The organism is Klebsiella sp. GW_Kp181 (assembly GCF_040062315.1).
Taxonomy (GTDB): Bacteria; Pseudomonadota; Gammaproteobacteria; order Enterobacterales; family Enterobacteriaceae; genus Klebsiella; species Klebsiella oxytoca.
This window is the reverse complement of record NZ_JBEAFR010000063.1, coordinates 1-57,671: the sequence shown is the minus strand read 5'-3', so window position 1 is coordinate 57,671 and position 57,671 is coordinate 1. Positions and strand designations below refer to the sequence as shown.

The window sequence follows — 57,671 nt, the reverse complement described above, 5'->3', positions numbered from 1 at the left end:
CGGGCCGGCACGGCCGGTGCAAACGCGCGCCGCCGTGCTGCGTTTCAGTTCGGCCAGCACTTCCGCGCGATGCGGCTGCTGCACGCCAATCCAGCCTTTAGCCTCTGGCGATCCTAAATCCAGCGCGCAGCTTTCCGCCGCGACCTCATACTGGCTGGCGCACTTCGTCGCCGCAGCCTGAGGCGCCGCTGCGGCCGTCTGCGGTTGTCCCATTGACGCCATCACGCTACGTACAATTTCTTCAATCTGCTTTTGATCCATCATGTGTCATCCCCGCGTCATCAAAAGAACAGTGACGGATCGCCCGCCCGTTGGGTCAGACGACCGTTTGCCATAATACCCATGGTTTCCAGCCAGCGTTCGAACTCCGGAGACGGCCGTAGATTCAGCAGCTGACGGACGGTGGCGGTATCGTGAAACGCGGTGGTCTGATAGTTGAGCATGATGTCGTCGCCGAGCGGCATGCCCATGATGTAGTTGCAACCGGCGGTGGCGAGCAGAATCATCAGGTTTTCATTGAGATTCTGATCGGCGTCAGCATGGTTGGTGTAGCAGCAGTCGCAGCCCATCGAGATGCCGCTCAGCTTGCCCATAAAGTGATCTTCGAGACCGGCGCGAATAATCTGCCGGTCGTTATAGAGGTACTCCGGCCCGATAAAGCCCACAACGGTATTGACGAGGAACGGATCGTAGTGCCGCGCCAGGCCATAGTTGCGCGCCTCCATCGTCACCTGATCGGCGCCGAAGTTCGCGCCAGCCGACAGCGCCGAGCCCTGCCCGGTTTCAAAATAGAGGCAGTTTTCTCCGGCGATACGGTTGAACTCGGCGCCGACCGCCCGCGCTTCATCGAGCATCGCCAGCTCCACGCCGAACTCTTTTAGCCCCTTTTCGCTGCCGCAGATGCTCTGGAAAATAAGCCCTCCCGGCGCGCCGCGGCGGATCGCTTCAATCTGGGTAGTGACGTGCGCCAGCACGCAGCCCTGAGTCGGGATATTAAACTTGTCGATAACGCCGTAGACGGTATCGAGGACGCGGGTCAGGTTCTCCACGTCATCGGTCACCGGGTTAACGCCGATCACCGCATCGCCCGCGCCGAACGAGAGCCCTTCGTAGATTTGCGCCGCAATGCTCTGCACGTCATCGCGGGTATCGTTCGGCTGCAGGCGACAGCTAAAGGTGCCCGGCAGGCCGATGGTGGTGTTGGCTTTTTTAATCACCGGCATTTTCTTTGCGCCGTAAATCAGGTCGGCGTTGGAACAGACCTTCGCCACCGCCGCCACCACTTCTGAGGTCAGCCCTTTGCGCACAAACGCAATATCGTCGCTGGTGACTTCATCGTTGAGCACGTATTCGCGCAGGTCGCTGATGGTCCAGTTTTTAATCCGCTGATAAGCGGTTTCGTTGACATCGTCCTGAATCAGGCGCGTCACACAGTCCTCTTCATAAGGGATCACCGGGTTATTACGAATATCGGCGACCGTCATATCGGAGAGCACCTGCTTCGCCGCTACGCGCTGCTGCGAACTTTCTGCCGCCACGCCCGCCAGCACATCCCCCGAACGCAGTTCGTTGGCTTTAGCCAGCACCTCTTTTACATCCTTAAACTGATAAACATTGCCGAACAATGTGGTCTTTAATTTCATAAGTCGTTCCCTCAGGAAGGAAATGCGAGTGATTTCACCGTCACCGGCACAACCGATCCGCCAAAAAGAGGCGTACCAATGTCGATATAGTCCCCCGCCCGTACGCTCACCTCATCGATGACCGCCAGCGGGAGTTGTTGCAGCTGCGGGCGCAGCAGCATGCCCAGCGCTTTGCCAAAGTCCTGCTCGGCCACCACCAGCAGGGGATGTGGATTGGGAAAGCGCGCGACAAAAGCCAGTAGCGCGTCAATCACCACCAGCAGGGCGGCGTAGCGCACCGGCAACGAAGCAGGAAGCGCCAGCACGTAAGCATCCGATCCCGGATCCAGATCGAGCTGCAGCAGCGCCTGCTGCCAGGCGCTCAGCAGATCGGATTCATCAAGCGGGATCGCCACCGGCAGATTGCGCAGCGGGAGCTGAACCCCTTCCAGCCAGATGGTGCTGCCGGAAAGGGAGAGCGTATGCGCGCCGGCGCCAATCACCGTGGCGCGCACGGTTTGCGCCGGAAACTGCACGTTCATCTTCCGCAGCCGCGGATGCTCGTGCAGCGCCGTGGCCAGCAGCGGTCCGATATCCGCAAAACAGAACGGGTCGGCAGGCTGGTTGCGGTAGCACTCGCCCACTCCGCCGGAAAGGGTAATCACCTCGGGTACCGCGCCTGCGGGCAGCAGGCCGGTTTGCATCAGCCGTTGCGCCAGCGGAGAGAGCGTGCCGTCGATAACTTCGACGATCAGATCCGCCATCCGACGCGCTACCCGCGCTAACTGCGAAGCACTCAACGCGCGCGCATCGGCGCCTGCGCCAAAAACCTCATCGACGATCATTTGCCCCGGCTGATGGGCATAAACTACGCGTCCCTGGCCGTCGGTCTCCAGCAGGCGTCCGCCAACGTTCAGGCAGGCGGTGGCGCTGACTTTTCCCGCTTCAAATAGCGCGTAATTTGAGGTACCGCCGCCGATATCAATGTTCAGCACCCGGCACATCCGCTGTTCAGAAAGGGTTTGCGCCCCGGCGCCGTGACCGGCAATCACCGATTCCAGATGCGGCCCGGCGCTGGCCACCACAAAGTCACCCAGCGACTGCGAGAGCGCCATCACCGCCGCCCTTGCGTTGCGGGTTTTCGCGCTTTCGCCGGTGATAATGATCGCCCCGGAGTCCACCGATTCTGGGGCAACCTCTGCGGCCTGATACTGCGCCAGAATCAGCGCCTTGAGTTCGTCCTCCTTCAGACCGCCCTGTTTATCAACCGGGGTAAAGAAGACCGGGCTTTGCCAGCTAATTTCGCGTTTGATGAATTCGTAGCGCGGCACCTGCGACACCGCCGCACGGTTAACCAGCTCAAGGCGGGAGAAGATCACCTGAGTGGTGGTGGTGCCGATATCGATGCCGACGCTCAGCAGCTGGCGAGTTTTCACGATTGCGCCTCCGCTTCGGTGGTCGCCGCCGCCGGTGCGTTTTCATCTTTCGGCACCAGCAGCATCGCCACGCCAATGGCGGTAACGCCGCCGATCAGCTTGCCGACGATCATCGGGAAGATCATGGCGTTCATGTTGGCGGCGGCGAAGCCTAAATGGTCGCCCAGCGCGAAAGCGGCGGAGACGGAGAACGCGCAGTTAATGACTTTGCCGCGAGTATCCATCTGTTTCATCATGCCGAACATCGGGATGTTGTTGGCCAGCGTCGCCACCATGCCTCCGGCGGCCATGTTATTGATTTTCAGCAGATTACCGACACGCATCAGCGGCTTTTCAAACCAGCGGGTCAGCAGCAGCACCATCGGATAAGCGCCGAGCAGCACGCAGGATATCGAGCCAATGACTTCAATGGCGCGCATCACCTCGCCGGGCTGGTCGCCGGGAGCCATAAAGATCGGATCAAGCCCCGGGATCAGATCCCAGCAGGAACTTGATGACCGCTGCCGCCAGGCCGATGGTGATCAGCGCCACCAGAAATTTGGCGAAGATCTGGAAGCCGTTGATCATTTTTTCCGGAATAAACTTCAGCCCCAGCGCGACCAGTACCGCGACGATAAGCACAGGGATCATATTCATCAGGATCAGCGCGAAGGTAAACTCTACCGGCTGACCGTTAATCTCCACGCCGGAGTACATGGCCACCAGACCGCCGGCGATACAGCCGATCGGAATCGTAACGATCCCGGCCAGCACGCCCAGCGCCAGGTAGCGGCGGTCAGAGGGTTCGATGATGCCGAGCGCGACCGGAATGGAGAACACCAGCGTCGGCCCCATCATCGCCCCGAGGATCAGGCCGGAATAGAGCCACGCCGCCACGTCGCCGCCCGCCAGCTCTTTGGCGAGGAAGAAACCGCCCATATCGCAGGCCAGCAGCGTGCCGGCAAACATCGACGGGTTGGCGCCGAGCATTTCATACAGCGGAATAATCACCGGCCCGAGCAGGTGCGCCAGTACCGGCGCCAGTGCGGTCATCCCGACCATCGCCAGGCCCAGCGCCCCCATCGCCATAAACCCCTCTTCGAACTGGCCGCCGGAGCCCTCAATGCTTTTACCAAACTTGCCGAGAAAGCGCGCCGAGCCGCCAAACTGCGACAGGATCCTGTCCACGGCGGCAATCAGCATAAAGAACATCATGATGTACATGATGATTTCGTTAATTCCCATAGCCCTTACTCCCTGTCATTCGTTATGTGTAAAGACGTCCCATGGGCATACAACCAACGCCAGGACGGTAGCCCGGCATCGCCTCCGGGAAATTCTGTAACGTTTTGCGCACTTCTCCCGGGGGCGGCGCTTTGCGCCTTGCCCGGGCTACGGGCTGGTAGCCCGGACAGACGCGCAGCGTCGCCTCCGGGATAATCAGCCGGGGTTAACGCCGCATCAGTGCGCCGCCGCGTACAGATCGATAATCTGCTCCCGGCTGGCGGTGCGTGGATTAGTGCGCAGACAAATGTCCTCCTGCGCCGCCTGCGCCCATGCGCTGAAATGTTCAGCCATCGCGCCGGCATCCGAGAGTCGTTTGCTCAGGCCCACTTCAGCGATCAGCTCGCGTACGGCGGCGATAGCCTCTCGATCGTCGGTTTTCTTGCCGGTTAACGCCCGGCCGATTTGGCTGAAACGCTCGCGGCGCACCATGCGGTTAAACTCCATCACCGTCGGCAGCAGCATGGCGTTGGCCTGGCCGTGCGGAATATGCAGCGCTGCGCCAGGCTGATGCGCCATCGCATGACATAAGCCCAGACCCGCGCTGGAAAAGGCCATCCCCGCCATACAGGAAGCCAGCTGCATACTTTCGCGCGCGGCAAGATCCTGGCCGTAGCCAACGGCCTTCGGCAGCGACCGGCCGATCATCGCTATCGCGCCAATCGCCAGGCTGTCGGTGAAGGGCGTCGCGTTGAGCGCGCTGTATGCCTCAACGGCGTGGGTCAGCGCGTCAATCCCGGTCATTGCCGTCACCTGTGGCGGAACGCCTTCGGTCAGGGCGGCGTCGAGAATCGCCACGTCCGGCATGAGCGAGGCATGGGCCAGCACTTGCTTACGCCCGCTGACTGCATCGATAATCACCGTCACGTTGGTGGTTTCCGAGCCGGTTCCGGCGGTGGTCGGCACCGCAATCAGCGGCAGACGCGGGCGCAGTACGCTGCTTTCCGTCATCGCGCTTAATGTCTGCTCCGGGTTGGTGACTAACAGCGCGACCGCTTTCGCCGCGTCCAGCACCGAACCGCCGCCAAAGGCCACCACGCCGTCGCACTTCGACTCGCGCAGCTGCGCCACCGCCGCGCAGACGTCGGTAATGCACGGTTCTCCCGGCGGACAGGGCCAGACGGTCATCGTCACCCCTTTCATTGCCAGGCTGCGAGCAAGCCCGGCGGTCATTCCCGCCTGATGCAGGAAACTATCGACCATCACCAGCAGATGGCTTAGGCCCCGCGCTTGCGCCTCCTGTCCGCAGGCGCTCAGCGCGCCGAGGCCGCACAGCGTTACCGGCGGCACGCTGAAGGTTTTCACCCGCTGTAGATTCAGGGTATCGAACGCCTGAAAGAGCGCCGTCTGCAGTTCAGCTTGCATAGATTCCCTCCGCTTTCTCTCTTCCGCTGCTGGCTATCGCCAGCGGGGTCATAAACAGGCTGTGCTGCGGTAAATGCACCCGTAATTCCGGGAAGCGTTTGCGAAACAGCGCGTCCACGCCCGGTTGCATACAGGAGCCGCCCGCCAGCCATAAATCGGCAATGCCATGTCCTTCAATATGGTGAGCAACGATCTCCGCCATTTTTTCGTACACCGGCTTCACCACAGGCCAGATCTCCTGCGCGTTGCTGCGCTTGTACTGCTCCGCCTCTTCCAGCGGGATGCGACGATTTCCGGCGAGGGTCAGAGAGATATGGTGGCCACCGGTCGCTTCATCGGCGGAGTAGGTCACCAGACCCTGCTTAACGATGGCGATGCCGGTGGTACCGCCGCCAATATCCACCACGCCGGCGTTATCAAGCTGCAGCAGATCCGCCACCGCGGTCGGTTCATCCAGCACGTGGCTAACTTCCAGGCCGGCAGATTCGAGTACGTTGATCGAAATACGCGGGTCGGTACCCGGTGGAAAAGAGGTCGCCGCGTGGGTGAAGCGGCAGCCGAGCTGCTGTTCAAGAACGTCGAGATGGCGGCGCACGAGGGTGACGGCGCCGAAAAAATCCCAGACGATGCCGTCGCGCACCACGTCAGCCCAGTCCAGGCACACTGCAACCGGCTGGCCATCGCCATCGACCACCATCGACACGACATCGCAGGTGCCTAAATCCACGCCCAGCCACAGCGGCGAACCGCTGTTCGCAGGCATCTGGTTACACAGGGCCGCGGCTTTTTGTAGCCTGGGAGTGAGCCAACGTTGTTCGTCGTGCGCCATCTCTTTCACTCCTTATACGATGCGGAACGCATCCACCAGCACGCAGCGACGCAGACGGACAAAGGTACGTGCGCTGGTCACCCCCTCCCCGGTCGGCGTGGTGATGGTCATGGTGGTCCAGCCCTCTCCCCCCAGTCCGAGCCCGGCAATGCACGGCCCGTTTTTGACGAAAATGCTGGTATCAATGGCATTGGCCATCTGATTCATGTTGTCGATATTGCGCGAGTGCATCGCCGCCGTATGGTGGCAGCCGCCTTCCAGCTGCACCGCCAGCGCAATAGCGTCATCGACGCTGGCCACCCGTACGACAGGGAGTACCGGCATCATCAGTTCAGTCACGGCAAACGGATGGCTGGCCGGCGTTTCAACAAACAGCAGGCGCGTCTGCGGCGGAACGCTCAGGCCAATAGCGGCGGCAATCTTGCTCGCGTCACGTCCCACCCAGTCACGGCTGACCGTACCTTTGCCGCGCTCATCGATATTCTTCAGCAGCACCGGCTGAAGCTGCTCGGCCTGGGCCGCGCTGAGCTTCACCGCCTGCTGGCCTTCCATCAGGCGCATCAGCTCGTCGGCGACGCTATCGACGACAATCAACACCTTTTCGTCAGCGCAGATAATGTTGTTATCAAACGAGGCGCCTTTGACGATGGACTGCGCGGCGCGCGCCAGATCGGCCGTTTCGTCGACCACTACCGGCGGGTTACCGGCCCCGGCGGCAATCAGACGTTTATTGGTATGCTTGCGTGCGGACTCCACCACCGCTTCGCCGCCGGTGACCACCAGCAGACCAATGCCGGGGTACTTAAACAGCCGCTGGGCCGTTTCGATATCCGGGTTTGCCACGGTGACCAGCAGATTGGCCGGACCGCCCGCGGCAATTACCGCCTGGTTAAGCAGCATAATCGCCCGCTGAGAGACTCTTTTCGCCGCCGGATGCGGGGCGAACACCACGCTGTTGCCCGCGGCAATCAGGCTGATAGCGTTATTAATCACCGTTGCCGCCGGGTTGGTGGAGGGGGTGACCGAGGCCACCACGCCCCACGGCGCGTTTTCTATCAACGTCAGGCCGTTATCGCCGGTCAGCACCTGCGGGGAGAGACATTCGACGCCCGGCGTGCCGCGCGCCTGGGCCACGTTTTTGGCAAATTTATCTTCAACGCGTCCCATGCCGGTTTCGCTGACGGCAAGCTCCGCTAATTCTCTGGCATGTTTTTCGCCTGCCTCACGAATGGCGTGAATCGCCAGCTGGCGCATCGCCACGCTTTTCAGCCCCTGCTGAGCCACCTTTGCCGCCGCGACGGCGTCATCAAGGGAGGCAAAGACGCCCATCTCATGAACGGCGCTGTCCGGCTGGCTGCTGTCCTTCATTTTCAGCAGTACGGCTTTCACCACCTGTTCAATATCCTGTTGGTTCATGATGTTCAGTCCTATTTATGGAAAATCACCTGGCCGCCGGCCACCGCTTCATCGACGATACCGATGACGCACAAATCCACAGGAGACGCGTCGCTGCGGTGTGCCTGTCGCGCCGAGCTGCCGCTGACCAGCAGCACCCATTCGCCGGGCCCCGCGCCGATGCTGTCGATGGCGACGGCGCACTGTCCGTCGGGCTTGCCCGCAGCATCAATCATCTCCACCATCAGCAGCTTGTCGTGCGCCAGCCCCTGATGGCGAACGGTGCAGACAATTTGTCCCGTGACGACTGCCAGTTTCATACCCGCCTCCCTGGATTGCGTGGTGAGTCATGGGCCGGATAAGCGCAGCGCCATCAGGCAATGGCGCGCGTTAATGCCGAAGGACAACCCCGGCGCGCCTTATCCGGCTAACCATCAGATGTTGCTGTCGCCTTTGAAACTGATGGGGAACACCTCCTCCAGATCGCCGTGCGGACGCGGAATCACGTGCACCGAGACCAGCTCGCCGATACGCTGCGCCGCAGCGGCGCCGGCATCGGTAGCGGCCTTGCACGCCGCCACGTCGCCGCGCACCATCGCGGTGACCAGTCCGCCGCCAATCTGCTTCACACCAACCAGCTTCACGCGCGCGGCTTTTACCATCGCATCAGAGGCCTCAATCAGCGCAACCAGGCCCCGGGTTTCAATCATTCCTAATGCTTCCATTGTGTTTTCCTCTTGCGTAAGGGGGTCCAGAACGGGACCGTTCATTCAACCTGCATGGGTAAGCGGCAATCGCTGCTTACGTCACTCCGGCGCGGCACGGCTGCCACTAACGCCAGTTCGATAATTTCCTGCACGCTACAGCCTCGGGAGAGGTCATGGAGCGGTGCGGCCAGCCCCTGAATCAGCGGCCCGATCGCACGATAGCCGCCCAGACGCTGGGCGATTTTGTAGCCGATGTTGCCCGCCTCCAGCGATGGAAAAACCATCACATTGGCCCGTCCCTGCAGCGGACTGTCGGGCGCTTTTTGCGCGGCGACCTCCGGCACGAAGGCGGCGTCAAACTGCAGTTCGCCATCCACCATCAGCTGCGGAGCGCGCTGACGCACGATCTCTGTGGCCTGCTGTACGTTGGCGACGTTGGGGTGGCGGGCGCTGCCGTTGCTGGAAAACGACAGCATCGCCACCCGCGGCTCCTCGCCGGTAATCGCCTGCCATGTCTCAGCGCTGGCTATAGCGATATCCGCCAGTTGCGCCGCCGTCGGCTGCGGCACCACGCTGCAGTCGGCAAATCCCAGCGCCGGTCCGACGTACTGCGGCAGCATCAGAAAGATCGACGACAGCGTTTTGCAGCCAGGCTGAAGGCCAATAATGCGCAATCCGGCGCGCAGTACGTTCGCCGTCGAGGAGAGATTGCCGGCAATACACACGTCGGCCTTCCCGGCGCTGACCATGGCGGCGGCGAACATCAGCGGGTCGTTGAGTTTTTCCTCCGCGTCCGGCGGCGTTTTTTCCCCGGCCCGATCCAGCCAGCGCCGGGCAAAGGCGGCGCGCATTTGCCGGTTGCTGTACGGATCGACAATCTGCATACCGTCCATCGGCAACCGGTGGCTGAGGGCGAACTGGCGCAGAGCAAAAGGGCTGGCGATCAAAATCGGCTTTGCCAGCCCCTGCTGCTGCAGGTAGTGCGCCGCTTTAAGAACGCGAATGTCCAGGGCATCCGGAAACACCACCCGGGCGGGCGAACGCAAAGCCAGTTGACGAGCGCGTTGAATAATCATTGCTCCCCTCCCAGGCGTTGTTGGATCTGGCTGACGGTTAGCGGATGGTTTGCCACGCATAAAATCATCATCACGTAGACGGTGCTGGAGAGGCGGTTGAGCGCCTGCAGAATGTCCGGACGTAAGACCTCAAAGCTGCGGGTAATAAAGACCTGGGCGGCGATCGTTTCCGTCTCCCGAACCCGGGTGCGCAGCAGATTGAGCAAGGCGGCATCGCGGCCGTGAGCGGCTTCAGGCACCAGATGATCGTGGCCGAGATAGCGCAGCGGCTGGTGGGAAAGGCGATGCAGCTCATCCTCATTCAGGCCGACGATGGACTGCGCCGCCAGCGGTTCATCCATAGCGTCGGCGCGCATAATATTGCCCAGACGCGAGCGGATATCCGCCAGCCAGGGCTGCCATGGCTCCGCCAGTTCAATTTGCAGCCATACCGCCAGGGCGATGGTGGCGTCGAGCGCGGCGCGAAAGCCCAGGCGCGGATCGCTTTTAGCGACCATTTTGTCCGCCGTCAGATGGGTCAGGGTGTCCGGTTTTTTTTCGACCGGCTGGCGGCACAGTTCGCAGCAGGCCTGCGGATGTGTGTCGCTGCTGGTTAAACCGTGTACCGGCTGCGGCTGCTGCGCGTCGTCATCGACAAACAGGCTTCCCTGCTCATCGAGAAACTTAATGCGCAAACGGCGGCTCTCCAGCAGTTCCCGGGCCGAAGGCGTCAGACGAGCGTCGGCGGGCAGATGAATTTCTGCCCCTTCGCTGAGCGTATGGTTCGCTCTGAGCCAGGCTTCGGTAATAAAATCTTTCATAGCGATTGCCAGTTCGCAGGCCAGGCGACGTACAGGAAGCGCACGGTCGATGGCGTGCCGAATTCAATGCTGGAGCCTTTCGGGATAAACATCACATCGCCGGCTTTGGCCACCATGGTTTCACCTTCATGGCGTACGTGGAGTTCTCCCTCCAGCACCATGTCGACTTCGTCATAGTTCAGCGTCCATGGGAAAAAGGCGTTTTCCCACTGCATAAATCCGGCGGCCATACTGCTACCGTCCTGCTCGGTGACTAAATCCGTTAAGCCGACGCAGTGCGGTTCCGCGCCGTCGAAGCGGCCAAATTTCACGCTGCTGCCGTCAATGACTTTGACGCCGCCTTTACCGGTGACCGCCTTAAAGCTGGGCTGCATATCGCCCAGCGCCAGCGACTGTTTTTCTTGCATCACCTTGTCCATCAGTTGCGCGACCAGGCTTTCGGTAAACTGCCCTTCCGGCAGCTGGGCAATAATGGTTTCGCGAATGCGCTGGCTTTCGGTTTTGCCCTCCTCCACCGGTACCGTCGCTTCTGGCGCGGACTCATCGCACTCTTTGATGGCGACGCCCAGCAGCTCCGCGACTTCGCGAGCTTCCGGGGTGATGATGCTGGCGCGCAGCACAACCGATATTTCCTCTTCACCTCGCGCGTGGGCCGCACGAATATCGTTAGCTGTGATTAGTTTCTTCACCTGCCCCTTCCTCCTTTTGGCTGAGCTCACTCAAGTAATTCACCAGCTGCTCTACGCTTTGCGGGTCGTGAGCGTTGAGCGCGAAAATTGGCTCCTGAAACCCCATCTCGTACAGCAGTTGCCGCACCGCGGCGACGTTAGCGTCCGGCATGTCCGTTTTGCTAATCGCGGCGATGTGGCGTTTATTCGCCCCAATATCCAGTAACCCGGCGGGTAGACGACTTTCGGTATCATTTGCCGCGTGGACATAAATCAGCGTATCGACATCCTGCAGCGTGGTAATTAATGCGTGATACCAGCGAGGATGACTAAAATATTCTCCTGGAGTGTCGATATCGCCTTTTTCATTAAATTCCACGGCCTGCGTTTTTCTCGCGAGGGAATAATTCCCGTGCAGCGCATTAAATAGCGTTGTTTTTCCCGCGCCCACCGTACCGACAAATGCAATACGCTTCATCGCAGCCTCTAATTAGCTTTTAGTTAACTCGCAGAGGGTGTAATTTAATAATCGACCAAGCCCGCTAACCGTCTGAATCAGCGCCTCTTCAACCGCCCCCACGGAGCCGTAAATCACCAGCGCGCCGCTAAACCTGTCGAGAAAACCGATATGCACATCGGCGGCTTTCATCGCTAAATCACCGGCGATCATGGCGGTTTCGCCAGGGGTTAAGGTCATAATGCCGATAGCGCCGGATTCGGGAACGCCGATCTTTTTCGCCAGTTCTGCCCCAGGGTGCGCAATCAGGTGCGCCAGCGTCACCTGCTTGCCGGGGACAAACTCCTGAATGATGCGTTCTTTATCCATAACTCACCGCTCCGCTAAAACTTGCGCTTATCGTGACAAGTTTCCGCTGGAGTAAATAACAAAATTCGGCAAGTTGATTTGAAAGGTGAGATAGATCACTTATAAACAGAAATAAAAAAGCGCGGGAGAATTCCCGCGCCTGAATTAATTAAATGATAATTACAGCGGCTGAGTTTGCGCTTCAACAACCGCCAGCGCGACCATATTCACGATACGCCGTACCGACGCAATTGGCGTCAGGATATGTACCGGCTTTGCGACCCCCATTAGCACAGGCCCCACGGTCACGCCTTCCGAGCTGGAAACGCGAAGTAAGTTGTAACTAATACGGGCCGCTTCCATATTCGGCATCACCAGGATATTGGCTGAACCTTTCAGCGGACTGTCCGGCATCCGCTCATTGCGAATGCTTTCCACCAGCGCGGCATCGCCGTGCATTTCGCCATCGATCATCAAATCCGGCGCCTGCGTCTTCACCAGCTCCAGCGCCTGGCGCATTTTGCTGGCGGACGGGCAGTCCGAAGAACCAAAGTTCGAGTGCGAAAGCAGCGCTACCCGCGGCTCAATCCCGAATCGACGAACGGTTTCTGCCGCCATCAGGGTGATTTCGGCAATTTGCTCCGGCGACGGATCGTGGTTAACGTAGGTGTCAGCGATAAAGGTGTTGCCGCTCGGCAGCAGCAGCGCGTTCATCGCCCCTGCCGCATGAACCCCTTCGCGGTAGCCAAACAGCGGCTGTATTACGCTGTAGTGTTCGTGATAATCGCCAATGGTGCCGCAGATCAACGCATCGGCTTCGCCGCGCTGCACCATGATCGCGCCGATGACCGTGGTATTGCTGATCACCGCCCGCTGCGCCTGCTCCTGGGTGATCCCGCGGCGCTTCATCAGGTTGTAATATTCGTTCCAGTACTCTTTAAAGCGCGGATCGGATTCGTTATTCACGATCTCAAAATCAACGCCGGCTTTGATCTGCAGCCCCAGCTTCTGAATACGCATCTCAATGACGCCAGGCCGGCCGATAAGGATCGGTTTCGCCAGCCCGAGGGAGACCAGTTCCTGAGTCGCGTGCAGCACGCGGGTATCTTCGCCTTCCGCCAGCACCACCCGCTTCGGCTCTTTGCGCGCCTGCGAGAAAATCGGCTTCATGAACAGATTCGTTTTGTAGACAAACTCGCTGAGCTTCTCGATGTAGGCATCAAAATCGGCGATTGGGCGCGTTGCGACGCCGGAGTCCATCGCCGCTTTCGCCACCGCCGGAGCAATCTTGACGATCAGCCGCGGGTCGAACGGCTTCGGAATGATATATTCCGCGCCGAAGCTCAGGTCCTGATCGCCGTAGGCGGAGGCCACCACTTCGCTCTGTTCTGCGTGAGCCAGTTCGGCAATCGCATGCACCGCCGCCAGTTTCATCTCTTCGTTAATCGCCGTTGCGCCGACGTCCAGCGCGCCGCGGAAGATGAACGGGAAGCACAGCACGTTGTTCACCTGGTTCGGATAGTCGGAGCGGCCGGTGCAGATAATAGCGTCGGAGCGCACCTCTTTCGCCAGCGGCGGCAGAATTTCCGGCTCAGGGTTAGCCAGCGCCAGAATCATCGGCGCGCGGGCCATCTTTTTAACCATTTCCTGGGTCAGCACTTTCGGGCCCGAGCAGCCGAGGAAAATATCCGCCCCGTCAATCACATCATCCAGCGTACGTTTGCCGCTGTCTTCTACCGCATAGGCCGCTTTCGTCTCCGCCATATTCGGCTCACGGCCCTTATAGATAACCCCTTTCGAGTCGCAGACCACAATGTTGTGTTTCTGCATTCCCAGCGCTACCAGCAGGTTCATACAGGCAATCGCCGCCGCGCCCGCGCCTGATACGACCATCCGCACGTCGGAGATATTTTTCTCCACCACCCGCAGACCGTTCAGAATCGCCGCGGTACTGATAATCGCCGTCCCGTGCTGATCGTCATGGAAGACCGGAATATTCATGCGCTCGCGCAGCTTCTGCTCAATGTAGAAGCACTCCGGCGCTTTAATATCTTCGAGGTTGATACCGCCGAAGGTCGGCTCCAGCGCTGCAACGACGTTGATAAATTTGTCCGGGTCAAGCTCATCAACTTCAATATCGAATACATCGATACCGGCGAATTTTTTAAACAGAACGCCTTTACCTTCCATTACCGGCTTACCGGCCAGCGCGCCGATATTGCCCAGTCCCAGCACCGCCGTGCCGTTGGACACCACCGCCACAAGGTTGCCGCGGGCGGTATATTTATAGGCTGCCAGCGGATCCTTCTCGATTTCCAGACAGGGGGCGGCGACACCCGGCGAGTAGGCCAGAGCCAGATCGCGTTGGGTAGCAAGCGGTTTTGTCGGGGAGACCTGGATTTTTCCGGGGACCGGGAATTCGTGGAAATCAAGGGCGCTTTGTTTTAACTGCTCATCCATTTTATCGTTCCTTTCACGTATCGATCGTAGGGGGTGAAACGTAATGGCGTACCTGGTGTTCACCCTAAAGGGCTACCTAGTATCTCGCCTGACGGCTTCGTAAACTTTGAACACCGCCATACTCTCGCCATAACAAAGTTATGTTTGTTATCGATTTATAATGTTTATGTAACTTAGATTCGGAGGCAATGATAGCCCCGTCTGCTATGCTTTTTAGTTATGCAACTCATCACCCTCTCTATCCTAAACCAATAAAAACTCATGCAACTCATTGTTTCAGGAGCACATTATGTCCCGTAGAGAACTAGCCAACGCCATCCGCGCCCTGAGTATGGATGCAGTACAGAAAGCCAACTCCGGCCACCCTGGCGCGCCAATGGGTATGGCCGATATCGCCGAGGTGCTGTGGAACGATTTCCTTAAGCACAATCCTGAAGACCCAAAATGGTACGACCGCGACCGTTTTATTCTCTCCAACGGTCACGCATCAATGCTGCTCTACAGCCTGCTGCATCTGACGGGTTACGATCTGCCCATCGAAGAGATAAAAAACTTCCGTCAGCTGCATTCAAAAACCCCGGGTCACCCGGAGATTGGCTATACGCCGGGGGTGGAAACCACCACCGGTCCGCTGGGGCAAGGACTGGCAAATGCCGTGGGTCTGGCTATCGCCGAGCGCACGCTGGCGGCGCAGTTTAACCAGCCGGAACACGAAATTGTCGATCACTTCACCTACGTATTTATGGGCGATGGCTGCCTGATGGAGGGGATTTCTCATGAAGTGTGTTCCCTGGCGGGGACGTTAGGACTGGGCAAGCTGATCGGCTTCTACGACCACAACGGCATTTCCATCGATGGTGAAACCAAAGGCTGGTTTACCGATGACACGGCAAAACGCTTTGAGGCCTATCACTGGCATGTGGTGCATGAAATTGACGGCCACGACCCCGAAGCCGTGAAGAAAGCGATTCTGGAAGCCCAGAGCGTGAAGGACAAACCCTCGCTGATTATCTGCCGTACGGTGATAGGCTTCGGTTCGCCGAATAAAGCCGGGAAAGAAGAGGCCCACGGCGCCGCGCTGGGGGAACAGGAAGTGGCGCTGGCGCGTCAGAAACTCGGCTGGCATCACCAGGCGTTTGAGATCCCGAAAGAGATTTACCGGGCCTGGGATGCGCGTGAAAAAGGGCAAAAGGCGCAGAAAAGCTGGCAGGAGAAGTTTGCTGCGTATCAGCAGGCCCATCCGCAGCTGGCAGCGGAGTTTACGCGGCGCATGAGCGGCGGACTGCCTGAGTCGTGGGATGAAACGACGCAGAAGTATATCGCCGATCTGCAGGCTAACCCGGCGAAAATCGCCACCCGTAAGGCTTCGCAAAATGCCCTCGATGCCTACGGCCCGCACCTGCCGGAACTGCTGGGCGGCTCCGCCGACCTCGCGCCCAGCAACCTGACCATCTGGAAAGGGTCAACTTCGCTGAAAGAGGATCCAGCGGGTAACTATATCCACTACGGCGTTCGTGAATTCGGGATGACGGCCATCGCCAACGGCATCGCGCATCACGGCGGGTTTGTGCCCTATACCGCCACTTTCCTCATGTTCGTCGAATATGCCCGCAACGCGGCGCGTATGGCGGCGTTGATGAAAGCGCGGCAAATCATGGTCTATACCCACGACTCCATCGGTCTCGGCGAAGATGGCCCGACGCACCAGGCGGTCGAACAGCTGGCCAGCCTGCGCCTGACGCCAAATTTCAGCACCTGGCGACCGTGCGATCAGGTAGAAGCCGCGGTGGCGTGGAAGCTGGCGGTAGAGCGCCATAGCGGACCGACGGCGCTGATCCTCTCCAGGCAAAATCTGGCGCAAATGGCGCGCACGCCGGAGCAGGTACAGAATATCGCCCGCGGCGGCTACGTGCTGAAGGACGCAGGCGGCAAGCCGGACCTGATCCTGATAGCCACCGGTTCGGAAGTCGAGATAACCGTGCTGGCGGCGGAGAAGCTGCTGGCCAAAGGGGTGAACGTGCGCGTGGTTTCCCTGCCATCGACCGATGTCTTTGATGCGCAGGATGAGGCGTATCGGGAATCCGTCCTGCCCTCGGACGTCAGCGCCCGTGTCGCCGTCGAAGCCGGCATCGCCGACTACTGGTATAAATACGTGGGGCTAAAAGGAAAAATCGTCGGTATGACCGGCTATGGCGAATCCGCGCCGGCCGATAAGCTCTTCCCTTACTTCGGCTTTACCGTTGAGCATATCGTCAGCGTAGCGGATGAGCTACAGAACGGGTAACCCATAGCGTGGGCCAGGCGTCTGGCCCCTGCCAGTTATCGCACTGCGGCTGCTGCGCGTAGCGTACCAGGCTAAACCGCTGGCCGTCATAGCGCCAGCGCGTTTGGATACCGCAATCGCCGGGTGCGCGCCCTTTATCGAGGGTCACCAGTTCCTGATGCCGATCGTCGTAGCTGGCGTTCACCAGCTCGACGTCACGCGGCGCATCGCCGGGTGGCTGGAAGGGCAGCGTGAGTCGTACCGGGTGAGCAATATATGGCCGCTGGCGCGAAACCAGCCAGGCCAGCCAAATGGTATTGTAGGCTCCCGCTTCGCAGCTGGTCATCAGCAGGACCTTCTCGTCGGTCAGCGCGGACACCCGTACCTCGCGGCGAAACGGATCCAGCGAACAGGCGCTGCTGTTCATGCGCTCATTGCCATAATCCATCAGATCGTTAAGTTCATCGCGGCTCAGGGGCGACTGCGCCCCCTCCATTTTCACCACCGATCGCAGCGCCGGCGCAGGCGGTACGCTGAGCGGCGGCTCTTCCCCCTTGCCGACCCATGCGGTCTCGCTCCCCACCCGCTTTTGCCGGCTATCAATAAACAGCAGGGCGGCTTTGAGCCCCTGCAGAGAAACAGTCTGGAGACCCTTTTCAAGCGTGATGGTCTGCGCGTTTTGCACTTGCTGCAGGAATGCGTCAATGGTGACGTTATCGTCAGTTTTCAGCAGTTTGTCGGCAATCTGCCAGTGTGTATCGCTCAAGGCCAGGGGTTTGCCATCGAGCTGAAGCCGGGGCGCTATCGGCGCCAACGCCGCCACCGGGTTGCCCACGCCTCCCAGCTCAATACGCAGGCTGGCGTTGGTTGCCGCTCCGGCGCTGCGGGTAAGGGTCATCACCAGGCCGTGGTGTAGCCCGACGTTACGGGCTACGCAGAAGTTCTGATTGTTGCAGGTCACCTGCCAGTCGCTGAAGAGCTGTTGCGCCGGCGCCGCCCGCACCAGCGATGCCGGCAGCAAGCCGCAAAGCAGAAACAAAATAACCCGATACCACATGAGCGGCACAACCCCGATGAACACGCCATAAACAGCGGCTATGTTCGCCAGCGGCGAGGTTTTACTCAATCGGATTTATCAGAGATCCCCGTTCATCAGCCCGGAGTTTTGCAAATATTGCAGCAGGATCACCGCTTTGCCGTCGCGGATTTCCCCGTTGGCCATCATCTCCAGCGCCCGATGATAAGGGAGCTCCAGCACCTCGATCTCTTCATCATCAACGCCGCCACCGTCGTTGGCCCGCTGGGTATCGTTATATTCGGCAATAAAGAAATGGATAAGCTCGGTGACGCCGCCGGGCGACATAAACAGTTCAAACAGTTTGCGCACTTCGCCGACTTCGAAGCCGGTCTCTTCAATGGCTTCTTTACGCACGCACGCCTCCGGCTCGTCGCTGTCCAGCAGCCCGGCGCAGGTTTCGATCAACATCCCGTCTTCGTTGCCGTTTACCCAGGTCGCGATGCGGAACTGGCGAACCAGCACGACGGTCTGCTTATGGCGGTTATACAGCAAGATGGTCGCACCGTTGCCGCGATCGTAGACTTCGCGTTTATGGCGAACCACGCTGCCGTCGCTGCGCGTCAGCTCATAGGTCATGTTGCGCAAAACGAACCAGTTTTCGGAGAGGATTTTATCTTTGATAATGTTGATATTGAGTGACATACGGGCCCCACAGCGTGAAATAACGATGTCATACTACGCTGCGGAACCCGCTTTGTCGTTAGTGAAGCGGAATCGGTTTAACCTCGAGGAAGTCCATGATCCCCTGCGCCGCGTGGCGGCCTTCCGCCATTGCAGTTACCACCAGATCGGCGCCGCGCACCGCATCGCCGCCGGCAAACACCTTACGATGAGTGGTCTGGTAACGATAGCGACTTTCCACATTGGCCTTAATTCGGCCGCGGCTGTCGAGCTTCACGCCCACCGATTCCAGCCACGGCATACCGTGCGGATGGAAACCGAAGGCCATAATCACCGCATCGGCGGGCATCACGAACTCGCTTCCGGGGATTGGCGAAGGGCTGCGGCGTCCCTGTGCATCCGGCGCGCCAAGCTGGGTTCGCAGGAAGCGCACGCCGTTGACGTGCCCCTCTTCGTTCAGCTCCAGGGTGACCGGCTGGACGTTAAATTCAAATAATGCCCCCTCTTCGCGCGCGTTTTTCACCTCTTTCTTCGAACCGGGCATGTTGGCTTCATCGCGACGATAGGCGCAGGTGACCTGCTTTGCGCCGTGGCGCAGCGCGGTGCGCACGCAGTCCATCGCCGTATCGCCGCCGCCGAGTACCACAACGTTCAGTCCCTCGGTATTGACGTAAGGCTCTTCCGGCAGCTCCAGCAGCCCCATAACCTGTTTAGTATTCGCGATCAGAAACGGCAGCGCATCGTAAACGCCGGGCGCGTCTTCATTCGGTAGATCCGCTTTCATGGAGCGATAGGTACCTGCGCCAATAAATACAGCATCATATTCATCAAGCAGCGTCGTCAGCGGAATATCCTTGCCTATTTCGCAGTTCAGCTCAAAGCGTACGCCCATCCGGGTGAAGATTTCACGCCGCCGGACAAGCAGGGATTTATCCAGCTTGAAGGCCGGAATGCCAAAGGTCAGCAGGCCGCCGATTTCCGGATGGCGGTCAAACACCACCGGGCTTACGCCGTTGCGCACCAGCCGGTCGGCGCAGGCGAGACCGGCTGGACCGGCGCCGATAATCGCCACCCGCTTACCGCTGTTCACGACCTGCGAAAGATCCGGCCGCCAGCCGTTGGCCAGCGCCTGGTCGGAGATATAGCGTTCAATGTTGCCGATAGTCACCGAACCGTGCTCATCGCGCAGCGTGCAGGCCCCTTCGCACAGGCGGTCCTGCGGGCAGACGCGACCGGTTATTTCCGGCAGGCAGTTGGTCTGATGTGAAAGCTCAACGGCGGCGGCGATATCCCCCTCTTTCACCCGCTCAATCCACTGCGGAATATGGTTGTGCAGCGGGCAGGTCCATTCACAAATGCTGTTTTCGCCGCATTTCAGGCAGCGTTCCGCCTCGCGATTGGCCTGTCCGGCGCTGAACGGAAGATAAATTTCGGCAAAATTGGCCTTACGCGCTGCGGCGGATAGCTTGTCGGGCTCGCCGCGCGGCGGCGTCGCGGCCATCTGTGCGACTTTCCCGGCGGAGCAAGATGCCATCGGGGCACCGGGGTGACCCAGACGCGCCGCGCGCTGACGCCGCTGTTTCGCCAGATTCATCAGCGTGCTGTCCGTCGCCAGCTCCAGCGCCCCGGCCGGGCAGTTTTGCACGCAGGCAGGCCCCTCTTCGCGACCGTTACACAAATCGCACTTATGCGCCGTCGCTTTGACTCTGCCCTCCTGTACCGGCGTCAGGACGATTTGCATCACGCCAAACGGGCAGGCAACCATACAGGATTTACAGCCGATGCATTTTTCCTGATTCACCTGGACGCTGCCGTTAAGCTGGCTGATGGCGTCATTTGGACAACTGCGGGCGCACGGCGCGCCTTCACAGTGGTGACAGGTTACTGCGTTACGCTTTTGCTCATTTTTGATAACCGTAATGCGCGGCAAAAAACGCTGCGGGGTCAATACATGCTGCTCATCGTTATGCGCCATGACGCAGGCAACTTCACAAGCCTTGCATCCGATGCACTTATGACTATCGCTTAAAATAAAGTGGTTCATGACATCCTTCAGTCTTATTGGTGAATAACCCCTCAATTCGCATGACTATCTATTACCCGACAAGGCGGGGCTGGAACAATGTGCAATTGCACAGGTCGCCGATTTTTTGGTAATAACCCGAGTTGGATCAATTTTTTTGACTTAAATGAAATTACGTTTTATTTAGCTAAGTGATAATAGGCCGCGTCTGCGGCGACGGGCAGAAAGGATGACGTCGGTAGAGGGAGAAGGACGGTTCTTTACGCTGCCATAAAAGGCACACGATAAATTACACTATCTCCTTATTTTCTCCACGATTGCCTGCGCCCTTGCCGCTAGAGTGTCACAGGCTCTGCAATAACAAAAAAATGTGCAAAATGAGGTCCTAATTCTGATGGCGAATTTTTTTATCGATCGCCCCATTTTTGCGTGGGTTCTGGCAATCCTGTTATGCCTGACCGGTACGCTCGCAATTTTGTCGCTTCCCGTTGAGCAATATCCCGAACTTGCCCCTCCTAACGTCAGGATCGCAGCAAACTATCCCGGGGCCTCGGCACAAACGCTGGAAAATACCGTTACCCAGGTTATCGAGCAGAATATGACCGGCCTCGACAACCTGATGTACATGTCATCCCAGAGCAGCGGCACCGGGCAAGCCACCGTGACGCTAAGCTTTACCGCCGGTACCGATCCGGACGAAGCCGTCCAGCAGGTGCAGAACCAGCTGCAGTCGGCGATGCGTAAACTCCCGCAAGCCGTCCAGAACCAGGGCGTGACGGTGCGTAAAACCGGGGACACCAACATCCTGACGATTGCGTTCGTCTCTACCGATGGCAGCATGGATAAACAGGATATCGCCGACTACGTCGCCAGTAACATTCAGGACCCGCTCAGCCGGGTAAACGGCGTCGGCGACATTGACGCCTATGGTTCCCAGTATTCGATGCGTATCTGGCTCGATCCGGCCAAACTCAACAGTTTTCAGATGACGGCAAAAGACGTCACCGATGCCATCTCTTCACAGAACGCGCAGATTGCCGTCGGCCAGCTGGGCGGTACGCCTTCGGTAGATAAACAGGCGCTCAACGCGACAATTAATTCGCAATCGCTGTTACAAACCCCGGAACAGTTCCGCAATATCACCCTTCGGGTTAATCAGGACGGCTCGGAAGTTACCCTTGGCGACGTCGCGACCGTGGAAATGGGAGCGGAGAAATACGATTACCTCAGCCGCTACAACCGCCAGGCGGCTTCCGGGCTGGGGGTTAAGCTGGCCTCTGGCGCAAACGAAATGGCGACCGCCGAACGCGTCATCAGCCGTCTGAACGAGCTGTCGCAATACTTCCCGCATGGTCTGGAATATAAAGTCGCTTACGAAACCACCTCATTCGTTAAGGCGTCGATTACCGACGTGGTGAAAACGCTGCTCGAAGCCATCGCGCTGGTGTTCCTCGTCATGTATCTGTTCTTGCAGAACTTCCGCGCGACATTAATCCCAACCATCGCCGTTCCGGTGGTGCTAATGGGGACTTTCGCCGTCCTCTACGCCTGCGGCTACAGCATCAACACCTTGACCATGTTTGCGGTGGTGCTGGCGATAGGCCTGCTGGTGGACGACGCCATCGTGGTGGTGGAAAACGTCGAGCGTATCATGAGCGAGGAGGGCCTCTCGCCGCGTGAAGCGACGCGAAAATCGATGGGGCAAATTCAGGGTGCGCTGGTCGGTATCGCCATGGTCCTATCGGCAGTATTCGTGCCAATGGCCTTCTTCGGCGGCACCACCGGCGCGATTTATCGTCAGTTCTCGATCACCATCGTCTCGGCAATGGTGCTGTCGGTTCTGGTGGCGATGATCCTTACCCCGGCGCTGTGCGCCACGCTGCTCAAACCGGTGCATAAAGGCGAAACCCACGGGCAACGGGGTTTCTTTGGCTGGTTTAACCGCACGTTTAACCGCAACGCTAGCCGCTACGAAACCGCCGTCGGCAAAATTCTTCACCGTTCGCTGCGCTGGATAATGATCTACATCCTGCTGCTGGGGGGGATGGTGTTTCTGTTCCTGCATCTGCCAACGTCATTCCTGCCGCTGGAAGACCGCGGCATGTTTACCACGTCGGTGCAATTGCCCAGCGGTTCGACCCAGCAGCAAACCCTGAAGGTGGTCCAGCAGGCGGAAGACTATTTCCTGAAAAACGAAAAACAAAACGTCGAATCGGTGTTCGCCACCATCGGCTCCGGCCCCGGCGGCAACGGACAGAACGTAGCGCGTATGTTCGTTCGCCTGAAGGACTGGGACCAACGCGATCCGACAACCGGTTCCTCTTTCGCTATCATCGAACGCGCGACCAAAGCGTTTAACAAAATAAAAGAAGCTCGCGTCTTTGCCAGCAGCCCGCCGGCCATCAGCGGCCTGGGCAGTTCCGCCGGTTTCGATATGGAACTGGAAGACCATGCGGGCAACGGACACGAAGCGCTGATGGCCGCCCGCGATACCCTACTGGAGCTGGCCGCTAAAAATAACCAGCTGACCCGCGTTCGCCACAACGGCCTTGACGATAGCCCGCAGCTACAGGTGGATATCGATCAGCGTAAAGCCCAGGCGCTGGGCGTCTCCATCGATGATATCAACAACACCCTCCAGACCGCGTGGGGGTCAAGCTACGTCAACGACTTTATGGACCGCGGCCGCGTGAAGAAGGTCTATGTTCAGGCGGCCGCGCCGTATCGCATGCTGCCGGACGACATTAATCTGTGGTACGTACGCAACAGCAGCGGCACGATGGTGCCCTTCTCCGCTTTCGCCACCTCCCGCTGGGAGACCGGTTCGCCGCGTCTGGAGCGCTACAACGGCTATTCAGCGGTAGAAATCGTCGGTGAAGCCGCGCCGGGCGTCAGTACCGGTACCGCGATGACAATTATGGAAGAGCTGGCCCGCCAGCTGCCAAACGGCTTTGGCCTTGAATGGACGGCGATGTCGTATCAGGAGCGCCTCTCCGGCGCGCAGGCTCCGGCGCTGTACGCCATTTCGCTGCTGGTCGTGTTCCTGTGCCTGGCGGCGCTGTACGAAAGCTGGTCGGTGCCGTTCTCGGTGATGCTGGTGGTGCCGCTGGGGGTCATCGGCGCCCTGCTGGCGACCTGGATGCGCGGTCTGGAAAACGATGTCTACTTCCAGGTGGGACTGCTGACGGTGATCGGTCTGTCGGCGAAGAACGCCATTCTCATTGTCGAGTTTGCCAATGAGCTGAATCAGAAAGGCGAGGACCTGCTTACCGCCACGCTCTCCGCCTGTCGCCAGCGTCTGCGGCCGATCCTGATGACCTCGCTGGCGTTTATCTTCGGCGTGCTGCCGATGGCCACCAGTACCGGTGCGGGTTCCGGCAGTCAGCATGCCGTTGGCACCGGGGTCATGGGCGGGATGATTTCAGCCACGGTGCTGGCAATCTTCTTCGTACCGCTGTTTTTCGTGCTGGTGCGTCGTCGCTTCCCGCTCAAGGAACGGCCGCAATAATCAGGATGCGCCCTGGCGATATGTCGCCGGGGCCAAATAATAGAAAAGGCGACCGGATGTGTCGCCTTTTTGATGTGGTCGCTTCAACTGCATTATTATTCTGCCTGTGAAATCGCCATGCTTTTATTGCGGAAATCTATTTACGAAGCATGCCTTCGATAAAGTCTTTCCAGTTCCCCAGTTCATGTTCAATCATAATAGCCTCTCTTATTATTATGGGTGATTTTATGCAAATTCATTGATGGTTAAAAGCGCGTTTGCACTATCGTTCTGATAACTCTAATTACCCCCTGCGGAATGATTTCTTTCGTTCGTAAGTACTATGACCCGATTCCGGGCATTTTAATGTGACCGACAGCAACAATTAGCAACATTTGTTCATCAGCCAGAAGCGCCTGGCGCCGCCTTATGGCCAGCACTGGTCGCGGCCAGTCGCTCAAAAAACAGCCAGAATGTAACGTTAAATATCTCTGGCGGGGAAAAAACGATATTTATTAATGTAATTCACGTATTATTTATTCAGGGTTTATATATTCGGAAGATTCTTAGCTAATCGTTTAATTCAACGGAAAAGGTTTAATCATGCTCACCATGTACGGGATAAAAAACTGCGACACCATTAAAAAGGCCCGCCGCTGGCTGGAAGCCCATCAGATAGAATATCGCTTTCATGATTATCGTGTCGATGGCCTGGATCGCAATTTATTAGACACCTTTATTGCCGAGCTCGGCTGGGAAGCGCTGCTCAACACTCGCGGTACGACCTGGCGCAAGCTGGACGAAACGGTTCGCACCGGTATCAATAACGCCGACGCCGCGGCGAAACTGATGCTGGAAATGCCGGCAATCATCAAACGCCCATTGCTCTGCGCGCCCGGTCAGCCTATGCTGCTGGGTTTCAGTGAATCAAGTTATCAGCAGTTTAACGAGGTGTAGTCTATGTCTTGCCCGGTCATTGAGCTGGCTCAGCAGCTTATTCGCCGCCCTTCCCTCAGCCCCGATGATGCGGGATGCCAGGCGTTAATGATTGAACGTCTGCGTGCGATTGGCTTTACCGTTGAACCGATGGATTTCGGAGATACCCAAAACTTCTGGGCCTGGCGCGGGCGCGGGGAAACGCTGGCGTTTGCCGGCCATACCGATGTCGTACCGTCGGGCGACGCCGATCGCTGGATTAATCCCCCCTTTGAACCCACCATTCGCGACGGCATGCTGTTTGGCCGCGGCGCCGCAGATATGAAAGGCTCGCTCGCGGCGATGGTGGTCGCGGCAGAACGCTTTGTGGCTCAGTATCCGAATCATAAAGGTCGTCTGGCCTTCCTGATTACTTCAGATGAAGAGGCCAGCGCCAAAAACGGTACCGTAAAGGTTGTTGAAGCGCTGATGGCGCGCAATGAGCGCCTGGATTATTGCCTGGTCGGCGAACCGTCCAGCACCGAAGTCGTCGGCGATGTCGTCAAAAACGGCCGTCGCGGCTCGCTGACCTGCAACCTGACCATTCACGGCGTACAGGGGCACGTGGCCTATCCGCATCTCGCCGATAACCCGGTTCACCGCGCCGCCCCGATGCTGGCGGAACTGGTGAACATCGAATGGGATAAGGGCAACGAATTCTTTCCGCCGACCAGTATGCAAATCGCTAACGTGCAGTCCGGGACCGGCAGCAACAACGTCATTCCCGGCGACATGTTCGTCCAGTTCAACTTCCGCTTTAGCACCGAGCTGACCGATGAAATGATTAAAGCGCGCGTCGTGGCGCTGCTGGAGAAATACGAACTGCGCTACAGCGTGGACTGGTGGCTCTCGGGGCAGCCGTTCCTGACCAGCCGCGGTAAGCTGGTTGATGCGGTGGTTAACGCTATTGAGCACTATAATGAAATAAAACCGCAGCTGCTGACTAACGGCGGCACGTCCGACGGGCGCTTTATCGCGCGTATGGGCGCGCAGGTGGTTGAACTGGGGCCAGTGAATGCCACCATTCATAAAATAAACGAGTGTGTGAATGCCGCCGACCTCCAGCTACTGGCGCGGATGTATCAACGCATTATGGAGCAGCTGGTCGCCTGACGGCATCAATAGAGAAGAGGTAAGCGCATGGATTGGCTATCGAAGTACTGGTGGGTCCTGGTGTTGGTATTTTTGGTGGGCGTGATGATCAACGTGATTAAAGATCTTACCCGCGTTGATCATAAAAAATTTCTCAACAATAAACCGGATCTGCCGCCGCACCGCGACTTCAATGATAAGTGGGATGACGATGACGACTGGCCGAAGAACGACCCGTCAAAGAAGAAGTAACATCTTTTTTTGTTAGGTTTTCCCGGTAGCGCATCGCTGAGGAGGCTACGGGCTTACAGTCAGTCTGTGGGTCAAGTAACCCGGACAGATGCGCAGCATCGCCTCCGGGAAATGATTCCACTCTGCTCCCTTTCCCCGGGGGCGGCGCTTAACGCGCCTTGCCCGGGCTACGGATTTACAGCCCATCTGCGGGCCGGTAGCCCTAACAGGTGCGCAGCATCGCCTCCGGGAAATGATTCCACTCTGCGCTCTTATCCCGTGGGCGGCGCTTAACGCGCCTTGCCCGGGCTACAGATTTACAGCCCGTCTGCGGGCCGGTAGCCCGGACAGGCGCAACGCGCCGCCTCCGGGTTTATTATTTATAGCAGTTCAATAATATCGCTGTCTTTCGGCGTGCTGCCGCTGAGCGCTTCGTCGAAATAGTGCTTCGGTACGGTAAAGCGCAGATGATCGAGAGCAAACTGCATGCTGCGATCGTCAATCGCGTGCCCCAGATCCTCAACGATATCCAGCGTCACATCCCCGCCGGCCTGCTGCAACGCCTCCTGCCCCGCAACCGCCCACGCCAGATCGATAACCCGATCTTCACCGCCGTGGATCAGGTGAATCGTGGTCGCGGTCGTCGCCGTCTCGGGCAGAGTCGCATAGCGGCCGTTGAAGGCAATCACCCGCGATGCCAGACCCGGTTCGGCTTTAATGCTTTCCAGCGACATAATCGCCCCCTGCGAGAAGCCGATCAGCGCCGTCGCCTGCGGGCTGACGCCGCTCTGTTGTTGCCAGTAGCGCACCGTTTCAATAAAGGTCGGCATAATCGCATCTACGCGCTGCTGGCGATTTTCTTCGCTGACGCCCTGAACAGAAAACCACTGGCGTCCCGGAGCCGGGCCGCACGGCTCCGCGCCGCCGATGCTGACGATAAGCGCATCGGGAAAGAGCGGCGCAAACCAGCTACCGATTTGCCCCATGGCCACCGGGTTATCGCCGACGCCATGAAACAGCAGCAGCAGTTGCTGTGCAGGTGTTGCGGGGCTTTGAACGATAAAATGATCGTGTTTCATGGCTTTCTCCTTAATGTCTGCAAGGAAGTTTACCCCGCGGAGGGAATATGACCATGCCATTTAACTGATGAAGTTAGTTAAAAAATTGCAACATCTGAACCTGCCGGCGCAGGTCGTTGGCGCGGTTTTCATCCAGGCTGAGCAGCGCCTGCGCCGCCTCTTCGCGCAGCCTGGCCAGCAGCGCTTTCCGTCCGGATAAACCTAACGTTCGGCAAAGCGCGGTCTCATCCTGCTGCTGCAGGCGGGCCCGCAGCGCCGGAAGCGGCAGCACCACCAGCATAAGCAGGCGATTGAGGCTACCCGCCGAGGTCAGCAGCGGACGATGGGCAAAAGCAAAACCCGCTACCTCCAGCCAGTCTTCTTCAGTAAGAATAGTCGCTTTCAGCGCCGTCAGCGGCACAGGTTCATCTCGCCACTCGCGCAGCCAGAATTCGTCGCGCTGCAGCCGTTGGGCTTCTTCGCTTGCCAGGCAATGTCCCGCTTCGCTGAGAGGATAGAGCGCCATCGCGGTGTAACAGCCACTGCTGGCTTCCCGATGCGTGCCCAGCCGCACCAGCGTAAAACCGCAGCTTTGCCAGAAACGCCAAAGTTCGGGAGTATAGCCAAAACTGACTGAGAGATAATCCCGGTCCGCAGCCTGAGCCGCCGCCCGGGCCACCAGCCGCTGCCCCAGCCCCTCGCGCTGGCGAGCCGGATGCACGGCAATACGGCTGATGCGCAGGCCCGTCAACGTGGCCGCCAATGGGCTACCGCCATGCGCCGCCAGCGACTGCGCCACCAGATTTCCGCGCGGACGCCGATAGCCGGCCCATACCGCCCGGCTAAGCGACGGCTCAAGACCGCCCTCCTCCACCAGCCACAACGCCCCGGCGATGCGCTCGCCGCTATGGGCGCAGGTAAAATGCTGTCCTGGCGCATCCAGCATGCGCCGGAGATCCAGCGGCGACGTGCGATAGTGGGCCCCGGAGAGCAGCTGATACATCGCTTCCGGTAACGCAGGCTGCCGCCGCCAGCACTGCTGGCTGACGTTCTCCAGCGCGATATCGCCGCCTGGCGCATGCTGGAAGGTCTCATCATTGAACAGCAGCAGCTGTGCAATTGCCGCTTCCAGCGGACAGCCGCTAGCCCAGCGGATGGGCGTCGTGAGGCTAAACTGCCGTAGGTGCGCGAAGCTGGCGCAAAATTTAAGTAAAAAACCGCGTCCGGTCCCTTCATATCCCTGAACGGTGGTGATCAGCAGCGTTCTCGGGAAACGGGAAACAAGCTGGCGCAGCAGCGGTCCGGGGATGGCGGCAGCCTCGTCGACTATCAGCCATCCCGCTCGACGTCCGGACGCCAGTAATGCATCGGGCGCCATAAAGTTAACGCTCTCCCCGGCGAAAGCCGCCATCACCTCCGTCGCTCCGCGCGCCGGCGCGGTAACGATGGCGTCACTTTTTAGCTGGCGGAGAAGCATTCCCGCGAGAGCGGACTTCCCTCGTCCGCGTTCGGCGGTCAACGCGGCAATACCGGGGGGGAAATCGGCCAGTTCGGCAAGAACGGCGGCCTGCTCCGCCTGCGGATGACCATCGGCAAAATGCCATCGCGGGCGCTCGGGAAATACGGGTACGACCCGTTCATGGCCCTGCCGCCAGAGAATGGACGCTTTATCCGCAACAATCTGTTGGCAAAAACGATAAACAAAGTTCGGCGTGGGTATGGGATCGGGAGCGTCGCTCCAGCGCCGGGAATCCGCATCAGGACGGGCCGGCCATTGGGCGAAGTCGGGGGTGAGCAATACCAGCCAGCTACCGGCGCGTAGCGTACCGGCTAACGCGGCGAAAGCGGCAACATCAAAGCCCGCGCGGGCATCGAAAAAGGCGTGCTGGTATTCGCGGCCCAACAGCGATCTCAGATCTGCAGGCGGGACGTACGGCGCAGGCATCGGCTGTGGGCCAACCCACAGTCCGTCTCCGGCCAGCGCTGTGCGTATTTGTTGCGCCTGAAGCTGAGTCCAGGCATCGTCGCCGCTGAGAACCAGCAGACGACGAATGCCTTCGCGCGCCATCTGCGCCGTCAGACGACGCAGTTCATCCATGACAGAAGAGCATTACAGCGCATTGCCGAAGGTGTTGCACTGCGCCGGGTCGCCGCTATCGAAGCCGCGTTTAAACCAGGTATAGCGCTGCTGCGACGTTCCATGGGTAAAGCTGTCCGGCACCACCCGCCCCTGGCTCTGCTGCTGCAGGCGATCGTCGCCAATCGCCTCTGCGGCATTCAGCGCTTCCTGGAGGTCGCCGGTCTCCATGTAGTCCTGCTTCTGCATGTTGTAGCCCCAGACGCCAGCGAAGCAGTCCGCCTGTAGTTCCATTTTCACCGACAGGCGATTCGCTTCCGCCTGCGAAGCGTTTTGCTGTAGCTGACGCACTTTCGATTCAATACCCAGCAGCTTTTGTACGTGGTGGCCAACCTCGTGGGCGATAACGTAGCCCTGTGCGAAATCGCCGCCGGCGCCAAGCTTGTTTCTCATCTCATCGTAGAATGACAGGTCGATATACACCGTGCTGTCCGCCGGGCAGTAAAAAGGCCCCATAACGGATTGACCGGTACCGCAGGCGGTCCGCGTCGCGCCGCGGTACATCACCAGTTTGGGCTGCGGATACTGGCGGCCCATATCTTTAAATATTGCTCCCCAGGTATCTTCCGTGTCCGCCAGAATCACCTTAGTGAATTTTGCGGCTTCTTCATCCTGCGGGCTGATGGAGCGTTGGGTGGTGGTTTGCTGCGGAGATACCGGCTCGCCGGTCAGCATGCCGGTTAAATCGACGCCGTAATAGCCCGCCACCAGAACAATAATCAGCAGCACAATGCCGCCTTTGCCGCTGGGGAGACGAAAACCGCCCCCGCCGCCCATTGGCGAACCAGATTGACTACGACGATCTTCAACATTGTCGCTCTCGCGACGTCCTTGCCAGCGCATAAGCACCTCAATTCATCATATTAACCAATGAATAAGATCGTAGGCGGTTCAGCGAAGGATTACCACAGGAAACAGCAAGAAGAGCGCCAGAAGAAGAAAACTTCTCCTGGCGTAGGGGATTAGTCGAGCTTCACGCCCAGGCGATGAGCGACTTCTTCGTAGGCTTCAATCAGGCCGCCGAGGCTCTGGCGGAAACGGTCTTTGTCCATTTTATCCATGGTCTTTTTATCCCACAGACGGCTGCCGTCCGGAGAAAATTCATCCCCCAGCACCACTTCGCCTTTGAACAGACCAAATTCCAGCTTGAAGTCCACCAGGATCAGGCCCGCATCGTCAAACAGCTTTTTCAGCACATCGTTAGCTTTGTAGGTCAGCTCCTGCATACGCGCCAGGTTCTCTTTGCTCACCCAGCCAAAGGTTTCGCAGTAGGATTCGTTGACCATCGGATCGTGCATGGCGTCGTTCTTCAGGAACAGGTCGAACAGCGGCGGGTTCAGCTCGATGCCCTCTTCAATCCCTAAGCGTTTCACCAGCGAACCGGCAGCGCGGTTACGCACCACGCACTCCACCGGCACCATATCCAGCTTTTTAACCAGACACTCGGTATCGGACAACAGCGCTTCCATCTGGGTCGGGATGCCCGCTTCCGCCAGCTTGCTCATAATGAAATGGTTGAACTTGTTGTTCACCATGCCTTTACGATCGAACTGCTCAATGCGAGCGCCGTCCCCTGCTGACGTATCGTTACGGAATTCGAGTATCAACAGATCCGGGTTTTCGGTGCTGTATACCGTCTTCGCCTTACCACGATACAACTCAGCTTGCTTTTGCATCTTTGTCACTCCAGTGATGATTAACGATAAAAATTTGTGCTTTTCTGCCGACGCACACGTTTGCGTCACTATACATTAAAAAGGGCCGGATTGCTCCAGCCCTGTTAATTACTTACTTAATGCGGCCTGGAATACGGCAACCAGGGCATCATTTTGCGACTGCGTCAGAGTATGGCCTTTCGGGTCGATGAACTGCAGACTGCTGCGGTTATCGAGGTCCCCGACCTGCAGTTTATAATCGCCGGACACCAGCTGTGGGTCGCGAGCGCCCAGATCGGTCCAGCCGCTGTCGGAAAGCGGTTTATAGGTCACGGACAAGTTACCCTGAGAGCGAGAACTATCAGTTACCTTCATACCCACTTTTTCCAGCGCGCCCGGCAGGCGTTGCCATACCAGATTAAACGGTGCGCGAACGATCAGCATCGGCAGGCCGGTATCATCAGCCCCGCTCTGCACGTCGAAGGTTGCCCCGGCATTTTTCTGCGCAGCGTTCTGCGCGCTGGTCGCGTTCAGATCCAGACCTTCGGAAATGACGTTCAGCATGGCGGTACTGTAGCGCTGCAGCGAAGCCGGATCGGCAACAGGTTTACCCGCCTGCTCCAGATTCACCAGCTTCACGATCACCGCCTGCTGGTAGCCCTGCTGTTTAACTGAGATTTGATAGCGACCACGATACTGCTGGTCTTCATCGAGGCGATTCCATTCGACCCAGTCGGTATTCAGCGTCTGGCTGGCATCGTCGCGTTTAGCGATAGTGTAGTTTTTCGACTGCACGATGCTTGCCACCTGCGCCCACAGCGAACCGCTGCGCCCGTTTTCCACCATCAGCGTTGCGGTATCACCGTTAAACTGCGTGCGCGCGCCGCTGACCAGCGCCAGAGGCTGGGCTGGCGGACGAATATCCAGCGCTTTGCCTGTGTTACCGGTGCTGGTCGCAACCGGAATATTATAATCACCCACCTGAACCGGCAGAATCATACCTGCTGGCGCGTGAAGTTCACTAAGCGGCGTAGCCTGCAAATAGGCCTCGTCGCCGCTCACCTGACGCTTATAGCGCGAGTCAGAACTACAGGCCGCGAGGAGTAGAACCAGCGAAACACCCGCAACCTTCGCCAGGCGCGACTTCTGTACTGAGTAAGCCATCAAATCTCCCTAAACTTTACAGCAAACCGGCATGCTTCAGCGCTGCGGTAACAACCTTCGTACCGTTTTCGGTAATCGGGGTCATCGGCAGGCGTAGCGTATCGGTCGCCACAAGACCCAACGCCTTACAGGCCCACTTGACCGGGATAGGGTTGGGTTCGACAAATAATTTGGTATGCAATGGCATCAGACGCTGGTTAATCGCACGAGCTTCGGCAAATTGACCTGCTAGCGCCAGTCGGCACATCTCGGCCATTTCACGCGCCGCAACGTTTGTCGTTACGGAAATCACGCCATGGCCGCCTAGCTGCATAAAGTCCATTCCGGTCGCGTCATCGCCGCTCAGCAGAATAAAGTCATCTGAAACCAGCTCTTTGATCTGATGAACCCGGCTTAAGTTCCCCGTCGCTTCCTTAATACCGATAATATTTTTGATTTCCGCCAGACGACCAACGGTTTCAGGCAGCATATCGCAACCGGTACGGGAGGGCACATTATACAGAATTTGCGGCAGGTCAGTATGTTCTGCGATAGCTTTAAAGTGTTGGAAGAGTCCTTCCTGAGTCGGACGGTTGTAATAAGGCGTTACCGTCAGGCAGCCAACCACGCCGCTATCGTTAAATCTTTTAGTCAGGCTAATCGCCTCTGCGGTTGCATTGGCACCGGTACCGGCAATGACCGGGATACGCCCGTCGGCCAGTTCCAGCGTCTGCATGACCACGTCACCATGCTCTTCATGGCTCAATGTTGCGGACTCTCCGGTAGTACCTACCGAAACAATCGCCGAGGTTCCGTTGGCGACATGGTAATCAATCAGTTTTTTCAGGCTTGACCGGCAAACGTTGCCGTTTTCATCCATCGGCGTGACAAGCGCTACAATACTTCCCGTAAACATGGGCCATCCTCAGAGCATAAGTGGGACAAGATTCTCAATGTTACGTTTGGTGCCGCAATAAAAGCAAGAGAGCCGATGCCATCAGGGATGTTGTATGCCGGTTTTTTTTATGCTTTCCTAACGTTACCTCACCTTTTTAAAGGAAGAACAGGTTTGACAGCCTCATTACAACACTATCTGGTTATTACCGCGTTGGGTGCTGACCGCCCAGGCATCGTGAATACGATCACTCGTCACGTCAGCAGCTGCGGCTGTAATATCGAAGACAGTCGGCTGGCCATGCTTGGCGATGAGTTTACGTTTATCATGCTGCTTTCCGGTTCGTGGAATGCGATTAACCTGATTGAATCAACTCTGCCGCTGAAAGGCGCCGAGCTGGATCTGCTTATCGTGATGAAGCGTACAACCGCAAGGCCGCCGCAGGCGATGCAGAATAGCGTCTGGGTTCAGGTTGAGGTGCCGGATTCACCGCACATCATTGAGCGATTCACGGCTCTGTGCGATACGTGGAAAATGAACATTGCCGAACTGGTTTCCCGTACTCAGCCGGGAGCGAACGACGATTCAGCACAGCTTTTTATTCAAATCACCGCCCACAGCCCGACTACGCAAAATGCATCAAATATCGAACAAGCGTTCAAAGCCCTATGTACAGAACTGAATGCACAAGGCAGTATTAACATCGTTAATTATTCACAGCATGATGAACAGGATGGAGTTTGAGTGATGAACCCACTGAAAGCCGGTGATATTGCACCGAAATTTAGCTTACCGGACCAGGACGGCGAGGAAGTAAATTTGACCGACTTCCAGGGACAGCGTGTTCTGGTTTATTTTTATCCCAAAGCCATGACCCCGGGCTGCACCGTACAGGCGTGCGGTTTACGCGATAATATGGACGACCTGAAAAAAGCAGGCGTTGAAGTTCTGGGAATCAGTACGGATAAACCAGAAAAACTCTCCCGTTTCGCCGAAAAAGAGCTGCTGAACTTCACTCTGCTGTCTGATGAAGATCATCAGGTGTGCGAGCAGTTCGGTATCTGGGGTGAAAAAACCTTTATGGGGAAAACCTACGACGGTATTCATCGTATTAGCTTCCTCATCGATGCCAATGGCAAAATCGAACATGTTTTTGATGACTTCAAAACCAGCAATCACCACGACGTGGTGCTGAACTGGCTGAAAGAAAACGCCTGACGCACGAGTAAACGCAAGACGCCGGGTCATCGCCCGGCGTCTTTTTTTAGGCCATTCTTTGCGGCTTCGCGCTAATGCTCGTCTTCCACTATCAGGCCATCCGGCCAGGCATGCACCACCGCTTTGATGAGCGTCGCCAGCGGGATCGCGAAGAACACTCCCCAGAATCCCCACAGACCACCGAAAATCACCACCGACAGAATAATGACCAGCGGATGCAGGTTAACGGCTTCCGAGAACAGTACCGGCACCAGCAGGTTGCCGTCCAGCCCCTGAATAATCAGATAAACCGCAAACAGGCTCCAGAACTCGGTGCCCGCGCCAAACTGGAACAACGCCACACCCACCACCGGAATAGTGACCACAAAGGCACCGATATAGGGAATTAATACCGAGAATCCGACCAGTACCGCCAGCAGCAGCGAATAGTTAAGGCCAAAAAGGATAAAGCCAATCCACGTCGCCACGCCGACGACGATCATCTCCAGCACCTTACCGCGGATATAGTTGGTAATTTGCTGGTTCATCTCTTTCCACACCTGCCCGGCCAGGCCGCGGTTGCGCGGCAGCACCCGACGCACGGCGTTAAGCATCTGCTCTTTATCTTTCAGCAGAAAGAAAACCATCAGCGGAACCAACACCAGGTAGACCGCCAGCGTCAGCAGCCCGACCAGGGAGGCCAGCGAATATTTTACCACCGAATCGCCGACGGTTAACATCCGGCTGCGCATGTTCTCCGCCATCGCGTCGATAATCCCGGCATCCATTAAGGCCGGATAACGGCGCGGCACCGTGGCGGCGAAATCGGAAAGCTTATTCAGCATTCCCGGCATATCGCGAATCAGATAAATACCCTGCTGCCAGGCAACAGGCATCACCACGAACGCCATCAGGAGCAGAATACCGACGAACAGAATCAGCACAACCGACGTGGCCCAGGTACGTGAAAAACCGATACGCTCCAGTCTGACGGTAGGCCACTCCAGCAAATAGGCCAGAACAATCGACACTAACAAAGGCGCCAGCAGGCCGCTGAAGAAAAACATAATGCCGAACCCGGCCAGCAAAATGACCAGCAGCGCTATTGCCTCCGGATCGCTGAACCGTCGACGGTACCACTGCATTAACATCTGAAGCATAAAACCCTTCCCTGAAGAGCAAAGCTGTAACAATCTCAGGAATTGTATCGAAATGTCACAAAAAAGACTTCGCTTTTTATGGGTAAAACCACAAACATTAATGACCGGGTGAATATCATATTTGCAACGCCGCGAACGACGGCTAAACTCGCTGAACCTGCTTGCGGTCAGGGAACATTACGCCGCACAATCGGTCAAACTGGCACACCTACATTACAGGACAGAGGTTATGTTCAGGCAGTTGAAGAAAACGCTGGTGGCGACCGTCATAGCGTCGCTGACGCTGGGTTCAATATTACCTGCTTTTGCCGACACCGCAGACACCCTGCCGGACATGGGCACCTCCGCAGGAAGCACGCTCTCCATCGGCCAGGAAATGCAGATGGGAGACTACTATGTACGCCAGCTGCGCGGCAGCGCGCCGTTAATTAATGACCCGCTGCTGGTGCAATATATTAACGGTTTAGGCATGCGCCTGGTCTCGCACGCCAATTCCGTGCGCACCCCGTTCCACTTTTATTTAATAAATAACGATCAGATTAACGCCTTTGCTTTCTTCGGCGGCAACGTGGTGCTGCACTCGGCCCTGTTCCGCTACTCGGATAACGAAAGCGAGCTGGCATCGGTCATGGCGCACGAAATTTCTCACGTTACCCAGCGCCACCTTGCCCGCGCCATGGAAGACCAAAAGCGTAACGCCCCGCTCACCTGGGTCGGTGCGCTGGGTTCAATTCTTCTGGCGATGGCCAGCCCGCAGGCCGGTATGGCCGCCCTGACCGGCACCCTGGCGGGTAGCCAGCAGGGAATGATCAGCTTTACCCGTCAAAACGAAGAAGAGGCCGACCGCATTGGTATTCAGGTCCTTCAGCGCTCTGGGTTCGACCCGCAGGCGATGCCGGCGTTTATGGGGAAGCTGCTCGACGAATCGCGCTACTCCACCCGTCCGCCGGAAATGCTGCTGACGCACCCGCTGCCGGAAAGCCGGCTTGCCGACGCCCGCAACCGCGCGAATCAAATGCGCCCGGTTGTCGTACAGTCCTCAGCTGACTTCTATCTGGCGAAAGCCAGAACGCTCGGTATGTACACTTCCGGCGATAATAAGCTGGGCAATGACCTGCTGAGCAACTGGGAGAAAGGCAATATTCGCGAACAGCACGCCGCCCAGTATGGGCGCGCTCTGCTGGCAATGGGCAACAACAACTACGATCTGGCGCGCAAAACGCTACAGCCGTTGCTGACCGCAGAACCGCAGAACGCCTGGTATCTCGACCTGGCCACCGATATCGACCTCGGGCAAAAAAGAGCGACAGACGCGATTAGCCGCCTGAAAAGCGCTCGCGAACTGCGCACCAACCCGGTGCTGCAGCTCAACCTCGCCAACGCCCTGCTGGAAGGAGGACAACCGGCGGAAGCCGCGAATATCCTTAACCGCTACACCTTTAATAATAGAGATGACATCAACGGTTGGGAGCTGCTGGCGCAGGCGGAAGCCAAACTGGGCAATCGCGATCAGGAGCTGGCTGCCAGAGCAGAAGGGATGGCGCTGGTAGGCCGCCTCGATCAGGCGATTACCCTGCTCAGCAGCGCCAGCTCGCAGGTGAAATTAGGCAGCTTACAGCAGGCCCGCTACGATGCGCGTATCGATCAGCTGCGCCAGCTGCAGCAACGCTTTAAACCGTACCAGAAAATGTAAGGAGATCTCATGTCCGATACGGTCAAAATCTATCACAACCCGCGCTGCTCCAAGAGCCGCGACACGTTGAGCCTGCTGAAGGCTAACGGTATCGACCCTGAAGTGGTGCTCTATCTGGAGACGCCGCCGGATGCCGCCACGCTGCGCCAGCTGCTGAAGATGTTAGGGATGGCCAGCGCGCGCGAGTTAATGCGCCAGAAAGAAGATCTCTATAAATCGCTGGATCTCGCTAATCCGCAGCTCAGCGAAGATGCGCTGATCCAGGCAATGATCGATAATCCAAAACTGATTGAGCGCCCTATTGTCGTCAGCCACGGCGAGGCCCGTATCGGCCGCCCGCCGGAGCAGGTACTGGAGATCGTTAACTAGCATCATCCTGCCGCGGTTGGCTTCGGAAACCGCGGCCCGCTACAGCTTGAGGATCTCTTTGACGAAAGGAATGGTCAGCTTGCGCTGGGCGGTTATAGAAGCGCGATCGAGCTGATCGAGCGTCATAAACAGCGAGCGCATTTCACGATCCAGGCGCTTGAGGAGGAACCGGCAGACGTCTTCCGGCATTTCAAAGCCGCGCAGCCTCGCCCGCAGCTGCAGCGCCTGGAGCTTATCTTCATCCGATAGCGGCTGCAGCTTGTAGATTTGTCCCCAGTCGAGGCGCGAGGCAAGATCCGGCAGGCCCAGCTTGAGCTGGCGTGGGGGTCGGTCGCCGGTGATCAGCAGCCGGGTTTTACCGGATTCGAGGATGCGGTTGTAGAGGTCGAAAATCGCCATTTCCCACAGCTCATCGCCCGCCACGCATTCAATATTGTCGATGCAAACCAGCGATAGCTGCTCCATTCCGTCCAGCACTTCAGGTACAAACCACGTCCGTTTATCCAGCGGCACATAGCCCACCGCATCACCGCGCTGGGAAAGTTCCGCGCATGCTGCGTGCAGGAGATGGCTGCGCCCCGCCCCTTCGCGTGACCAGATATAGATGTATCCGCTATGCTCCTGCCGCAGCACATTTTGCAGGGCGGCAAGAAGAGAAGGGTTATCACCCGGCCAGAAACTTGCGAAAGTTTCATCATCGGGAAGATATAGTGGCAAAGAGAGCTGTGCCGGTGCGTTCAGATGGACCTCAACATAGGCTTTCAGAAAAACGCGGAGAGTTTAGCACAGAAATACGCAAGGAGAGAACCGGGCAGGATCGCCGCCCGGTATAAGGATCAATGTTTTGCTTCTTCGCTATCGGCAGCGTCGAGAACGACCTCTTCCGGACGCAATACGCCGATCAGTTTAAAGATCAGACTCAGGCCGACGCCAACAATCGTCGCCAGCGCCATGCCTTTCAGTTCGGCGGCGCCGATATGCACTTTTGCACCGCTCACGCCGATAATCAGGATGACGGAGGTCAGAATCAGGTTCTGCGCCTTGTTGTAATCGACTTTTGATTCGATCAGCACGCGAATACCCGATGCGCCAATCACTCCGTACAGCAGCAGAGAGACACCGCCCATTACCGGCAGCGGGATAATCTGGATCGCCGCCGCCAGCTTGCCGACGCAGGAGAGCAGAATCGCGATGATAGCCGCGCCGCCGATAACCCAGGTACTGTAAACGCGGGTAATCGCCATCACGCCAATGTTCTCGCCGTAGGTGGTGTTCGGCGTGGAGCCAAAGAAGCCGGAGATCACCGTGGAGAGACCGTTGGCAAACATTGAACGATGCAGGCCCGGATCGCGGATCAGATCTTTTTTGACGATATTGGCCGTTACCACCAGATGCCCAACGTGCTCGGCGATCACCACCAGCGCGGCTGGAAGAATGGTGAAAATCGCAAACCATTCAAAGCGCGGGGTGTAGAAGGTCGGCAGCGCGAACCAGTGAGCCTCGGCGATGGGCGTCGTATCGACAACGCCCATTACGAAGGAGAGCGCGTAGCCAACCAGGACGCCGATTAAAATCGGGATAATCGCCAGGAAACCGCGGAACAGCACCGAACCGAAGACCGTCACCGCCAGCGTCACCATCGAAATGATGATGGTTTTGCTGTCCGGCGATTGCCCCTCTGCGGGCAGCAGACCGGCCATATTCGCCGCGACGCCCGCCAGCTCCAGCCCGATAACCGCAACAATCGCGCCCATCGCCGCCGGGGGGAACATCACATCAAGCCAGCCGGTGCCGGCTTTTTTGACAATAAAGGAGACGATGCAAAACAGCACGCCGCACATGATAAAGCCGCCGAGAGCGACTTCGTAGCCCAACGGTAGCAGAAGCAGTACCGGAGAAATAAACGCAAAGCTCGATCCCAGATAAGCCGGGATTTTGCCTTTGCAGATGAAAAGGTATAACAGCGTTCCGATGCCGTTAAACAGCAGTACCGTGGCCGGATTGATGTGAAACAGAACGGGCACCAGTACCGTTGCGCCAAACATGGCGAACAGATGTTGCAAACTAAGCGGGATTGTCTGTAAAAGCGGCGGTCTTTCACTCACCCCGATAGCACGGCGCGTCATGGCATTTTCCTCTGAGAGTCGTTTGTTGATTGCTGTTGGTGTGTTTTATTCAAAAAAAAGCCGACTCTTAAAGTCGGCTTTTTCTACTTCATCGTTTATTTCGTACCAAAAATCTTATCGCCGGCATCGCCGAGCCCCGGAATAATGTATCCGTGCTCGTTCAGGCCCTGGTCGATGGACGCGGTATACAGCTCAACGTCCGGATGCGCTTTCTCCAGCGCGGCGATACCTTCCGGCGCGGCCACCAGAACCAGCACCTTAATGCTGGAGCAGCCGGCTTTTTTCAGCAGATCGATGGTGGCGATCATCGAGCCGCCGGTTGCCAGCATCGGGTCAACCACCAGCGCCATGCGTTCGTCGATATTGGATACCAGCTTCTGGAAGTAAGGAACCGGCTCAAGGGTCTCTTCGTTACGATAGATGCCTACCACGCTGATGCGCGCGCTTGGCACGTGCTCAAGCACGCCTTCCATCATCCCCAGACCCGCGCGCAGAATCGGCACAACGGTAATTTTTTTACCCTTGATCTGCTCAACTTCTACCGGGCCGTTCCAGCCTTCGATGGTCACTTTTTCAGTCGCCAGATCGGCGGTGGCTTCATAAGTCAGTAAGCTGCCAACTTCTGAGGCGAGTTCACGGAAGCGTTTGGTGCTGATGTCGTGCTCACGCATCAGGCCCAGCTTGTGTTTGACGAGTGGGTGTTTCACTTCCACGATCTTCATTCTCTTTCTCCTCTGAGGGGCAGCCACAAAAAAAATCGCCGGATTATACCGCCTTTTTCCTTTTACGCCATAGCCGATATGTTTGACCGGGATCAACCAAAATGCTTTACGCTGCCTGAGCCAGTATAAAACAAAATAAAAAAACCCCGCGAAAGCGGGGCTGAATGGGGCTTTAGGGCTGTTTATAGCTTTTCGCCGTTGCTGCTGATAACCTGCTGATACCAGGCAAAAGATTTCTTGCGGCTACGCGCCAGGGTGCCCTTACCTTCATTGTCTTTATCTACATAGATAAACCCGTAGCGTTTTTTCATCTCGCCGGTACCTGCGGAGACCAGATCGATACAGCCCCACGGGGTGTAGCCCATCAGGTCGACGCCATCCTCAACAACCGCTTTTTTCATCTCGGCGATATGGGCGGAGAGATAGTCGATACGGTACTGGTCATCTACCGAACCGTCCGCTTCGCGCACGTCGATGGCGCCAAAGCCGTTCTCCACAATAAACAGCGGCAACTGGTAATGGTCCCAGAACCAGTTCAGGGAGTAGCGCAGCCCGACCGGATCAATCTGCCAGCCCCAGTCTGACTTCTGTACGTACGGATTGGAAACCAGGCTGGTGGTTTCGTCATAATCCAGCAGCGGATTGTCATCCGTTGCTTTCGTGGCAAACGACATATAGTAGCTAAAGCCAATATAATCGACGCAGCCCTGAGTCAGCGCCGCGCGGTCTTCTTCGGTGATATCCAGTTTAAAACCGCGGCGCTCGAAGTAGTTCAGCAGGTGCTGCGGATATTTGCCGCGCACGTGAACGTCGGTAAACCAGTAACGGCGATGCATGGCGTTCATCGCCATCATCATATCGTTGGGCGCGCAGCTCAGCGGGTAAATAGGACACATGGCGATCATGCAGCCCACCTGCAACGACGGGTTAATTTCGCGGGCGGCCTTAACCGCCAGCGCGCTGGCGACCAGCTCATAGTGCGCTGCCTGATACATCACCGGCTCACGGTCTTCACCCGGCAGATACTTCAGTCCGGAGTTAGTAAACGGGGCAAAATCTTCGTGGAAATTGGCCTGGTTATTGATCTCATTAAAGGTCATCCAGTACTTCACTTTATGCTGGTAGCGGGTAAACACCACCCGGGCAAAGCGGACGAAGAAATCAATCAGCTTACGGTTACGCCAGCCGCCGTACTCCGTCACCAGATGGTACGGCATTTCGAAGTGGGAGAGCGTAATCACCGGCTCAATGCCGTGCTTCAGGCACTCGTCGAACAGGTCATCGTAAAACTGCAGGCCGGCTTCGTTAGGTTCTTGCTCATCGCCCTGCGGGAAGATCCTCGTCCAGGCAATGGAGGTGCGGAAACACTTGAAGCCCATTTCGGCAAACAGCTGAACGTCGTCTTTATAACGATGGTAGAAATCAATCGCCTCGTGGTTGGGATAGTTTTTCCCTGGCAGGACGCCATCAGTGATTTCGCGCGGTACGCCGTGCGCGCCTGCGGTCATCACATCGGCGACGCTCACCCCTTTACCGCCCTCTTTCCAGCCGCCTTCCAGCTGATGCGCCGCTACCGCACCGCCCCACAGAAAACCTTCTTTAAATCCAGACATGTTCTCTCCCTATGCGCAGTCGCCGCTCTGCGACCGGTGTTGCTGATTGAAATGGTAAACCGCGCCTACCAGCCCGGCATCGTTGCCGTGGCTGACGGTGTCGAGATACTCCGCAATGCCAAACCAGGCCAGATGCTCGCGCAGCAGCGCCAGAAATCCCGGTCGTTCCACAATTCCACCGCCGATCAAAATCGTTTGCGGATCGAATAAGTTAACAAGGTTGTAAAGCCCGGTACCCAGGCCGTTAAAGAATTCAGCGACCAGCCGTCGACAGGTCGCGTCGCCCGCATCGTAGCGGTCAAAAATCTCTTCGCCGGTGACGTCATCCAGCGCTTTGCCGAGATGCTCAGCGTAGCGATGGCGCAGCACGCGCAGCGTGCAGTTTTCGTTCATCGAATAGCGCCGCACATCGCGGGTGCCCGGACGCGCGGTTTGCATATAACCGAATTCGCCGGCGCGGAAACGTGCGCCGTGGACCAACTGGTTATTACAGAAAATCGCCCCGCCGATGCCGGTGCCGATGGTCAGGACCAGGAAGTTGCTCATGTCGGCGGCTTTACCCCGCCAGCGCTCGGCCAGCAGCACGCAGTTAGCATCATTTTCAATGGCGACGGGCAATCCCACCTGCTGCTCAAGCCAGGCCTTGATAGCGAAGTTATCGAACTTACGGATGGCGCCGCCCATTTCGATAAAGCCGGTGTGCGGATTAACGTAGCCGGGAGCGCTGATCGCCACTCCTTTACATTCCGGGTGAGCGGCGATCCACGCCAGCATCGCCTGCAGGATCTGGTCGCCGTCGCTGTCGATAAGGGTCTGCTTTCCTTTATCCAGCAGCTCGCCTTCGCGCGTCATTACCCCCATTTTTAACGCCGTGCCACCGATATCGAATGCGGCAATTTTCATCCTCAGCTTTCCTCCAGAATCCATCAAATTCTCGGTTTATCTCGCGTAGCAGCAGGAAAGAAACCGGTTTCAGTGGCATGATGATTATTCCTGAGAACGCTGGCAAGCAGAAGAATGTACCCGGTTTCATTTTCGTGAACGGTATCAAATTTGCGCACTTATCGGCCGTTTTACATCGACTGCAAAGCAGGCTCGCAAACGTTTGCTTTCCCTGTTAGAATTGCGCCGTTTTTTATTGCTACCGCAAACGCGTGGAGACTTCGCAGTGACCGATAAAACCTCTCTCAGCTATAAAGATGCCGGCGTGGATATTGATGCAGGCAACGCTCTCGTCGACCGTATTAAGGGCGTGGTGAAGAAAACTCGCCGCCCGGAAGTGATGGGTGGACTGGGCGGATTCGGCGCGCTGTGCGCGCTGCCGCAGAAGTATCGCGAGCCGGTTCTGGTCTCCGGCACCGACGGCGTCGGCACCAAGCTGCGTCTGGCGATGGACCTGAAGCGCCACGACACTATCGGTATCGACCTGGTCGCCATGTGCGTAAACGACCTCGTGGTTCAGGGCGCCGAGCCGCTGTTTTTCCTTGATTACTACGCGACCGGCAAACTGGATGTTGATACTGCGGCGAGCGTAATCAGCGGCATTGCCGAAGGTTGTCTGCAGTCAGGCTGCGCGCTGGTGGGCGGCGAGACGGCGGAAATGCCGGGCATGTATCACGGAGAAGATTATGACGTGGCTGGTTTCTGCGTCGGCGTGGTAGAAAAGTCAGAAATTATCGACGGCAGCAAAGTAGCCGATGGCGATGTGCTGGTGGCGCTGGCCTCCAGCGGACCGCACTCAAACGGCTACTCTCTGGTACGCAAAATTATCGAAGTCAGCGGCGTTGACCCGCAAACCACCGATCTCAACGGCAAACCGCTGGCTGACCACCTGCTGGCCCCGACCCGCATTTATGTGAAGTCCGTGCTCGACCTGATTGCCAACGTAGACGTGCACGCTATCGCCCATCTGACCGGTGGCGGCTTCTGGGAAAATATCCCGCGCGTCCTGCCGGACAACACCCAGGCGGTCATTGATGAATCTTCCTGGCAGTGGCCGGAAGTGTTCAACTGGCTGCAAACCGCGGGTAACGTCAGCAGCCACGAAATGTATCGCACCTTTAACTGCGGCGTCGGCATGGTCATCGCGCTGCCGGCAGACGCGGCGGATAAGGCGATTGCCTTCCTGAACGACAAAGGTGAAAACGCGTGGAAAATAGGGTATATCAAAGCCTCTGATTCCGAACAGCGTGTGGTCATTGAATGAAAAACATCGTGGTGCTGATTTCCGGCAACGGTAGCAACCTGCAGGCGATTATCGACGCCTGCGCCCGGAAAAAAATCAACGGCACCCTGCGTGCAGTCTTCAGCAACAAGGCCGACGCGTTCGGCCTTGAGCGCGCGCGCGCGGCGAATATTCCGGCTCACGCCCTCGCCGCCAGCCAGTTTGCCAACCGGGAAGCCTTCGATCGCGAGCTGATGCACGAGATCGACGCCTATGCGCCGGATCTGGTAGTACTGGCCGGCTATATGCGTATTCTTAGTCCGGCTTTTGTCGCCCACTATCAGGGGCGGATGCTGAATATCCACCCTTCCCTGCTGCCAAAATATCCGGGGCTGCATACCCATCGCCAGGCGCTGGAAAATGGCGATGAGGAGCACGGGACGTCGGTGCATTTCGTGACCGATGAGCTGGACGGCGGTCCGGTGGTATTGCAGGCAAAGGTGCCGGTTTTCGCTGAAGATACCGAAGACGACATTACCGCCCGCGTACAGGCGCAGGAACACGATATCTATCCCCTGGCTATTAGCTGGTTTGTCGACGGCCGCCTGCGCGCGGAGGGCAACGAAGCCTGGCTTGATGAAGTGAAGCTACCGCCGCAAGGCTACGCTGCCGAAGAGTAACCTCCCGCCCTGCGTTTATCCACGCGGGGCTTTTTTTTGATTAAAATCGTTTAACAATCAAATATATTGGAGAAATAATTATTCTTACTGTCATATTGTTGTGACAGAGTGAATCGCTATGCGGAAAATTTCGTCATAATAGTCTATGTCCTGTGAGTAAAACGGAGTGTGAGCTGTAATGGGCCAGGAAAAGCTATACATCGAAAAAGAACTCAGCTGGTTATCCTTCAACGAGCGCGTACTTCAGGAAGCGGCGGACAAAAGCAATCCGCTGATCGAGCGCATGCGTTTTTTGGGGATTTACTCCAACAACCTCGATGAATTTTACAAGGTGCGCTTTGCCGAACTGAAGCGCCGCATCATCATTAGCGAAGAACAAGGCAGTACCGCACACTCTCGCCATCTGCTGGGAAAAATCCAGGCTCGCGTGCTCAAGGCCGATCAGGAGTTTGACGGTTTATACAATGAGCTGCTGCTGGAGATGGCGCGTAACCAGATTTTCCTGATTAACGAACGCCAGCTCTCCGTCAACCAGCAGTCCTGGCTGCGCAACTACTTCAAGCTGTATCTTCGTCAGCACATTACGCCGATCCTGATTAACCGCGAAACGGATCTGGTGCAGTTTCTGAAGGATGATTACACCTATCTGGCCGTCGAGATTATTCGCGGGGATAGCATCAATTACGCGCTTCTCGAGATTCCATCAGACAAGGTGCCGCGTTTTGTGAATCTGCCGCCGGAAGCGCCGCGCCGTCGCAAGCCAATGATTCTGTTAGACAACATTCTGCGCTATTGTCTGGATGATATCTTCAAGGGCTTTTTCGATTACGATGCGCTGAATGCCTACTCGATGAAAATGACGCGTGATGCCGAATACGATCTGGTGCATGAGATGGAGTCGAGCCTGATGGAGCTGATGTCCTCCAGCCTGAAGCAGCGTCTGACCGCCGAGCCGGTGCGCTTCGTTTATCAGCGCGATATGCCGGACGCGATGGTCGAAATGCTGCGCGACAAGCTCTCCATCTCTAACTACGACTCTATGCTGCCGGGCGGTCGTTACCACAATTTTAAAGACTTTATCGGCTTCCCCAACGTCGGCAAAGCCAATCTGGTGAATAAACCGATGCCGCGTCTGCGCCATCTGTGGTTCGATAAATTCCGTAACGGCTTTGATGCAATTCGCGAACGCGACGTGCTGCTTTATTATCCGTACCACACTTTCGAACACGTGCTTGAGCTGCTGCGCCAGGCCTCTTTCGACCCGAGCGTGCTGGCCATCAAAATCAACATCTACCGCGTAGCGAAAGATTCACGAATCATCGACTCGATGATTCACGCCGCCCACAACGGTAAGAAAGTGACCGTGGTCGTGGAGCTGCAGGCGCGTTTCGATGAAGAAGCCAATATTCACTGGGCTAAACGCCTGACCGAAGCTGGCGTGCACGTTATCTTCTCCGCTCCGGGTCTCAAAATTCACGCCAAGCTGTTCCTGGTTTCGCGTAAAGAGGGTGATGAAGTCGTGCGCTATGCGCACATCGGTACCGGCAACTTCAACGAAAAAACCGCGCGTCTGTACACCGACTATTCGCTGCTGACCGCCGATGCGCGCATCACCAATGAAGTCCGCCGGGTATTTAACTTTATCGAAAACCCCTATCGTCCGGTCAGCTTCGATTACCTGCTGGTATCGCCGCAAAACTCGCGCCGACTGCTTTATGAGATGATCGATCGCGAGATCGCCAACGCGCAAAATAGTCAGCCATCAGGAATCACCCTGAAGCTGAACAATCTGGTCGATAAAGGCCTGGTAGACCGCCTTTACGCCGCCTCCAGCTCAGGCGTTCCGGTTAATTTGCTTATTCGCGGCATGTGCTCGCTGATCCCTGGCCTCGAAGGAATCAGCGAAAATATTCGCGTCATCAGCATTGTTGACCGTTTCCTTGAGCATGACCGCGTTTATTGCTTTGAAAACGGCGGCGATAAGCAGGTTTGGCTATCGTCCGCGGACTGGATGACGCGTAATATTGACTATCGTATTGAAGTGGCCGCGCCGCTGCTGGATCCGCGTCTGAAACAGCGCGTACTCGATATTTTCGATCTCCTCTTCAACGATACGGTCAAAGCACGCTATCTTGATAAAGAACTGAGTAATCGCTACGTGCCGCGCGGCAATCGCCGCAAAGTGCGCGCACAGATGGCGATATACGACTACCTCAAATCACTTGAACAGCCCGATTAACCTATGCCAATAAACGAAAATGCCCCTCGGCCGCAGGAGTTCGCTGCGGTCGACCTCGGTTCGAACAGTTTTCATATGGTGATCGCCCGTGTCGTTGACGGAGCAATGCAGATCATCGGTCGTCTGAAACAGCGCGTACATCTGGCCGACGGCCTGGATGAAAACTCTGTACTGAGCGAAGAGGCTATTGCGCGCGGGCTGAACTGCCTGTCGCTATTCGCCGAGCGCCTGCAGGGTTTTGACCCATCCAGCGTCTGCATCGTCGGCACGCACACGCTGCGCCAGGCGACAAACGCCGCAGAATTCCTCAAGCGCGCGGAGCAGGTCATCCCCTACCCGATTGAAATCATCCCCGGCAATGAAGAAGCGCGTCTGATTTTTATGGGCGTAGAGCATACGCAGCCGGAACGAGGCCGTAAGCTGGTCATCGATATCGGCGGCGGCTCTACCGAGCTGGTTATCGGCGAGGATTTCGAACCTCGCCTGGTGGAAAGCCGCCGTATGGGCTGCGTGAGCTTCTCTCAGGCCTATTTTGCTGGCGGCGTCATCAATAAAGAGAATTTCCAGCGCGCGCGACTTTCAGCCGTGCAGAAGCTGGAAACGCTGGCCTGGCAGTTCCGCATCCAGGGGTGGAACGTGGCCCTGGGCGCGTCCGGCACCATTAAAGCCGCTCACGAAGTGCTGGTGGCGATGGGCGAGAAAGACGGGTTCATCACTCCCGAGCGCCTCGAGATGCTGGTCGAAGAGCTGTTGAAGTATAAAAACTTCGACTCGCTGAGCCTGCCCGGGCTGTCTGAAGATCGAAAAGCCGTTTTTGCGCCCGGTCTGGCTATCTTGTGCGGGGTATTTGACGCGCTGGCGATTAAAGAGCTGCGCTTGTCCGACGGCGCGCTACGCGAGGGCGTGCTGTACGAGATGGAAGGACGTTTCCGTCATCAGGATATCCGTAGCCGCACCGCGCAAAGCCTGGCGAACCAGTACAACATCGACCGTGAGCAGGCGCGACGCGTGCTGGAGACCACCACGCATATTTATGAGCAATGGCAGGAGCAGAATCCCAAGCTTGCCAATCCGCATCTGGCGGCGCTGCTGAAATGGGCAACCATGCTCCATGAAGTTGGCTTAAACATTAACCACAGCGGCATGCACCGTCATTCGGCTTATATTCTGCAACATAGCGATCTGCCGGGCTTTAATCAGGAACAGCAAATGCTGATGGCCACCCTGGTTCGCTATCACCGTAAAGCGATTAAGCTGGATGATTTGCCGCGTTTTACGCTGTTTAAGAAAAAGCAGTTTCTGCCGTTGATTCAGCTGCTGCGCCTTGGCGTGCTGTTGAATAACCAGCGCCAGGCGACGACCACGCCGCCGACCCTCACGCTGAAAACCGAGGCCAACCACTGGACGCTGACCTTCCCGCACGACTGGTTTAGCCAGAATGCGTTGGTACTGCTCGATCTGGAAAAAGAGCAGGAGTACTGGGAAGGCGTACCTGACTGGTGGCTAAAAATCAGCGAGGAAGAGAAGCCTGACGCGGCCAGCTAGTTTATCTCACGCGGGCCGGACTTCCGGCCCGTTGTTCTATCAAGCCTCAACCAGCGCCTCAAGCGGCGCTGGTCTGCCAATCTCGTAGCCCTGCATATAGTCAATCCCCAGCGAAATCACCGCCTGGCGAATCTCCGGCGTTTCGACATATTCGGCCACTACCTGCATGTTTCTCATCCGGGCCAGCAGGCAAATGGAAGCAACGGCCTGATAGTCCAGACTGCTGGAGACCAGATTACGGATAAAACTGCCGTCAATTTTCAGCAAATCCGCATTCATCGTTTTCAGCCGCGCGTAGCTGGCATAACCGGTGCCAAAATCATCAATTGCCACCCGACATCCCAGCTCCTGAAGCTGCGCCAGGGTTTTACGCGCCTGTTCCGGATTTGTCAGTGAATGGTTTTCAGTCAGCTCAAAAATAATCTGCCAGGGCTCAATATCGTAATGCTCCAGCAGCGCTTGCACCTGTTGATGAAAATGGCTGTTGCTCACTGAAAAAGGTGAGATATTTATCGCCAGACGCATTCCCGGCAGCTTTTTGCGCTGCTTGTCCATAAACATAAGCGTATGTTCGAGTACCCAGCTATCAATACGCGCCGAGAAGCCAAACTCGTGTGCTACCGGTAAAAAGATATCCGGCATGACGATTTCATCATTGTCGTTCAACATCCTGAGCAGGACTTCATGGTAGCTATCCCCGCGGATGCCGACAATCGGCTGCGCCATCAGGAGGAACCGATCCTGATCAAGCGCCTTCACCAGCTGATTCATTATCGCGACTTTGTCTTTCAGCTCTTGCTGCAGATTGATGGCGCCGCGGCGCTGTAAGTTTTCAGGGCTTCCGGTCGCCAGAGAAAGGTCGGCCGCGCTGTTGAGTTCGCCAAGCAGCAAATGCAGATGCATCACCGGCGAGCGAACGTTGCAATAGCTGAATCCCACGGGCGGCTGCAGCGGCATACCATTCCAGACAAAACGAAATTTTTTGAGGTGCTCATAGAGCTGGGGAATGCGCTGCTGATGGCCTTCACTGTTCAGATGAACCACCAGCTCATGCCCTGCCATCTGGTAGATATCCTCCCCAGGGCGCAGTAACTCGCTGAGCGACTCGGCCAGCAGCTGCTTGTACTGAATACGCAACAGAACACCGTAGTGGCGGCCCAATATTTCCAGTTCAGGAATGCGCAGGAAACACAGCACGGACCATGAGGATTTATTTAACGCCCGACTCAGCGCCCGGATATTAGGCAAGCGTACGACCGGATCGATGAAGGCCATCCGACGCATGCGCGAGTAAAAAACTCGCTGCTGCGTCGCCAGCATTGCCATATAGGCGATAATAAATGAAAACACCAGATAGCTGGAGGAGGTGATCGCCAGCTGATTGTTATAAATCGGGGAATGCGGGAGATATTGATAGTGAAAGTGAATAATAATAATTAAAACAAGTGACCAGACTAATGAAATAAAGCGATAGCCAAAGCGCATCGCCCCCCATAACATCACCGGCATCAGCAAGGATAACGTATAATTTGTACTGAATATGGTGCTCGTACTATTCAGCGGCATCAATAGAAGGAATAATAGAATTATCAGCACCACTGCCCATATAACAAATTCAAAGCGCTTTATTTTTGGGTCGATCTGTAAGCGAATTTGCGATATAAATCCGCGGATATAAAGCGGATTGCGGATAGTTCGAATAACGAAGTAGCACAACGGCACGCCGGTTAAACATCCCGCCATCAGGGCCTGGAAGGTGATAAGCGAACGCAAACTTAAGGGATTGACCCCTATCAACCCGGTAGCACGTGGATGAATGCCCAGATACTCGGCCAGCTGCGACAGGATAAGAAAGATCAGGGACGGCAACAGCATCTGCCAGAACAATCGCTGAGGCATCAGACTTACGTTGCCATGCGATATTTGCTGCCTTCGCGGGACAAAAACTCGATAACCGCCCCAGCATAAAACGGTCGGAATAAGAAAATGGAAAATGACGCCGATAGTATCTTCCAGCGACATGCCGCGCGTAATGGAAAGCAACAACCCGAGAACGATCCCCGGTAATGCGGCCCAGCCGAAAAACAGCATCAGGCTCAGTACTAGCGCCAGGGGTAAATAGTAAAGAGAGACTTCATTACCATCCAGCAACGCAACGGTATTAGCCCATCGTGACACGGGAAGCAAACATACAGGTAAGATAAGCGGTAGCGCCCACCATTTATCCCGATATTGCCTGTAAAGTTTAATTAAGTTCATAGATGCTCTACGGATAACCCTAAATCCTGCAGGGTGTATTCAGGCAGGCATCCAACCAACCGTCATAATCGCGCCAGGAATAACAACGCGGAACTGGCTGGTGATTTTAGTTATCGCTGCGAACAGACGATTGATATAAATCAAGAAATCACGTAGCTGATATTAATAATACCGTTTTTTTAACATTCATCCGCCATAAGCAGAAAGCATGTAAATACGAGGATTATCTTATATAACATTAATTAATGTTTTGCCTGCGGGATTTTTACATCCTCATCAATTGACCCTTCCGCTTTCCTGTGCCTTAATACGCACATCGCCCAGCCTTTGGGTATACTTTAAGGAACCTTTTGTGAGTCAGGCACCCAGTATGCGTAAACGACATCGATTTAACCGTCGCATGACCCGTATCGTACTGCTTATCAGCTTTATCTTCTTCTTTGGACGCTTTGTCTACTCCTCTATCGGTGCCTGGTACCATCATCAGGACAAAAAGCAATCGCAGCAATCCACTATCACCGTTGAGCCTTCGGATTCAGCAAAAGCGCCTGAGCAAAAATAAACGCTCAAAAAGACTAATGCCGAAGCACAACCAGCACACCAGCCATCACTAACAATGTGCCCGCTATTTGTGCCAGCGAAATGGGTTCTCCCAGTAACCACCAGCTAAAGAATACTGTTAGCATTGGTCCCAGAAGGCCGATCAGCACGGCGCGTTCCGCACCAATGCGCTGCACGGCCGCCGACTGCCAGAAGATCGGTAATACGGTTGAGAAGAGCGCCATCGCGCCACACCATAGATATACCTGCCACGGCAGGTTAAGCGCGGATAACGGTTGAGCAAGATAAAAATGGGTTTGCGTGGCAAGAGATGAAACCAGCAAGGCAAGAACCGAGAACTTCATCGACCCCATACGCCGGATTGCCACCTCTGACCCGGCATTATAAATGGCATACAGTAAGGCCGCAGCGGCGATCAGACCACCACCGAGCACCAGGCTGTGCATATCACCGCTAATCTGCAGATCGTGGACAAACGCCAGCAGAATTCCCGACCAGGAGAGCGCTAAGGCCAGGAGTACCTTTTTTTTCGAAACGCTTACCCAAAAACAGGACGCCAATCAGAATAGTGAGCGCCGGGTAGGTAAATAAGATCAGCCGCTCAAGCCCGGCGGTAATATAGCGCAGGCCCATAAAATCCAGGATCGCCGAACCGTAATACCCCACTATTCCCAGCAGCAGTAGCAGCAGATAATCACGACGCTGCAGTGGTACACCGCTACGCAGCACCCGTAGAGCAACCAGGATAACGAAAGGTAACGACAGGGTCATCCGCAGCATGAGTAAAGTAATGGCATCTACCGTTGCCTGCTCGTAGGCAAGCTTGACGAATATTGCCTTAAACGAGAAACCAAAAGCCGCGCAGACGGAAAATAGCACGCCGATCAGCTGTGAAGATGACGCTTTATTCATCGTGAGGCCTGCTGCAATAAAGCTATCTGTCGCCACATCTCCGGCGAGTTTGAATACATAGGGAAATGCCCGCAATGCGGAATTTCCGCCAACTTTACACCACGGCGGGCAATAGAAGATAAATAGCTTAGCCCGGCATTCTGGTCGCCGTACATAAACATTTTTGGACACGGTAAATTAAGGAATTTCGCCATTAGCTCACCGTGGTCAGAATAATCCACCATCGAAGAGAAAATCCCCGGCACCGCTTGAGCGCGAACCTTTTGCGGCAGGCTGCTGGCATAGAGCGCGCTGGCCCAGGCTGGCGATTGGCGAGTGCGTTCAATAAAGCGCGCGAAGAAACGTTCCGCGTCCGGCTCAGCATATTGCACAATTTGCCGGCTCAAAAAGCAGTCTTCCGGCGCGATATTGCCCTCAATATTCACAAAACTTAGCACTCGCTCGGGGAAAGCGTGCGCCAGCAGAAGCGATGTTAATCCTCCCATTGAATGCCCGACCAAGTGAAAGCGCGTAAACCCCGCGTGGGAAATTACCTTCAGCGCCGTCTCAAGCAGAAAGGGTAACCCCATCTTGCTGTAATCAGCGCATTGGCTCTCACCACAACCCGGTGCATCCCAGGCAATAAACGGCTGCCCCTCAAAGGCTCGATGGCGCACGAAATCAGCGTAATCCTCTTTGCTGGAGCCAAAACCGTGAAGAAAGACGACCGGCTCCCCCGTTCCTTCACGGCTAATGGACGCGATATCAAGCCCGATGCCCTGCACCGTCATTGGCAAGCGCTGCCATGTCAACTCCGGCTGTATATTCATCATATCCTCATTGCTTATCATTCCTGGGCTGGAATCATAACCAGCTATGTTGATATGTAAATTCTTATAAAATAAACTCTGTGATACTAAATAAGTAACAGAATATCTCTCATGAGCAATATTGATTTTCGTCGTATTAAGCAGCTGTGGATGTTTCTCGCAGTTGCGGAAGAGGAACACTTTGGCCGCGCGGCGCTGCGCCTCGGGATGTCGCAACCGCCGCTAACGGAACAAATCAAGCTCCTGGAGCACGGGCTGAAACTCCAGCTGTTCGAGCGTTCGCGGCGCGGGACCCGCCTGAGTCCGGCCGGAGCCGCACTCCTGCCCGCGGTACGCCAGTTCGCCGACCAGCTCAGCCAGTTGGGCAGAACCGTCGATGAAATCGCCGCAGGCCACTCGGCGGTATTGAATATCGGGGCGATAACCTCGGCCATGCTGGAGACCTTACCCCCACTGCTTGAGGAGCTTAAGCGCGCTACGCCCGGGCTAACAATATTTATCCGGGAAATCGATAGTGTCGATGCGATCCCCGCCCTGGAGAACGGTGAACTGGATCTGGCTTTTGTACGCCTGGAAGGTGAGACCGAAGGCCACATCACGACTTTGCCGCTGGAAGAGTCACGCCTGGCTGTCGCGCTACCGGTCGATCATCCGCTGGCCTTACAGCATCGCGTCAGCCTGCGCGCGCTGGCAAAGGAGCCGATGGTAATGTCTGCTCGCCAGGTCAGCCCGGCCTGGTTTGATCTCCTCACCTCGCTGTGTCGCACCCACGGTTTTACTCCCCGCATTCTGCATGAGGTCCGCTCGGTAAGTTCACAAATTGCGTTCGTCAGCTGCGGCCAGGGCATCGCGCTGGTTCCCGCCTCCACCCGCAAACTGGCGCCGGCTAATGTGGTGATAAAGGCCCTGGAAGAGAAGCAGATGGTTGTTACCGCGGCGGCGGCGTGGAACAGCGAGCGTCACCACCCGCTGGTTGATTCAGCCATTGCTTTATTGAAAACACGCTACGCCTGACCATTCTCCAACTTCTGCAGTAAACGCAGGATCTCAGCAATACCTTTGCTGATAATTTTATCCTGCCGCATGATTATGCCTAACTGACGATGCAGCAGCGGAGTCAGTGATTGAACATTTAAGCCAATACGATCCTGCGGATGCTCTACCGCCATTCTCGGCACAATGCTGAACCCCAACCCCGCACGTACCATGCGCTTAATCGCCTCAATGCTGCCTAACTGCATGACTGGCGCTATCGCCCGCCCATCGGCAAGAAACCAGCCATCGATCAGATCCCGGGTTCCGCTTCCCGATTCAAAAGCGATTAGCGGTAATGATTGCAGAATCTCTGGCGTCAGCGACCACGGTAACTCATCCTGCCCATCGCTGAAAATACACACAAACTCCTCCTCTAACACCGGCATAACCGCCAGACTGCGTCCATTCGCCGGTAGCGTACAAAGCCCAAGGTCGAGCCGATTCTCTTCAATAGCCCGAACCACCTCAAGCGTATTGCCAACCGTGACCCTCACCGTCAATAAAGGATGCTCATGATGTAGCTTCTGCAGTAACGGAGGTAGCAGATGAATACAGGCGGTTGCTCCGGATCCCAGCGTTACCGAGCCGCTGATTTCACGATTGAATTCACTCACCGATTGCACCGCCGCGCCCACCGCCAGTTCAATCCGATCGCTGTGGGCCAGCAGGGCGATACCGGCCGCCGTCGCTTTAATTCCCCGCCCGGTGCGCTCAAGCAGCCTGGTTTGTAGAAACTGTTCCAGCTGACGTACCTGCAGGCTGACCGCAGGCTGCGACAATCCCAGTACGTCTGCCGCAGCGGAGAAGCTCCCGCGCTGTACGACCAGGCGGAACGTCGCCAGATTTCCCAGATTGAGCGTCATCATCACAAAGTTTCTCTTATAAGGGTCATAAACGGACCGGCCTGCCTGCACAATAGCGCGCAAGGTATGCTGCCGACAACAGCGTAACTGAATGGAAAATCATGAATACACCTGCGAACTCGCACTCCGCGCCGGGCTTTATCACGCTGGCCGCCGGGTGCAATCAGCTGATTAACTGGGGAATCTCGTTTTATATGCCCGGCACTTTTGCCAGGGCTATCGCTCAGGAGACCGGCTGGACCGCCACGGAAATCTATTTCGGACTGACCCTCGCCATGCTCATGATGGCGACGCTTTCTCCGTTTATCGCCCGGCTTCTTGCCCGCTTTGGCGGCCAGCGAATAGTTATTACCGGTACGCTGGCGATTTCAGCGGGGTGTCTGCTGATGGCTTACGTCCATAGCCTGACGGGCTGGTTCGCCGCCTGGCTTCTGACCGGCATCGGTATGCGGCTGGCGCTGTACGACGCGCTGTTCGCGGCGCTGGTGAATCTTTACGGGCAGCGGGCCAGGTTGACCATATCGCGCGTGACGCTGGCCGGAGGATTAGCCTCGGCCCTGTTCTGGCCGCTTGGCGCCTGGCTGCTGACGCGGATGGACTGGCGGCACGCGCTGCTGATCTACGCCCTGTTTGGCCTGCTTAGCGCTCTGCTGTTGTGGAAAATGCCGAATACCAAATTACCGTTGCCGGTAAGGGTGAAAAAAAACCAGCAGCTGTCAAAGCATGATAGACGTCCGGCCCTGCTGTACGCGTCGTTGATTGCGCTGGTTACCTTTGTATCCAACGGCACGTCAACGCATCTTCCCGAGTTCATCGCCAGCGTTGGGCTTCCTGTCGCGGTGGGAATGCTATGGGGAATTGGACAAACCGGCGCGCGTTTTCTCGAAGTGGTATCCGGCTCCGCGCTCACGCCGCTGCGGCTAACGATATTGACGACCTCGCTGATGCCGCTCTGCTTTGCGCTTGGACTGAGCGGCGCTTTTCTGTCGTGGGCGGCCGGCGGATTTGTACTGGGTTACGGCGCGATCAACGGCCTGACCACCGTGTTTAAGGCCACTTTACCGCTGCAGCTCTTTGCCGCCGAGGATTATGCCCGGCTAACCGGCATTCTGTTGATTCCCGCACAACTGCTGGCCGCCATATCGCCGTTTACCTACGCATGGATTAATCATTATCTTGGGATGTCAGGCTGCTTAGCGGTCTCTGCCGCTTTGTCCCTGGTGGTAGCAGGGTTAGCAATAATGATTGCTATCAATCAATACAGACTAACAGCGACCATTCGGTAAGCTGAATTGACGGGAAATGGCGCCAATAAACCAGAGACTCTTACTTAACCACAGGATTAAATTTGTCTATAAAGTCCCCTCTGCCATCTCTATTAAAAAAGGTCAACGTGGAATCGCCAATAGAGATTAAAAAATCAGCAGAATAAAACTATATAAGATTACAAGGAAGGTATTATATATTTATTCTGCTAAAAAAAATCTAAAATCCGCCGCCCAGAAGATAGCCCCCTCAGGCTAATGCGAAAAAATAAAAAACCGATGTTACATATAGTAATTAAATCTGATTTTATTGCAGCCACTTACTCCACAAACTATTAAGGTAAAATAAAAACAATTTAGTATCAATAAGTTACAGCGAATCAAAAAAACAACCACTCCGGTAATTCAATATCCCTGTCTCTAAACCTGTAGTACATATATTTCTTTTTTGATACCTTACGACTATTAGTAATTTGGTCCATGGAGGACACCTTGAAAAAGCTTCCAGTAATTATAATCACGCTATCTGTACTCTTTTTACAGGGGTGCGCTAAACCAATTAAAAAAAGCCCCGAAAAGCTGAGAGATCAACCACCAAAAATGTTGAAATTTCAACGTTGCATTACTGATGCTAAAACCTTATCCCAGTTAGATAGTAAATATGAGAAAAGCACCAAAGAGCTGTATACCTTAGTTAATAATGCAAAATTTTATGCGTCTATAGCCGATGAGTCATCGACAAACGTAAGTTCAACAATAACGCCATTTTTTGATTATAAATTAAATGAAATATGTAACAACATATCTCTTATGTTAATTGAAGAATTTCAAAAAAATACTATTAATTCGATCAACAAAGCCAAGAGCTAGAAACAAGGATGTTTGATTTCATATGACAAAATTAAACAAACTAACAATTGCTTCATTATTAGTGTTCATTGCCCTAAATAAAACAGCATCAGCTGAACAAAGCGAGTTTCTTAACGCCATAAAAAATATAAACTTACAGAGTATTGATGCAAATGAAACGGTAGAACCATCGGATAACAGATCGCAGAATATTAATAGTGAAGCCAGCATCAATGATAAGTTAGAACAAAAAAATAAAAAACTCCAGATGAAGTATGAAAAACTATTGGGATCGTACAATGAAATAAAATTGAACGGTGGCTCTGGTAATTCGGAATCCCAAAAAGCAACTATCTCCGTTCTCACTAGTGAAAAGGATAAACTTAACGCTGAGAATACCGCGCTACGTAAGCTGCTAGCTGATGCCACTTCAACTCTTTCCGCCATGCGCAAGCAAGAAGAGCTGTCCTTCGCCAGTCAGAAAAAAGAACTGAGCTCTCTGGGCCAGGAAAATGCCCGCCTGCTC

Annotated in this window: 52 protein-coding genes and 2 pseudogenes (1 of these 54 running past the window's edge); 18 read left to right on the top strand and 36 right to left on the bottom strand. The window is 56.3% G+C overall.

Annotated features, from left to right (window positions below):
* From eutC to maeB, 15 genes and pseudogenes are all read right to left on the bottom strand, one after another.
* Window positions 1-261, bottom strand: partial view of an ethanolamine ammonia-lyase subunit EutC gene (eutC, locus tag ABLV11_RS16045; RefSeq protein WP_105890717.1) — the 5' end (the start) only. The gene continues 633 nt to the left of window position 1, outside the view; only the first 261 of its 894 coding nucleotides appear in the window; the start codon lies at window positions 259-261; its stop codon lies beyond the left edge, outside the window.
* A gap of 20 nt (window positions 262-281) precedes the next feature.
* The gene (gene eutB, locus ABLV11_RS16040) at window positions 282-1,643 is read right to left on the bottom strand and encodes an ethanolamine ammonia-lyase subunit alpha (protein ID WP_004104373.1); all 1,362 of its coding nucleotides are present in this window, start codon (window positions 1,641-1,643) and stop codon (window positions 282-284) included.
* An 11-nt stretch (window positions 1,644-1,654) separates the two neighbouring features.
* On the bottom strand, window positions 1,655-3,058 hold the full coding sequence (gene eutA / locus ABLV11_RS16035) for an ethanolamine ammonia-lyase reactivating factor EutA (protein WP_151386476.1): 1,404 nt from the start codon (window positions 3,056-3,058) through the stop codon (window positions 1,655-1,657).
* A pseudogene (gene eutH / locus ABLV11_RS16030) lies at window positions 3,055-4,282 on the bottom strand (ethanolamine utilization protein EutH). Before eutH ends, eutA begins: the two are co-directional and overlap by 4 nt.
* A 216-nt stretch (window positions 4,283-4,498) precedes the next feature.
* Window positions 4,499-5,686, bottom strand: coding sequence for an ethanolamine utilization ethanol dehydrogenase EutG (eutG, locus tag ABLV11_RS16025; RefSeq protein WP_126489407.1), 1,188 nt, complete (start codon window positions 5,684-5,686; stop codon window positions 4,499-4,501).
* Window positions 5,676-6,515 carry an ethanolamine utilization protein EutJ gene (gene eutJ / locus ABLV11_RS16020; protein WP_023329898.1) on the bottom strand — a complete coding sequence of 280 codons (840 nt, stop codon included), beginning with the start codon at window positions 6,513-6,515 and terminating at the stop codon, window positions 5,676-5,678. The genes eutG and eutJ overlap by 11 nt, the downstream gene beginning before the upstream one ends.
* Window positions 6,516-6,527: 12 nt before the next feature.
* Complete coding sequence (locus ABLV11_RS16015; RefSeq protein WP_004104384.1) at window positions 6,528-7,931, bottom strand: aldehyde dehydrogenase family protein; 1,404 nt, start codon at window positions 7,929-7,931, stop codon at window positions 6,528-6,530.
* 11 nt (window positions 7,932-7,942) lie between these two features.
* On the bottom strand, window positions 7,943-8,230 hold the full coding sequence (gene eutN, locus ABLV11_RS16010; RefSeq protein WP_004104386.1) for an ethanolamine utilization microcompartment protein EutN: 288 nt from the start codon (window positions 8,228-8,230) through the stop codon (window positions 7,943-7,945).
* Between the two features lie 114 nt (window positions 8,231-8,344).
* Window positions 8,345-8,635, bottom strand: a complete 291-nt coding sequence (gene eutM / locus ABLV11_RS16005; RefSeq protein WP_000387720.1) for an ethanolamine utilization microcompartment protein EutM — start codon at window positions 8,633-8,635, stop codon at window positions 8,345-8,347.
* Window positions 8,636-8,676: 41 nt separating this feature from the next.
* Window positions 8,677-9,693, bottom strand: a complete 1,017-nt coding sequence (gene pta / locus ABLV11_RS16000; protein ID WP_004104391.1) for a phosphate acetyltransferase — start codon at window positions 9,691-9,693, stop codon at window positions 8,677-8,679.
* On the bottom strand, window positions 9,690-10,493 hold the full coding sequence (gene eutT / locus ABLV11_RS15995; RefSeq protein ID WP_004114363.1) for an ethanolamine utilization cob(I)yrinic acid a,c-diamide adenosyltransferase EutT: 804 nt from the start codon (window positions 10,491-10,493) through the stop codon (window positions 9,690-9,692). The genes pta and eutT overlap by 4 nt, the downstream gene beginning before the upstream one ends.
* The gene (eutQ, locus tag ABLV11_RS15990) at window positions 10,490-11,182 is read right to left on the bottom strand and encodes an ethanolamine utilization acetate kinase EutQ (protein ID WP_024274543.1); all 693 of its coding nucleotides are present in this window, start codon (window positions 11,180-11,182) and stop codon (window positions 10,490-10,492) included. The genes eutT and eutQ overlap by 4 nt, the downstream gene beginning before the upstream one ends.
* Window positions 11,160-11,639, bottom strand: a complete 480-nt coding sequence (gene eutP / locus ABLV11_RS15985) for an ethanolamine utilization acetate kinase EutP (protein ID WP_004114369.1) — start codon at window positions 11,637-11,639, stop codon at window positions 11,160-11,162. The genes eutQ and eutP overlap by 23 nt, the downstream gene beginning before the upstream one ends.
* Before the next feature lie 12 nt (window positions 11,640-11,651).
* Entirely contained in the window at window positions 11,652-11,987 is a 336-nt protein-coding gene (gene eutS / locus ABLV11_RS15980) for an ethanolamine utilization microcompartment protein EutS (protein ID WP_004104395.1), read from the bottom strand.
* A 159-nt stretch (window positions 11,988-12,146) separates the two neighbouring features.
* Window positions 12,147-14,426 (bottom strand): NADP-dependent oxaloacetate-decarboxylating malate dehydrogenase, encoded by a 2,280-nt coding sequence (gene maeB, locus ABLV11_RS15975; protein WP_004104396.1) that lies wholly within the window; start codon window positions 14,424-14,426, stop codon window positions 12,147-12,149.
* A 289-nt stretch (window positions 14,427-14,715) separates the two neighbouring features.
* On the opposite strand from maeB, the gene tkt reads away from it, so the two are divergent.
* Entirely contained in the window at window positions 14,716-16,710 is a 1,995-nt protein-coding gene (gene tkt, locus ABLV11_RS15970) for a transketolase (protein WP_126489408.1), read from the top strand.
* Here the strand turns inward: tkt and ABLV11_RS15965 are convergent.
* From ABLV11_RS15965 to aegA, 3 genes and pseudogenes are all read right to left on the bottom strand, one after another.
* The gene (locus ABLV11_RS15965) at window positions 16,679-17,746 is read right to left on the bottom strand and encodes a DUF1176 domain-containing protein (RefSeq protein WP_126489737.1); all 1,068 of its coding nucleotides are present in this window, start codon (window positions 17,744-17,746) and stop codon (window positions 16,679-16,681) included. The two genes, tkt and ABLV11_RS15965, sit on opposite strands and share 32 nt — an antisense overlap.
* 65 nt (window positions 17,747-17,811) lie before the next feature.
* A pseudogene (gene nudK, locus ABLV11_RS15960) lies at window positions 17,812-18,409 on the bottom strand (GDP-mannose pyrophosphatase NudK).
* 58 nt (window positions 18,410-18,467) lie between these two features.
* Window positions 18,468-20,432 carry a formate-dependent uric acid utilization protein AegA gene (gene aegA / locus ABLV11_RS15955; protein WP_126489409.1) on the bottom strand — a complete coding sequence of 655 codons (1,965 nt, stop codon included), beginning with the start codon at window positions 20,430-20,432 and terminating at the stop codon, window positions 18,468-18,470.
* Window positions 20,433-20,805: 373 nt separating this feature from the next.
* Between aegA and acrD the strand changes: the two genes are divergently transcribed.
* A complete protein-coding gene (gene acrD, locus ABLV11_RS15950; protein WP_126489410.1) occupies window positions 20,806-23,919 on the top strand; it encodes a multidrug efflux RND transporter permease AcrD in 3,114 nt (1,037 codons plus the stop codon).
* 136 nt (window positions 23,920-24,055) lie between these two features.
* On the opposite strand, the gene ypfM is transcribed toward acrD, so the two are convergent.
* Window positions 24,056-24,115: a protein YpfM gene (gene ypfM / locus ABLV11_RS15945; protein WP_100181659.1), complete on the bottom strand. Its 60-nt coding sequence runs from the start codon at window positions 24,113-24,115 to the stop codon at window positions 24,056-24,058.
* A 386-nt stretch (window positions 24,116-24,501) separates the two neighbouring features.
* Between ypfM and ABLV11_RS15940 the strand changes: the two genes are divergently transcribed.
* Genes ABLV11_RS15940 through ABLV11_RS15930 form a run of 3 tightly spaced genes read left to right on the top strand, consistent with a single transcriptional unit; the run spans window position 24,502 to window position 26,217 of the window.
* A complete protein-coding gene (locus ABLV11_RS15940; protein WP_004104403.1) occupies window positions 24,502-24,855 on the top strand; it encodes an ArsC family reductase in 354 nt (117 codons plus the stop codon).
* Window positions 24,856-24,858: 3 nt separating this feature from the next.
* Entirely contained in the window at window positions 24,859-25,986 is a 1,128-nt protein-coding gene (dapE, locus tag ABLV11_RS15935) for a succinyl-diaminopimelate desuccinylase (protein ID WP_004104405.1), read from the top strand.
* 27 nt (window positions 25,987-26,013) lie between these two features.
* Window positions 26,014-26,217: a YpfN family protein gene (locus tag ABLV11_RS15930; protein ID WP_004104407.1), complete on the top strand. Its 204-nt coding sequence runs from the start codon at window positions 26,014-26,016 to the stop codon at window positions 26,215-26,217.
* A 359-nt stretch (window positions 26,218-26,576) separates the two neighbouring features.
* On the opposite strand, the gene ypfH is transcribed toward ABLV11_RS15930, so the two are convergent.
* From ypfH to dapA, 6 genes are all read right to left on the bottom strand, one after another.
* Window positions 26,577-27,275 (bottom strand): esterase, encoded by a 699-nt coding sequence (ypfH, locus tag ABLV11_RS15925; RefSeq protein WP_016809537.1) that lies wholly within the window; start codon window positions 27,273-27,275, stop codon window positions 26,577-26,579.
* A 73-nt stretch (window positions 27,276-27,348) separates the two neighbouring features.
* A complete protein-coding gene (locus ABLV11_RS15920; RefSeq protein ID WP_126489412.1) occupies window positions 27,349-29,352 on the bottom strand; it encodes a GNAT family N-acetyltransferase in 2,004 nt (667 codons plus the stop codon).
* A gap of 12 nt (window positions 29,353-29,364) precedes the next feature.
* The gene (locus tag ABLV11_RS15915; RefSeq protein WP_004104416.1) at window positions 29,365-30,234 is read right to left on the bottom strand and encodes a neutral zinc metallopeptidase; all 870 of its coding nucleotides are present in this window, start codon (window positions 30,232-30,234) and stop codon (window positions 29,365-29,367) included.
* 119 nt (window positions 30,235-30,353) lie between these two features.
* A complete protein-coding gene (gene purC / locus ABLV11_RS15910; protein WP_004104417.1) occupies window positions 30,354-31,067 on the bottom strand; it encodes a phosphoribosylaminoimidazolesuccinocarboxamide synthase in 714 nt (237 codons plus the stop codon).
* A 108-nt stretch (window positions 31,068-31,175) separates the two neighbouring features.
* Window positions 31,176-32,210: an outer membrane protein assembly factor BamC gene (gene bamC, locus ABLV11_RS15905; RefSeq protein ID WP_004104418.1), complete on the bottom strand. Its 1,035-nt coding sequence runs from the start codon at window positions 32,208-32,210 to the stop codon at window positions 31,176-31,178.
* Window positions 32,211-32,226: 16 nt separating this feature from the next.
* Window positions 32,227-33,105, bottom strand: a complete 879-nt coding sequence (dapA, locus tag ABLV11_RS15900; protein WP_004104419.1) for a 4-hydroxy-tetrahydrodipicolinate synthase — start codon at window positions 33,103-33,105, stop codon at window positions 32,227-32,229.
* A 153-nt stretch (window positions 33,106-33,258) separates the two neighbouring features.
* Here dapA and ABLV11_RS15895 point away from each other — a divergent pair, with 153 nt between their 5' ends.
* A complete protein-coding gene (locus ABLV11_RS15895) occupies window positions 33,259-33,828 on the top strand; it encodes a glycine cleavage system transcriptional repressor (protein ID WP_004104421.1) in 570 nt (189 codons plus the stop codon).
* 3 nt (window positions 33,829-33,831) lie between these two features.
* Window positions 33,832-34,302 (top strand): thioredoxin-dependent thiol peroxidase, encoded by a 471-nt coding sequence (bcp, locus tag ABLV11_RS15890; RefSeq protein WP_004104423.1) that lies wholly within the window; start codon window positions 33,832-33,834, stop codon window positions 34,300-34,302.
* A 71-nt stretch (window positions 34,303-34,373) separates the two neighbouring features.
* Here the strand turns inward: bcp and ABLV11_RS15885 are convergent, their stop codons facing one another.
* Window positions 34,374-35,441: an AI-2E family transporter gene (locus ABLV11_RS15885; protein WP_004104424.1), complete on the bottom strand. Its 1,068-nt coding sequence runs from the start codon at window positions 35,439-35,441 to the stop codon at window positions 34,374-34,376.
* Window positions 35,442-35,670: 229 nt separating this feature from the next.
* On the opposite strand from ABLV11_RS15885, the gene bepA reads away from it, so the two are divergent.
* Both bepA and arsC read left to right on the top strand, forming a co-directional pair.
* Window positions 35,671-37,134 carry a beta-barrel assembly-enhancing protease gene (gene bepA / locus ABLV11_RS15880; protein WP_126489413.1) on the top strand — a complete coding sequence of 488 codons (1,464 nt, stop codon included), beginning with the start codon at window positions 35,671-35,673 and terminating at the stop codon, window positions 37,132-37,134.
* Window positions 37,135-37,143: 9 nt separating this feature from the next.
* On the top strand, window positions 37,144-37,503 hold the full coding sequence (gene arsC / locus ABLV11_RS15875) for an arsenate reductase (glutaredoxin) (RefSeq protein ID WP_004104426.1): 360 nt from the start codon (window positions 37,144-37,146) through the stop codon (window positions 37,501-37,503).
* Between the two features lie 39 nt (window positions 37,504-37,542).
* Here arsC and ABLV11_RS15870 read toward each other — a convergent pair whose 3' ends face one another.
* The 5 genes from ABLV11_RS15870 to bglK form a co-directional block, all read right to left on the bottom strand.
* Window positions 37,543-38,244 (bottom strand): DnaA inactivator Hda, encoded by a 702-nt coding sequence (locus ABLV11_RS15870; RefSeq protein ID WP_213799324.1) that lies wholly within the window; start codon window positions 38,242-38,244, stop codon window positions 37,543-37,545.
* 95 nt (window positions 38,245-38,339) lie between these two features.
* A complete protein-coding gene (gene uraA / locus ABLV11_RS15865; RefSeq protein ID WP_004104428.1) occupies window positions 38,340-39,629 on the bottom strand; it encodes a uracil permease in 1,290 nt (429 codons plus the stop codon).
* A 95-nt stretch (window positions 39,630-39,724) separates the two neighbouring features.
* On the bottom strand, window positions 39,725-40,351 hold the full coding sequence (gene upp / locus ABLV11_RS15860; protein WP_004104429.1) for a uracil phosphoribosyltransferase: 627 nt from the start codon (window positions 40,349-40,351) through the stop codon (window positions 39,725-39,727).
* 182 nt (window positions 40,352-40,533) lie between these two features.
* Window positions 40,534-41,964 carry a 6-phospho-beta-glucosidase gene (locus tag ABLV11_RS15855; RefSeq protein ID WP_024274547.1) on the bottom strand — a complete coding sequence of 477 codons (1,431 nt, stop codon included), beginning with the start codon at window positions 41,962-41,964 and terminating at the stop codon, window positions 40,534-40,536.
* Between the two features lie 9 nt (window positions 41,965-41,973).
* The gene (gene bglK, locus ABLV11_RS15850) at window positions 41,974-42,867 is read right to left on the bottom strand and encodes a beta-glucoside kinase BglK (protein WP_126489414.1); all 894 of its coding nucleotides are present in this window, start codon (window positions 42,865-42,867) and stop codon (window positions 41,974-41,976) included.
* 265 nt (window positions 42,868-43,132) lie between these two features.
* Between bglK and purM the strand changes: the two genes are divergently transcribed.
* From purM to ppx, 4 genes are all read left to right on the top strand, one after another.
* Window positions 43,133-44,170 carry a phosphoribosylformylglycinamidine cyclo-ligase gene (purM, locus tag ABLV11_RS15845; RefSeq protein WP_004104433.1) on the top strand — a complete coding sequence of 346 codons (1,038 nt, stop codon included), beginning with the start codon at window positions 43,133-43,135 and terminating at the stop codon, window positions 44,168-44,170.
* On the top strand, window positions 44,167-44,808 hold the full coding sequence (purN, locus tag ABLV11_RS15840; RefSeq protein ID WP_004114390.1) for a phosphoribosylglycinamide formyltransferase: 642 nt from the start codon (window positions 44,167-44,169) through the stop codon (window positions 44,806-44,808). The genes purM and purN overlap by 4 nt, the downstream gene beginning before the upstream one ends.
* 178 nt (window positions 44,809-44,986) lie before the next feature.
* Window positions 44,987-47,047, top strand: a complete 2,061-nt coding sequence (gene ppk1 / locus ABLV11_RS15835; RefSeq protein WP_004104435.1) for a polyphosphate kinase 1 — start codon at window positions 44,987-44,989, stop codon at window positions 47,045-47,047.
* 3 nt (window positions 47,048-47,050) lie between these two features.
* Window positions 47,051-48,592: an exopolyphosphatase gene (gene ppx, locus ABLV11_RS15830; protein ID WP_004114392.1), complete on the top strand. Its 1,542-nt coding sequence runs from the start codon at window positions 47,051-47,053 to the stop codon at window positions 48,590-48,592.
* 39 nt (window positions 48,593-48,631) lie between these two features.
* Here the strand turns inward: ppx and ABLV11_RS15825 are convergent, their stop codons facing one another.
* A complete protein-coding gene (locus ABLV11_RS15825; RefSeq protein ID WP_024274550.1) occupies window positions 48,632-50,851 on the bottom strand; it encodes an EAL domain-containing protein in 2,220 nt (739 codons plus the stop codon).
* Between the two features lie 370 nt (window positions 50,852-51,221).
* Between ABLV11_RS15825 and ABLV11_RS15820 the strand changes: the two genes are divergently transcribed.
* On the top strand, window positions 51,222-51,413 hold the full coding sequence (locus ABLV11_RS15820; protein WP_004104447.1) for a YfgG family protein: 192 nt from the start codon (window positions 51,222-51,224) through the stop codon (window positions 51,411-51,413).
* Between the two features lie 13 nt (window positions 51,414-51,426).
* Here ABLV11_RS15820 and ABLV11_RS15815 read toward each other — a convergent pair whose 3' ends face one another.
* The 3 genes from ABLV11_RS15815 to ABLV11_RS15805 are packed head-to-tail and all read right to left on the bottom strand — an operon-like array spanning window position 51,427 to window position 53,313.
* Complete coding sequence (locus ABLV11_RS15815; protein ID WP_263441586.1) at window positions 51,427-51,858, bottom strand: DMT family transporter; 432 nt, start codon at window positions 51,856-51,858, stop codon at window positions 51,427-51,429.
* Window positions 51,859-51,865: 7 nt separating this feature from the next.
* The gene (locus tag ABLV11_RS15810; RefSeq protein WP_348855438.1) at window positions 51,866-52,324 is read right to left on the bottom strand and encodes a DMT family transporter; all 459 of its coding nucleotides are present in this window, start codon (window positions 52,322-52,324) and stop codon (window positions 51,866-51,868) included.
* Window positions 52,321-53,313 carry an alpha/beta hydrolase gene (locus tag ABLV11_RS15805; RefSeq protein ID WP_224250555.1) on the bottom strand — a complete coding sequence of 331 codons (993 nt, stop codon included), beginning with the start codon at window positions 53,311-53,313 and terminating at the stop codon, window positions 52,321-52,323. Before ABLV11_RS15805 ends, ABLV11_RS15810 begins: the two co-directional genes overlap by 4 nt.
* On the opposite strand from ABLV11_RS15805, the gene ABLV11_RS15800 reads away from it, so the two are divergent.
* Window positions 53,284-54,147, top strand: a complete 864-nt coding sequence (locus ABLV11_RS15800; protein WP_224330431.1) for a LysR substrate-binding domain-containing protein — start codon at window positions 53,284-53,286, stop codon at window positions 54,145-54,147. The genes ABLV11_RS15805 and ABLV11_RS15800 overlap by 30 nt on opposite strands.
* Here the strand turns inward: ABLV11_RS15800 and ABLV11_RS15795 are convergent.
* A complete protein-coding gene (locus ABLV11_RS15795) occupies window positions 54,138-55,034 on the bottom strand; it encodes a LysR family transcriptional regulator (RefSeq protein ID WP_064372890.1) in 897 nt (298 codons plus the stop codon). The genes ABLV11_RS15800 and ABLV11_RS15795 overlap by 10 nt on opposite strands.
* A 98-nt stretch (window positions 55,035-55,132) precedes the next feature.
* Between ABLV11_RS15795 and ABLV11_RS15790 the strand changes: the two genes are divergently transcribed.
* The 3 genes from ABLV11_RS15790 to ABLV11_RS15780 all read left to right on the top strand — a co-directional run.
* The gene (locus ABLV11_RS15790; protein WP_049592892.1) at window positions 55,133-56,317 is read left to right on the top strand and encodes an MFS transporter; all 1,185 of its coding nucleotides are present in this window, start codon (window positions 55,133-55,135) and stop codon (window positions 56,315-56,317) included.
* 471 nt (window positions 56,318-56,788) lie between these two features.
* Window positions 56,789-57,166: a hypothetical protein gene (locus ABLV11_RS15785; RefSeq protein WP_126489416.1), complete on the top strand. Its 378-nt coding sequence runs from the start codon at window positions 56,789-56,791 to the stop codon at window positions 57,164-57,166.
* 22 nt (window positions 57,167-57,188) lie between these two features.
* Window positions 57,189-57,671: hypothetical protein (locus tag ABLV11_RS15780; RefSeq protein WP_348855435.1), on the top strand; the 483-nt coding region annotated here is incomplete at its 3' end.

Excerpts from the sequence above, each read along its gene's own strand:
- bamC (WP_004104418.1), bottom strand. The coding sequence starts at position 32,210 with ATGGCTTACTCAGTACAGAAGTCGCGCCTGGCGAAGGTTGCGGGTGTT.
- ypfH (WP_016809537.1), bottom strand. The coding sequence starts at position 27,275 with ATGAAACACGATCATTTTATCGTTCAAAGCCCCGCAACACCTGCACAG.
- ABLV11_RS15920 (WP_126489412.1), bottom strand. The coding sequence starts at position 29,352 with ATGGATGAACTGCGTCGTCTGACGGCGCAGATGGCGCGCGAAGGCATT.
- arsC (WP_004104426.1), top strand. The coding sequence starts at position 37,144 with ATGTCCGATACGGTCAAAATCTATCACAACCCGCGCTGCTCCAAGAGC.
- uraA (WP_004104428.1), bottom strand. The coding sequence starts at position 39,629 with ATGACGCGCCGTGCTATCGGGGTGAGTGAAAGACCGCCGCTTTTACAG.
- ABLV11_RS15790 (WP_049592892.1), top strand. The coding sequence starts at position 55,133 with ATGAATACACCTGCGAACTCGCACTCCGCGCCGGGCTTTATCACGCTG.
- upp (WP_004104429.1), bottom strand. The coding sequence starts at position 40,351 with ATGAAGATCGTGGAAGTGAAACACCCACTCGTCAAACACAAGCTGGGC.
- eutB (WP_004104373.1), bottom strand. The coding sequence starts at position 1,643 with ATGAAATTAAAGACCACATTGTTCGGCAATGTTTATCAGTTTAAGGAT.
- eutG (WP_126489407.1), bottom strand. The coding sequence starts at position 5,686 with ATGCAAGCTGAACTGCAGACGGCGCTCTTTCAGGCGTTCGATACCCTG.
- dapE (WP_004104405.1), top strand. The coding sequence starts at position 24,859 with ATGTCTTGCCCGGTCATTGAGCTGGCTCAGCAGCTTATTCGCCGCCCT.
- ABLV11_RS16015 (WP_004104384.1), bottom strand. The coding sequence starts at position 7,931 with ATGAACCAACAGGATATTGAACAGGTGGTGAAAGCCGTACTGCTGAAA.
- ppk1 (WP_004104435.1), top strand. The coding sequence starts at position 44,987 with ATGGGCCAGGAAAAGCTATACATCGAAAAAGAACTCAGCTGGTTATCC.
- ABLV11_RS15885 (WP_004104424.1), bottom strand. The coding sequence starts at position 35,441 with ATGCTTCAGATGTTAATGCAGTGGTACCGTCGACGGTTCAGCGATCCG.
- ABLV11_RS15965 (WP_126489737.1), bottom strand. The coding sequence starts at position 17,746 with ATGTGGTATCGGGTTATTTTGTTTCTGCTTTGCGGCTTGCTGCCGGCA.
- eutN (WP_004104386.1), bottom strand. The coding sequence starts at position 8,230 with ATGAAACTGGCAGTCGTCACGGGACAAATTGTCTGCACCGTTCGCCAT.
- bcp (WP_004104423.1), top strand. The coding sequence starts at position 33,832 with ATGAACCCACTGAAAGCCGGTGATATTGCACCGAAATTTAGCTTACCG.
- ABLV11_RS15930 (WP_004104407.1), top strand. The coding sequence starts at position 26,014 with ATGGATTGGCTATCGAAGTACTGGTGGGTCCTGGTGTTGGTATTTTTG.
- pta (WP_004104391.1), bottom strand. The coding sequence starts at position 9,693 with ATGATTATTCAACGCGCTCGTCAACTGGCTTTGCGTTCGCCCGCCCGG.
- ABLV11_RS15810 (WP_348855438.1), bottom strand. The coding sequence starts at position 52,324 with ATGAATAAAGCGTCATCTTCACAGCTGATCGGCGTGCTATTTTCCGTC.
- ABLV11_RS15800 (WP_224330431.1), top strand. The coding sequence starts at position 53,284 with ATGTTTCTCGCAGTTGCGGAAGAGGAACACTTTGGCCGCGCGGCGCTG.
- eutS (WP_004104395.1), bottom strand. The coding sequence starts at position 11,987 with ATGGATAAAGAACGCATCATTCAGGAGTTTGTCCCCGGCAAGCAGGTG.
- eutJ (WP_023329898.1), bottom strand. The coding sequence starts at position 6,515 with ATGGCGCACGACGAACAACGTTGGCTCACTCCCAGGCTACAAAAAGCC.
- acrD (WP_126489410.1), top strand. The coding sequence starts at position 20,806 with ATGGCGAATTTTTTTATCGATCGCCCCATTTTTGCGTGGGTTCTGGCA.
- maeB (WP_004104396.1), bottom strand. The coding sequence starts at position 14,426 with ATGGATGAGCAGTTAAAACAAAGCGCCCTTGATTTCCACGAATTCCCG.
- ABLV11_RS15915 (WP_004104416.1), bottom strand. The coding sequence starts at position 30,234 with ATGCGCTGGCAAGGACGTCGCGAGAGCGACAATGTTGAAGATCGTCGT.
- purC (WP_004104417.1), bottom strand. The coding sequence starts at position 31,067 with ATGCAAAAGCAAGCTGAGTTGTATCGTGGTAAGGCGAAGACGGTATAC.
- aegA (WP_126489409.1), bottom strand. The coding sequence starts at position 20,432 with ATGAACCACTTTATTTTAAGCGATAGTCATAAGTGCATCGGATGCAAG.
- ABLV11_RS15815 (WP_263441586.1), bottom strand. The coding sequence starts at position 51,858 with ATGCACAGCCTGGTGCTCGGTGGTGGTCTGATCGCCGCTGCGGCCTTA.
- bglK (WP_126489414.1), bottom strand. The coding sequence starts at position 42,867 with ATGAAAATTGCCGCATTCGATATCGGTGGCACGGCGTTAAAAATGGGG.
- ABLV11_RS15855 (WP_024274547.1), bottom strand. The coding sequence starts at position 41,964 with ATGTCTGGATTTAAAGAAGGTTTTCTGTGGGGCGGTGCGGTAGCGGCG.
- ABLV11_RS15940 (WP_004104403.1), top strand. The coding sequence starts at position 24,502 with ATGCTCACCATGTACGGGATAAAAAACTGCGACACCATTAAAAAGGCC.
- eutT (WP_004114363.1), bottom strand. The coding sequence starts at position 10,493 with ATGAAAGATTTTATTACCGAAGCCTGGCTCAGAGCGAACCATACGCTC.
- dapA (WP_004104419.1), bottom strand. The coding sequence starts at position 33,105 with ATGTTTACGGGAAGTATTGTAGCGCTTGTCACGCCGATGGATGAAAAC.
- ABLV11_RS15795 (WP_064372890.1), bottom strand. The coding sequence starts at position 55,034 with ATGATGACGCTCAATCTGGGAAATCTGGCGACGTTCCGCCTGGTCGTA.
- ABLV11_RS15825 (WP_024274550.1), bottom strand. The coding sequence starts at position 50,851 with ATGAACTTAATTAAACTTTACAGGCAATATCGGGATAAATGGTGGGCG.
- ppx (WP_004114392.1), top strand. The coding sequence starts at position 47,051 with ATGCCAATAAACGAAAATGCCCCTCGGCCGCAGGAGTTCGCTGCGGTC.
- bepA (WP_126489413.1), top strand. The coding sequence starts at position 35,671 with ATGTTCAGGCAGTTGAAGAAAACGCTGGTGGCGACCGTCATAGCGTCG.
- ABLV11_RS15820 (WP_004104447.1), top strand. The coding sequence starts at position 51,222 with ATGCGTAAACGACATCGATTTAACCGTCGCATGACCCGTATCGTACTG.
- purN (WP_004114390.1), top strand. The coding sequence starts at position 44,167 with ATGAAAAACATCGTGGTGCTGATTTCCGGCAACGGTAGCAACCTGCAG.
- tkt (WP_126489408.1), top strand. The coding sequence starts at position 14,716 with ATGTCCCGTAGAGAACTAGCCAACGCCATCCGCGCCCTGAGTATGGAT.
- eutM (WP_000387720.1), bottom strand. The coding sequence starts at position 8,635 with ATGGAAGCATTAGGAATGATTGAAACCCGGGGCCTGGTTGCGCTGATT.
- eutP (WP_004114369.1), bottom strand. The coding sequence starts at position 11,639 with ATGAAGCGTATTGCATTTGTCGGTACGGTGGGCGCGGGAAAAACAACG.